Raw genomic sequence first — 57,671 nt, forward strand, 5'->3', positions numbered from 1 at the left:
ATGGCCAAGCTCGCCGGCGGTGTCCACCGCCTCGACGGCCAGCTCATGGTCGTGCTCGACGTCGATCGCGTGCTCGAACTGAAGACCGAAGTGCAGATGGCTGCGTGAGCCAACGAAACATCGAAGCCGGAGAACCGAAATGAAAACGTGTTTGGTGGTCGATGATTCCAGCGTCGTGCGCAAGATCGCACGCCGGATCCTGGAAGGACTCGAATTCCAGGTCACTGAAGCCGAGGACGGCTCGAAGGCGCTCGAGATCTGCCAGCGGCAGCTGCCCGACGCGGTGCTGCTCGACTGGAACATGCCCGTCATGGACGGGTTCGAGTTCATGGGCCACATGCGCCGCCTGCCCGGCGGCGACCAGCCCAAGGTGGTGTTCTGCACCACCGAGAACAATGTGGCTCATATCGCTCAGGCGCTCAGCGGCGGCGCCAACGAGTACATCATGAAGCCCTTCGACAAAGACATCATCGCCGACAAGTTCGCTGAAGTTGGTTTGATCCCGGTCGGACAAGCCATGGTCTGAGTGTATCTGGCCCGAGTGCTTGGGCCAGAGTGTTCCAGTACAGCTTCGAAGAGGCCATCCGTGACCCCGACCGAGTACGAGTACCTGCGCAAATTCCTGAAGGACAATTCCGGTCTCGACCTGTCCGCAGACAAGCAATATCTGATCGAAAGCCGCCTGCTGCCGCTCGCCCGCAAGGCCGGGCTCTCGGGCATCACCGACCTCGTGCAGAAGCTGCAGGCCGGCTCGCGCCAGCTGATCGTCGACGTGGTCGAAGCCATGACCACGAACGAGACCTTCTTCTTCCGCGACAAGGTCCCGTTCGATCATTTCCGCGACCACATCATGCCCGAGGTCATCAAGGCGCGTGCCGCCAGGCGCAGCGTGCGCATCTGGTGCGCCGCCGGCTCGACCGGGCAGGAGCCCTATTCGCTGGCGATGTGCCTGAAGGAGATGGGCGCGGCCCTCACCGGCTGGCGCGTCGAGATCATCGCGACCGACCTGTCGCAGGAAGTGCTGGAGAAAGCCAAGTCCGGCATCTACAGCCAGTTCGAGGTGCAGCGCGGCCTGCCGATCCAGATGCTGGTGAAGTACTTCAAGCAGACCGGCGAGACCTGGCAGATCAATCCCGAATTGCGGGCGATGATCCAGCACAGGCAGCTCAACCTGCTGCACGATTTCGCCCAGCTCGGCACGTTCGACGTGATCTTCTGCCGCAACGTGCTGATCTATTTCGACCAGGACACCAAGATCAACATCTTCAACCGCCTGGCGCGCCAGATCGAGCCCGACGGCTTCCTGGTGCTCGGCGCGGCGGAAACCGTGGTCGGACTGACCGATACGTTCAGGCCGATCCCGGAAAGGCGCGGTCTCTACAAGCCGAACGATCCGCGCGCAGCCGCAGCCAAGCCGCCGGTCGGCGCTGTGCCGCCGCGCATGGCCGTGATGGCAGGGCGATAAGATGGCCGAGGATGGAAAAGGTGCGGAGCGCGTGACGTTCAGTCGCGGTTATGATGTCTGCATCATGGCCATCGACGGGACCTGGCGCCGCGACTGCAAGCTCAACGCCATCTCCGACACTGATGCCATCCTCACGGTCGAAGGCTCGATCCAGGGCCTGAACCTGAAGGAGTTCTTCCTGCTGCTGTCGTCCACCGGCCTTGCCTACCGCCGCTGCGAGCTGGTGCGCGTCAACGGCGCCGAAATGGACATCCAGTTCCTGCGCGGCAAGAACAGGAAGAAGCGCGGCGCGGCCGGCGGCCACGACGCGGCGGCCTGATCGGCGCGGCGCTTGGTGCGTCTTTCCGCGTTGCTTTACATTTGCTGAAACATCGGAATGAATTTGCCGCACCGGCTTTACGTCGCCTAAGCGCGCGCCGTGTATCCATTGCCCGTCTCAATCGCAGGATACGGCAATGCCCAGAAGTTCCCTTTCCTCCGTCACCTCGAACCTGCCCGACGTCGCCGAGCGGCGCGCGCTCCAGCTCCTGGTCGTCGACGACGACGCCACGCAGCGCAGCCTGATCACCGTCGCGGCGAAGCAGGCCGGCCACGAGGTCACCGTGGCCCCGTCGGTGGCGGAGGCGATCGAGAAACTCCGCGCCGCGCGCTTCGACTGCGTGACGCTGGATCTCGTGCTGGAGGACGGCGACGGCATCGATGTGCTGCGCGAGATGGCCGAGGCCAAATTCGCCGGCGCGGTGATCGTCATCAGCGGCATGGACGGCAAGCGCCGCAGTGCCGCCCGCAGCTTCGCCCGTTCGGTCGGGATCGGGCTCCAGAGCCTGCCCAAGCCGCTCGACCTCGCCGCCCTGCGCATCAGCCTCGCCAACCTCGGCAAGACCGCGATGGGCCTGCCGGCGATTCACACCTGGGGTGGTGTGGCGACCGACGCAATCGTGGAGCGGCACCGCGCCTAGGCCGCGGAGCAGCCATGCCGGGCGCCGCGGCGGACAAGCGGCGTGCGGCGGCTATGCGGGACCCGCTTCCGACAGCTGCTGCAGCGCGTGGTCGAGCTCCGCCCGGCAGGCGTTGAGGGCGGCGCTTGCCGTGGCAAAGCGGGGCGTGACGTCGTCGAGCACGAAGATCTCGCTGGAACCCGCGGTAGCGCTATCGTCCTCCGGCTCGATGTCGTCCGTGGTCATGGCCGCGTCGATCAGACGCATACTGAGGTCGATGCGCGCGATCAGAGAGCGAAGTTCGGCTGCGATCAACTGACGGCTGTCGGCGTCGGCCATCGCTGCGAGCGGGGGTGTGCCTGCGTAATTTAGCATGGATATTCTCCGTCTCCCGCAATTAGGCACCTCGCCGCTACTTGTGCGTTAAGTCCATGTCCCGTACAAATACGGGTGGGCCGAATCCGCGCCGAACGCCATAACGGGAGGCGCGGACGCGAGTCCTTCATGCCAACTGGATGTGGCACATGGCCGAACAAAGCTCTCGCGGTGAAATCTTCGTGGTCGACGACGACCCTGCCGTTCGCGACACCTTGTCGATGGTGTTGAAGGCGGCGGGCTATGAGGTGATCTGTTTTGCGGACGGCGCAGCGCTGCTCTCCGTCGCGCGAAACCGCACGCCGGCTGCGATCCTGCTCGATGTGCACATTCCCGGAAAGTCGGGTCTCGACATTCTGAGGGAGCTGCACGGCGAGGATTATCCTGCGCCGATCTTCATGATCTCCGGCCAGGGCGACATCGCGATGGCGGTCAGCGCCATCAAGAACGGCGCGCTCGATTTCATCGAGAAGCCGTTCCGCGGCAGCGAGATCGTCGGCCGCCTCGACGAGGCGATCGGCGCCTATGCACGCAGGCAGGCAGAGAACGCGTCGCCGAAATTCAGCTCGCTGCATTTCCCCGGCCGCGAGCCGCTGACGCGCAGGGAGCGCGAGGTGCTCGAGCAGTTTGCCTCCGGTGCCTCCAACAAGGAAGCCGGCCGCACCCTCGGCATCAGCCCGCGTACCATCGAGGATCACCGCGCCAACATCATGAAGAAGCTCGGCGCCCGCAATGCCGCCGACCTGATCCGCATCGTGATGACCGCCGCCCAGCGCGCGTCGTAGGGCATAGTCACGTTTCGTAGCCCGGATGAGCGAAACGACATCCGTGACTTCGTGCGCACTGGTCCCGGGTATCGCTTCGCTCACCCGGGCTACGGGTTATCGCCTCACGCGCTCAGCGCCTTGCGGATGATCCGCGCCAGATCCGATTTGCGATAGGGCTTTGCCAGCAGCAGCACGCCGGAATCCAGCCGGCCGTGATGGATGATCGCGTTCTCGGTATAGCCTGAGGTGTAGACCACCCTGAGATCGGGACGCGTCTTCAACAGCTCGTCGGCGAGCTGCCGCCCGTTCATCTTGCCGGGCATGATGACGTCGGTGAACAGCAGGTCGAACGGTTTTCCGGCGGCGACGATCGCGAGCGCTTCGGCGGCGTTCGCGGCCTGCAAGGTGACGTAGCCGAGCGAATGCAGCTGCGCCAGCACGTAGTCGCGCACCAGCCGGTCGTCCTCGACCACCAGGATGGTCTCGTGTCCGCCCTCGATCGTCGCGGGCGTCACGCCGTCGCCGACCGCGGTCGGCGTCTTGCCGGGCGGCAGATACATCTTGATCGTGGTGCCGTGGCCTTCCTCGCTGTAGATCTTGATGTGTCCGGCGGACTGCTTGATGAAGCCGTAGACCATCGAAAGCCCGAGCCCGGTGCCCTTGCCCGGCCCCTTCGAGGTGAAGAAGGGATCGAACACCCGCGCCAGCATGTTCGCCGGAATGCCGCTGCCGGTGTCGCTCACGGCGATCAGCACGTAATGGCCGGGCCTGATATCGTTGACGCTGGCATAGACCTCGTCGAGATAGGCGGCACCCGTCTCCAGGATCAGCTTGCCGCCGCCGGGCATGGCGTCGCGGGCGTTGAGCGCGAGGTTGAGGAGCGCCGTGGTGAGCTGGTTGGGATCGACGATCGCGACGCAGTTCTCGCCCTCGAACACCGATTCGATCAGGATCTGCTCGCCCAGCGTCGGCCGCAGCAGCTTTGCCGTATCGACGATCAGCGAGTTGATGTCGATCTCGCGCGGCTGCAGCGGCTGCTTGCGCGCAAACGCGAGCAGGTGCTGCGTCAGCTCGGCGCCGCGGCCGGCCGCCTCGTCGATCATCCGGGTGATCGCCGCGAGCTCGGGCTCCTTGGCGACCGCGTCGGCGAGGATCTCGATCGTCCCGGTGATCACGGTGAGGATGTTGTTGAAGTCGTGCGCCACGCCGCCGGTGAGCTGGCCGACCGCCTCCATCTTCTCGGCCTGGCGGATGCGCTCCTCGGACGCGATCTTGTCGGTGAGGTCGCGGTAGAAGACGTTGAACAGGACACCCTCGCGGCGCCTCAGCGCCGTGACGCTCAGCTCGGCCTTGAACTCCTTGCCGTCGCGCCGGCGGCACATCAGCTCGCGGCGGCGATTGAGCGTCTGGCCCTCCCTGGATTCGAGGAAGCGCGCAAGGCCGGCCGCGACCCTCTCGCGCTCGGCGGGGGCGACGATGAGGTCGATCGAGCTCCGGCCCAGCGCTTCGTCGCGGCGCCAGCCGAACAGCTCTTCGGCGCGCGAGCTCCAGTTCAGGATGATGCTGTGCTCGTCGGTCTGGACGAAGGCGTCGAGCGCGGTCTCGACGATGTTGCGGGCCAGCTGCTCGCTGTCGCGCAGGGATTCCTCGGCGAGCCTTGCCTCGGTCATGTCGCGGCCGACGAAGAAGTAGCGCTTCGCCTGATCGGACCAGTTGCCGAGCCAGGACAGCCAGACCTCGCGCCCGTCCTTGTGGATGCACCGCGTGTCCGAGAGCTTCGGCTGCTCGCCGCGCCGGAGCGCGCGCATGTCCTCGCGGGACTGCTCGAGATGCGAGGGATGGATGAAATCGACGCCGCTGCGACCGATCATCTCGTCGGGCCGGTAGCCGAGAATGGCCTCGCAGCTCGGGCTGATCTGCACGATATGGCCGCGCGAGTTCATGATCATGATCAGATCCTGCGAGGCGTCGAAGAGCTGGCGCCGCTCCTCGAGCTGCTGCTGCAGCGCCCGCTCGGTCCGTCGCGCGTCGGTGAGGCGGCGCGCCGAGCCGGACGCGCCGATGATCTCGCCCGATGCCCCCCTGATCGGCGAAAGGCTCACCGAGATCTCGACCGGCGTGCCGTCCTTGCGCAGCCGGACGGTTTCGAAATGCTCGATCCGCTCGCCCCCTGCAATGCGCCGGAGATAGTCCTTGCCCTCTTCGCTGCGATCGGGCGGCAGCAGGATCGAGGTGGGCTGTCCCATCGCTTCGTCGGCCGAGTAGCCATAGAGGCGCTCGGCCGCGGCATTCCAGCCGATGACGATGCCGTCGAGCGTCTGCATGACGATCGAATCGTCGGAGGATTCCACCGCCGCGCTGAACAGGCGCTCGCGGACGGCGAGTTGGTCGCGCGCGGCCTCGGTGCGACGCCGTTCCTCGACCTCGTGCTCGAGCGCCGACGTCTTCGCCTTGGTCTCCTCGACCATGCGGGCAAAGGCGCGCGCCAGCATTCCGGTCTCGCCCGACGCCTCGATCGGAATCTCCGCGGGCTTGCCGCGCCCGATCGCCTCGACCGCCGCGGTGAGCCGCACGATCGGCCGGGTCAGCGATTGAGCCAGCAGCACGGCGAGCACGGCCGCGACCATGACCGCGATCAGGCCGATCGTGAGGGTGGTTTTCTCGATGATCACGGCCGGCGCCATGAAGACGGCATTGGGCACGACGCGGATGATGCCAATCCACTGGCCTTCGGCCAGGATCGCGGGGGCGATCGCCGTGCCGCTCGGCTTGCCGTCGCCGCCCGGCACGACCTGGGTGGCCCCCAGGGTCGAGCCCGTGACATTGGCGAAATAGGGGAAGTCGTCCTGCCAGCGCGTCGGCGTGCCCAGTTGCAGGCCGTATTCGCGGGTGCGGTCCGGATGCACGAGATAATCGCCGTTACGGCCGACGACGTAGACCTGCTCGCCGGACCGGCTCGTGATCCGGATGCGGTCGAACACCTGGCGCATGTCGATGTTGACGACGACGATGCCGAACAGCCGGTGGTCGGATCCGAACAGCGGTGCCGCGACGCGCAGCGTCGGAACATAGGGCATCTGGATCGTGCCGTCGTCGACGTTCAGGTCGACCGGAGAGACGTAGACCTGATCTTCCGAGAGCTTGATCGTGTCCAGGAAGAAGGCGCGCTCGTCCTTGTTCTGCAGGGCATTGTCGGGGACGATACGGACCGCCCCCGTCGGGCCGGACCGGTCGACGCGGAGATATTCGCGGCCGTCGGCGTCGATGATGCGAAATTTTGCGTAGGTCGCATTGGCCCCGACAACGGCCACGAGCTGCGTCAGCAACCGATCGCGCCAGCTCTTCTCGGAAAGGTGGTCGACCGGATCGACGCCGTCGTTGAAATGCGCGTCGATCACGCCGCGGACGGCGGCACGGGAGCGGAACGTCGCGATCACGGCGTGCGCGCCGTTGGTCTGGGTTTCGAGCTGGGACGCCAGCAGCCGCGATTGGGTCTCGATGCGGTCGAGCACGCGCGGCAGGAAGGCCTGTTCCAGGCTGTAATGGCTCAGCCATCCGACGGCGGCGACCGCAATCGCGACCAGCAGGATCATTGCGATGGCGAGCCGGGTTGCCAGCGTCATGTCGGCCCTGGCGCCGCGTCGCGAGCGGTCCCGAATGTTCTGCTACGCTGCAACATGGATTCTGTCATCGGCCGCCCGAACCGGCCTCGGATTGCGGCACTGATGACGCCGACTTCAGGCAGCCGTCGACCGCCGCGAGCAGCGCGTCCGGACGGAACGGCTTCTGAAGGCTCGCCACCGCGCCGAGCTTGGTCGCCATTTTCAGGAAATCCGGTTCCGCATAGGCGTCCGGCGTGGCCGAGCGGCCGGAAATGACGATGATGGGAATGGCCGGGGACAGCGCCCGGATGTGGCGCATCGTCTCCAGCCCGTCCATGCCGGGCATGAATATATCGAGGAACAGCAGGTCGAACCGGCCGGCCTCGAACAGCACAAGTCCCCTGCAGCCATCGCCGGCGACGGTGACGTGATGGCCGGCCCTCTCCAGGAGCAGCCGGATCGTGATCTGTACGGCCGGGTCGTCATCCACAATCAGGATGTTGGCCACGTCAAAAATCCTCCGGGGCGGGTGGGATGATCCAGCGACCCCAAATCAAAGCAATAAATGCGAAATTGTTGCGCGGATTCCGTCCGGCCCGCAAGCACTTCGCGTTTGCCGGGATCGCCTTTCGCAGCGAGCCGAGGGGGCGAAGGGCCACTCCCCGGTACGCACGCTTACATGCATATGGCGGAAGGTTCCGAACGGCGTAACCCATTTCAGCAACAGGAGATATCAGTTGTATGGAACCAAGCCTTCACCATGGATTAAAGGCCGCAGACTACAATCTGCGATAGTTCCCTTGTCGGTATTCGCGTATTTCATTTTCGCATTCTGGCATTCGATGAAGTCGGCCGAAAGCGGCCATCAGCACGAGAACCTCCCATGTTCAAATCGATCGCGAACACCGGAATTCGCACCCGGCTGCTCGGCGGCTTTGCCTTGATCTGCCTTCTGCTCGCGGCGACCGTGATCTACACCGTCGCCGCCGTCTCCGACATTTCGTCGCGGATCAGGGCGGTCGTGGACCAGCGGGCGCCGGTCGCGATCGCGAGCACGGAACTCGTCGGCAATCTCTATTCCACGCTGTCGACATTGCGCGGCTATCTGCTGACGGGCGATGCGCGGGGCAAGCGCGACCGGGCCGCCGTCTGGGCGGAGCTCGATCGGACCGCCGCCGCCGTCGACCGTATGGCGGAGGGCTTTTCCAGCGCCAAGAACAAGACCAATTGGAGCGAGGCCAGGGCGCTGATCGCGGAATTCCGCCAGGCCCAGGACAAGGCCGAGCTCGCCGCCTTCACCCCGTCGGCCTATCCGGCGAGCGAGCTGCTGGCGAAGGAGGCCGCGCCGCTGATCGCGACCATGTTCGCCGAGATCACCGCGATGATCGACGAGGAGGAGACGCTGGAAGCGACGCCGCAGCGCAAGCGCCTGCTCAAGACCTTTGCCGACGTGCGCGGCAATCTTGCCGCCGCGGGATCGCAATTGCGCCTCTACGTGGCCTCGGGCGAGGCCGCCGATCGTGACAAGTTCGAAAAGCCGCTCGCGACTTTCAGGGCCGCACTCGCATCTGTCGGCACCCAGGCGGATCTGCTCACCGAACGGCAGGCGAACGCCTACCGCGCCATCGCCAAGGCGAACGAGGCCTTCACCCCGCTGCCGCAGAAGATCTTCGCGATCCGCCAGACGCCGCAATGGAACGCGCCGGTCTTCATCCTGTCCACCGAGGCTGCGCCGCGCGCGGCCCGCATCCTCGATCTGCTCGACGGCCGCAAGGACGCCGATGGCAAGCGCTCCGGCGGTCTCAAGAGCGACGAGCAGTCGAAGCTCGCCGACGACGCCCGCAGCGTCGCCGATGCGGTCGAGAGATTGCTGCTGCTGCAATGGATCCTGCTTGCCGCGGGCCTTGCGCTCGGCACGGTGATTGCGATCCTGGTCGCGCGCTCCATCACGCGCCCGATCGTGGAGCTGGTGGGCGATTCCGCGCGCCTGTCCGGCGGCGACACCAGTGTCGAATTCAGGACGGCCGAGCGCGGCGACGAGATCGGCGTGGTGTCGCAGGCGGTCGCCAAATTCCGCGACAACGTCATCGCCCAGCAGCAGGCGGCGGCATCTCTCGCGCGCGAGGCTGAGGCGCGCGAGGCGGCCAATCGCAACATGGAGGACGCGGTCGAGGACTTTCGCGGGACCTCGCGCGACCTGCTCGCGCTGGTCGGCGAGAATGCGGGCACCATGCGGCACACCGCGGAGAGTCTCGGCGGCATCGCCAACCATGCGACGAGCCAGGCCGCCTCCGCTGCGACCGCTTCCGAGCAGACCGCGGTCAACGTCCAGACCGTCGCCGCGGCGGCCGAAGAGCTCGCGAGTTCCATCGTCGAGATCGGCCGGCAGATCGAGCTGTCCAACAAGACCGTGCGCTCGGCGGGCGAGGTGACCGCGCGCTCGGAGAGCGAGATCGAGGGTCTCGCGCACGCCGCGCAAAGCATCAGCTCGGTGGTCGATTTGATCCAGGCGATCGCGGCCCAGACCAACCTGCTGGCGCTCAACGCCACCATCGAGGCCGCGCGTGCCGGCGAGGCCGGTCGCGGCTTTGCCGTGGTCGCGTCCGAGGTCAAGGCGCTGGCCGACCAGACCCGCAATGCGACGCAGGACATCGCCCAGCACGTCGCCGCGATCCAGAACTCGACCGGCAGCGCGGTCGCCTCCGTCAAGGAGGTCGCAACCGCCATGCGCCGGATCGACGAGGTGACCGCAGCGATCGCCAGCGCCGTGGAGGAGCAGGGCGCGGCGACGCGGGAGATCTCGCAGAACGTCCAGATGGCGGCGTCGGGGACGCAGACGCTGGCGACCAGCATCGGCACCGTCTCCGGAGCCATCGCGGAAACCAACCGCTCGGCCGACGACGTGCTGGGGGCCGCGAACCACGTTTCGGGCGCGGCCGAGCGCCTCGCCACCGAGGTCCAGGCCTTCTTCGTCAGGCTGCGCACCGGTCCGACGGACGGCCGCAACGCCGCCTGATCAATCCGCCAGATATTCGGGGTGGTGGCTCCGGATCTTGTCGAGTTCGCTGAGCGTGCCCGAGAGATGGGTGCGCAGATGCTGCTGCACGGCATCGGCGTCGCCGGCCTCGATCGCGCGCGTGATCAGCTTGTGATGGCGCACGATGTTCTGGGCCTTGCCGGGTGAGGGCAGATGCAGCCGCCGCAGCCGGTCGATATGTCCGCTGCGGCTGCGCACCAGCGCCCATAAATCCTGCTTGCCGGCGTCGGCATAGAGCTGCGCGTGAAATTCGTTGTCGGCGGCCATGAAGGCCTCGAAGTCGCCGGCCTTCGCAAATTGCTGCTGCAGCGCGATGGCGTGGTCGAGGCGGATGACCAGGGCGTCGTCATGCTGTTCGGCCAGCAGCCGGACAATCTCCAGCTCCAGCGCCTGGCGCAGGAAATGCGCCTGCTGGGCCCGGCCGATGTCGATCCGGCTGACCACGGTCGCGTGCTGCGGAAACACGTCGACCAGGCCCTCTTCCTCGAGCCGCATCAGGGCATCGCGCACCGGCGTCGAGCTGACGCCGAACTGGGCGGCGAGCTCGGCGCGCGACAGCGGCGCGCCGGGCGGCAGCTCCAGTGCGATGATCGCATTGCGCAGCCGCTCGAATACCTGCGGCGCGGCCTGACGGGCGCGGTCGAGCCGGGCGCCGGGGCGTGCGGCCGCGCGCTGCGTGGGGTGAGCTGCTTCCATGTCGGATCCCGCTTGCCTTTGATGCACTAATATATTAGTGCATCAGCAGGGTCAACGCAGCTCGACGCTGGCCGGAGGAAACACACAACAATGATCAAGCATCTTCGCAGCAAGCTCGCGGCTGCCGTCCTGTTGGCCGCAACCGTCCTCGCAGCGCCCGCGGCGCATGCGCAGCAGAAATCCGAGATCGCGCTGTCGCGCCAGCCCGGCATTTTCTACATGCCGAGCCACATCATGGAAAAGCTGAAGCTGATCGAGAAGCACGCGGCGTCTCTCGGCGTGGCGGGCGTGACCACCAAATGGATCACCTTCTCCGGCGGCGGCGCGCAGACCGATGCGCTGCTCGCCGGCGGTGTCGACATCCTCAACACCGGCACCGGCAATCTTCTCCTGCTGTGGGATCGCACCCGCGGCGGCGTGAAGGGCATCGTGGCCACCTCGGCCCAGCCGATGACGCTGATCAGCCGCGACGCCAACATCAAGTCGATCAGGGATTTTGGCCCCTCCGACAAGATCGCGGTGCCGACCGTGAAGGTCTCGACGCAGGCGATCGTGCTGCAGATCGCGGCCGCGGAGGCGTTCGGCGCCGACCAATGGTCGAAGCTGGATGCCAACACCGTGCAGCTCGGCCATCCCGACGCCTATGCGGCGCTGTCCAACCCCAAGCACGAAGTGCACACCCATTTCTCGATCCCGCCCTTCACCTTCCTCGAATTGAAGAACGTGCCGGGCGCGCATGTGGTGCTGAATTCACCTGACGTGATGGGCGGCCCGCTCAGCCAGGCGCAGTTCTTCACCACGACCAAATTCGCCGACGCCAATCCGAAGATCGTCCAGGCCGTGCGCGACGCCACCAAGGAAGCGCAGGACCTGATCCGCAGCGACACCAAGCAGGCCGTCGAGATCTACAAGGAGATCACCGGCGACAAGACCTCGGTGGAGGAGCTGCTCGACCTGCTGAAAGAACCCGGCATGATGGAGTGGAATCTCCAGCCTCAGGGCACGATGAAGTTCGCGGCGCATCTGTTCAAGACCGGCACGCTGAAGAACCAGCCGAAGGCCTGGACGGACTATTATCTCCCCCTCGCGCACGATCTGAAGGGCAACTGATGGCGCTGCTCGACGTCAATGGGGTGACGCTGCGCTACAAGACCTCCAGCGCCGTCGTCACCGCCACGGAAAGGGTCAGCTTCACCGTCGACAAGTCCGATCGCTTCGTGCTGCTCGGGCCGTCCGGCTGCGGCAAGTCGACCCTGCTCAAGGCCGTCGGCGGCTACATGACCCCGAGCGAGGGGCGCATGACCATCAACGATCGCGAGATCCATGGTCCCGGCGCCGACCGCATGATGATCTTCCAGGAGTTCGACCAGCTCCTGCCCTGGAAGAGCGTGCTGGCCAACGTGATGTTCCCGCTGCTGACGGCGCGCAAGCTGTCGCGCAAGGACGCCGAGGCAAAGGCGCGGGCCTATATCGAGAAGGTCGGGCTCACCCGCGTGGTCGATGCCTACCCGCACACGCTCTCCGGCGGCATGAAGCAGCGCGTCGCGATCGCGCGCGGCATGGCGATGGAGCCGGATATCCTGTTGATGGACGAGCCATTCGCGGCGCTCGACGCGCTGACGCGGCGCACCTGTCAGGACGAGCTGCTCCAGCTCTGGAGCGAGACCAAGTTCACCGTTCTGTTCGTGACCCATTCGATCGCGGAAGCGATCCGCATCGGCAACCGCATCCTGTTGCTGTCGCCGCATCCCGGCCGGGTCAAGGCCGAGGTGGTCGACGTCGACAAGGCCTCGAACGAAGACGGCAGCGCCGGCCGGCTGGAGAAGGAGATCCACGATCTCCTGTTCGCCGGCGAAGCCACCGCGCATTGAACAGGGCAATCGCATATGAAGTGTGTGCTTTGGACACCGACAATCTCCACAGCGTCATGGCCGGGCTTGTCCCGGCCATCCACGCCTTGCGACGCAGCACAAAGAACGTGGATGCCCGGGACAAGCCCGGGCATGACGACCTCTTGTGAATGTTCAAATGCGATGACCCCGGCACATTCAGGGAGCTTCTGATGGGCGAGGCGAGAATTCTGTTGCGTGACGCTCCGGCCGCTGCTGCCGGCGGCGCAGGCGAGGTCGAACGCAATCTGACCGTGCTCGAACTGTTGTGGAACGACGGTTTCGTGCGCAAGACCGTCATCATCCTGTTCCTGGCCGCGGTCTGGGAAGCCTACGGCGTCTATCTCGACAATCCCCTGCTGTTTCCGACGCTGCACGATACGATCGCGACGCTGTACGATCGGGTGAAGGACGGCACGATCCCGATGCGGGCATGGACCTCGCTGAAGGTCCTGTTCATGGGCTATTCGGCCGGCATCGTGCTGGCCGCGATCTTCACGATCCTCGCCATCTCGACCCGGATCGGCACCGACTTCCTGGAGACGGTCACGGCGATGTTCAACCCGCTGCCGGCGATCGCGCTCTTGCCGCTCGCGCTGATCTGGTTCGGGCTCGGCAATGGCAGCCTCGTCTTCGTGCTGATCCATTCGGTGCTGTGGCCGGTCGCGCTCAACACTCATTCCGGCTTCAAGAGCGTGTCCAACACGCTGCGCATGGTCGGCCGCAATTACGGCCTGCGCGGGCTGCCCTACGTGGCGAAAATCCTCATTCCCGCGGCCTTCGGCTCGATCCTCACCGGCCTGAAGATCGGCTGGGCGTTCGCCTGGCGCACCCTGATCGCGGCCGAGCTGGTGTTCGGCGTGTCATCGGGGCAGGGCGGGCTCGGCTGGTTCATCTTCGAGAACCGCAACCTCCTCGACATACCTGCGGTCTTCGCAGGCCTCTTGACGGTGATCATCATCGGGCTCTTTGTCGAGAACCTGATCTTCCGCGCCATCGAGCGGAACACCGTGCAGAAATGGGGCACCCAATCATGACCAAGAAGAAAATCACGCCCGACCAGCTCCGCAGTGCGCGCTGGTTCGCGCCCGACGATCTCCGCTCGTTCGGCCACCGCTCCCGCACCATGCAGATGGGCTATGCGCCCGAGGAGTGGAAGGACCGCCCGATCATCGCGATCCTCAACACCTGGTCGGACGCGCAGCCCTGCCACATGCACTTCAAGTCGCGCGTCGACGACGTCAAGCGCGGCATCCTGATGGCCGGCGGCCTGCCGATCGAGCTGCCGGCGCTGTCGCTGTCGGAATCGCTGCTCAAGCCGACCACCATGCTCTATCGCAATCTGCTGGCGATGGACGCCGAGGAGCTGCTGCGCAGCCATCCCGTCGACGGCGTCGTGCTGATGGGCGGCTGCGACAAGACCACGCCGGCGCTGCTGTTGGGCGCGACCTCGATGAACATCCCGGCGATCTATCTGCCGGCCGGTCCCATGCTGCGCGGCAACTGGAAGGGCAAGACGCTCGGCTCCGGCTCGGACGGCTGGAAATACTGGGACGAGCGTCGCGCCGGCAAGATCTCCGACAAGGACTGGCTCGACATCGAGGCCGGCATCGCCCGCAGCTACGGCACATGCATGACCATGGGCACGGCCTCGACCATGACCGCGATTGCCGAAGCCATCGGCATGACGCTGCCCGGCGCCTCCTCGATTCCGGCCGCCGATGCCAACCACATCCGCATGGCCAGTGAGTGCGGCCGCCGCATCGTCGAGATGGTGTGGGAGGATCTGACGCCGAAGGTGATCCAGACCCGCAAGGCGTTCGAGAACGCAATTGCCGTTGCAATGGCAATGGGCTGCTCGACCAATGCGATCATCCACCTGATCGCGCAGGCCCGTCGCGCCGGCCAGGACATCGGGCTCGACGATTTCGAGATTGCCAGCCGCAAGGTGCCAGTCATCGCCAACGTCCGGCCGAGCGGCGATGCGTACCTCATGGAAGACTTTTTCTATGCCGGCGGCCTGCCGGCGCTGATGGGCGAGATCAAGCAGCACCTGCATCTCGACTGCATCACCGTCACCGGCCAGACGGTGGGTGAGAACATCGATGGCGCCGAGGTGCACAATGCCGACGTGATCCGCTCGGTCGACAATCCCATCTACAAGGAAGGTGCGCTCGCCGTGCTCAAGGGCAATCTCGCGCCTGACGGCTGCGTCATCAAGCCCAGTGCCTGCGCGCCGCGTTTCCTCAAGCACACCGGGCCGGCGCTGGTGTTCGACGACTATCCCGCGATGAAGAAGGCGGTCGACGATCCCGACCTCGACGTCACCGAGGACCATATCCTGATCCTGCGCAATGCGGGGCCGCAGGGCGGACCGGGCATGCCGGAATGGGGCATGCTGCCGATCCCGACCAAGCTCGTGAAGCAGGGCGTGCGCGACATGGTGCGCATCTCGGATGCGCGCATGAGCGGCACCAGCTACGGCGCCTGCATCCTGCACGTCTCGCCGGAGTCTTATATCGGCGGCCCGCTGGCGCTGGTGCAGAACGGCGACCGCATCACGCTCGACGTCGCCGCCCGTACCATCAATCTCGATGTGCCCGAAGCCGAGCTCGCAAAGCGCCGCGCCGCCTGGAAGCAGCCCGAGCGCCGCTTCGAGCGCGGCTATGGCTGGATGTTCACCAAGCACATCAAGCAGGCCAATGACGGCTGCGACTTCGACTTCCTCGAGACCGATTTCGGCGCGCCGATCGGCGAGCCGTCCATCTATTAACACCGTCGTTCCGGGATGGTCCGAAGGACCAGACCCGGAACCTCGAGATTCTCTGGGGCGCAATTGCGCACCATAGTTCGATGCTTCGCATCGCCCCGGAATGACGATCAGAGAGAGTATGAAATGACAAAACTCAGCGAAGCCACCCGCAACAAGCTCAAATCCGTCTCCACCGCCACCGTCGCCACCGCTTTGTTCAAGCGCGGCCTGCGCATCCAGATGATCCAGGATGTGCACCCGCTCGGCGCCGACCAGCCGACCATGGTCGGCGAAGCCTTCACGCTGCGCTACATGCCGGCGCGCGAGGACCTCAACACCATCGACGTCTTCAAGGACCGCTCCCATCCGCAGCGCAAGGCGGTCGAGGACTGTCCGCCCGGCGCCGTGCTGGTGATGGACAGCCGCAAGGACGCGCGCGCCGCGTCGGCGGGTGCGATCCTGGTCACGCGCCTGATGAAGCGCGGTGTCGCCGGCGTCGTCACGGACGGCGGCTTTCGCGATTCCGCCGAGATCGCCAAGCTCGGCATTCCCGCCTACCATCATCGCCCGAGCGCTCCGACCAATCTGACGCTGCACCAGGCCATCGAGATCAACGTGCCGATCGGCTGCGGCGACGCGCCGGTGTTTCCCGGCGACGTCATCCTCGGCGATGCCGACGGTGTCATCGTGATCCCCGCGCATCTCGCCGACGAGATCGCCAGCGAAACTTTTGAGATGACCGCGTTCGAGGATTTCGTCACCGAGGAAGTCGGCAAGGGCCGTGGCATTTTTGGACTCTACCCCGCCACGGATCCGCAGACGCTCACCGATTTCGCTGCGTGGCGGAAGAAGAACGGCCGGTAAGGCCGGGACTACATCACGTCAACGAACGAGCCGGCGCATCAAGCGCCGGCCTTTTATCAGGCAGGGAGGACTTTCATGAATTTCACGCGACGCAACCTCATGGCCGGCGCCGGCGCGGCGGCGGCTTCGGCACTTTTCGCCCGCGCCGCCGGTGCGCAGTCGTTCGCCTTCACGCCGAACCAGCGCTACCCCGACCCCGCCGTCCAGATCCTCGATCCGAGCTTCGCAAAATACCGGCTCTATTCCTCGACGGTCGAGCAGGTCGCGACCGGCATGCGCTGGGCCGAAGGTCCGGTCTATTTCCCCGAGGGCGGATATCTGCTGGTCTCCGACATTCCCAACAACCGGATCATGAAGTTCGACGAGAAGACCGGGCAGACCAGCGTGTTCCGCGCCAACGCCAATTACGCCAACGGCAATGCCAGGGATCGTCAGGGCCGCCTCGTCACCTGCGAGCACTCCGTCACCCGCCGCATCACCCGCACCGAGAAGGACGGCAAGATCACCGTGCTCGCCGACAAGTTCGAGGGCAAGCGGCTGAACGCGCCGAACGACATCGTGGTCAAGTCGGACGACAGCATCTGGTTCACCGATCCTCTGTTCGGCATCAACGGCGAGTGGGAAGGCAAGAAGGAGAAGGCGGAGCAGGCCACCACCAACGTCTACCGCATCGCCAAGGACGGCAAGATCAGCGCGGTCCTCACCGACCTCGTCAATCCGAACGGCCTCGCCTTCTCGCCGGATGAGAAGAAGCTCTACATCGTCGAGTGGAAGGGCACGCCGAACCGCAGCATCTGGAGCTACAATGTCGGCGACGACGGCAGCCTCAGCGGCAAGACCAAGCTGATCGACGCCGCCGACCAGGGCTCGCTCGACGGCTTTCGCGTTGACCGCGACGGCAATCTCTGGTGCGGCTGGGGCTCGAACGGCGCGCTGCAGGGCGAGGCCACCGACATCGGCGGCCGCAAGGTGTTCCAGCTCAAGGGCAAGTCGGAAGACCTCGACGGCGTCATGGTCTTCAATCCTGAAGGCAAGGCGCTCGCCTTCATCAAGCTGCCCGAGCGCTGCGCCAATCTCTGCTTCGGCGGCCCGAAGAACAACCGCCTCTACATGGCGAGCAGCCATTCGGTGTATGCGCTCTATGTCGAGGCGCACGGGGCGGTGTGAGCCCTTGCCTCTCCCCGCTTGCGGGGAGAGGCCGTAGCCCGGATGGAGCGAAGCGTAATCCGGGAGCAGTCTTGCCAGTTGCGCGAACCCCGGATTTCGCTGCGCTCCATCCGGGCTACAAGATCAAGCCTCCGCCGTTCTCGCCGCCCACAGCGCGAACGCATAGACGATCGCGACCTCATCCAGCCGGTCGAATCGCCCCGAGGCGCCGCCATGGCCGGCGCCCATGTTGGTGCGCAGCAGGACCGGGCCGCCGCCGCTCATGGTGGCGCGCAGGCGCGCGATCCATTTGGCGGGCTCCCAATAGGTGACGCGCGGATCGGTCAATCCGCCCATTGCGAGGATCGCCGGATAGTCCTTCGCCGCGACATTGTCGTAGGGCGAGTACGACAGGATGGTGCGAAAATCCCTTTCGCTCTCGATCGGGTTGCCCCATTCCGGCCATTCCGGCGGCGTCAGCGGCAGTGTGTCGTCGAGCATGGTATTGAGCACGTCGACGAACGGCACCTCAGCGACGATGCCGGCGAACAATTCGCCGGCGCGGTTGGCCACCGCGCCCATCAGCATGCCGCCGGCCGAGCCGCCGTGGCCGACGATGCGTTTCGCGCTGGTGTACTTCGCAGCGATCAGCGCGCGGGCGCTGGCTGCGAAATCGTCGAACGAGTTGGTCTTCTTCTCGCGCTTGCCGTCGAGATACCAGCCCCAGCCCTTGTCGGCGCCGCCGCGGATATGGGCGATGGCGTAGACGAAGCCGCGGTCGACCAGCGACAGTCGGTTGGCGTTGAACGAGGCCGGCATCGCCATGCCGTAGGAGCCGTAGCCGTAGAGCAGCAGCGGCGCCGCGCCGTCGAGCGTCAGCCCGCGGCGATGGAGGATCGAGACCGGCACCTCGGCGCCGTCCTGCGCCTTCGCCATGATGCGCGTAGTGACGTAGTCGGCGGCATTGTGACCCGACGGAATCTCCTGTCGCTTGCGCAGGGTGCGCGTGCGCGCGACCATGTCGTAGTCATAGACCTCCGACGGCGTCGTCATCGACGAATAGGCAAAGCGGAGAGTAGTCGTCTCGAATTCGTAGGAGCCCATCGTGTCCAGCGAGTAGGCGGCCTCGTCGAAGGCGATGGCGTGCTCCTCGCTGGTCTTGAGATCGCGGATCACGATCGACGGCAGCGCATTGGCGCGCTCCAGCCGCACCAGATGGCCGGCATAGAGATCGAGGTCGATGATGTAGATGCCCGGGCGATACGGGATCAGGTCGCGCCAGTTCTTGCGCTCGGGCTGGCCAAGCGGCGCCGTGACGATCTTGAAGTCGATGGCGTCGTCGGCATTGGTGAGGATGAACAGCTCGTCGCCGCGATCGGCGAGCGAATATTGCACGCCTTCCTCGCGCGCCGCGACCAGGCGCGGCGGTGCCTCGGGGGTTGAAAGATCGATCAGCCGCTGTTCGCTTGTCTCGTGGTCGCCGCCCGCGATCACGCAGAAGCGGCCGCTGGTGCTCTCGTGCAGATGGGTGAACCAGCCCGCATCCTGCTCCTCATAGACCAGCGTGTCGTCGGCCTGTTTGGTGCCGAGCCTGTGCAGCCACACCTGCATTGGCCGGTGGTTGTCGTCGAGCTTCACATAGAAGAAGCTCTTGCAGTCCGCGGCCCAGACCACGCCGCCGTCGGTCTCCTCGACGAGATCGTCGAGGTCGGTCCCCGTCGCCCAGTCGCGCACGCGGATGGAGAAATATTCCGAGCCTTTGGTGTCCGCGCTCCAGGCCTCCAGCTTGTGATCGTAGGAGTGCCGGCTGCCGCCGAACTTGAAATATTTTTGGTCCTTGGCGAGCGCATCGCCGTCGAGCACGATCTGCTCGTTGCCGCCGTCGCGCGGCATGCGGCCGAACAGTTCGTGCTGCCCGCCCTCGCGGAACCTGCGGAAATAGGCGAAGGGCCCGTCCGGCGACGGCACGCTGGAATCGTCCTCCTTGATCCGGCCGCGCATCTCGCGCACCAGCGTCTTCTGCAGTGCAGAAGTGTGCCCGAGCAGGCTCTCGGTGTAGGCGTTCTCCTCGTCCAGATATTTGCGGATGTCAGTGTCGAGCACCGCGGGGTCGCGCAGCACCTCCTGCCATTTCTCGTCCTTCAACCAGGCATAGTCGTCGGTCACGGCGATGCCGTGCCGCGTGAAGGAGTGCGGCCGGCGCGGGGCGACGGGGGGCTTCGAAGGCGTCTTGGCTTGGGTCACTCGGTCCTCGTTTATCAGCTCGGCGTCTCTTCTTAACCTCGCCCCGCTTGCGGGGAGAGGTCGCCGCGAAGCGGCGGGTGAGGGGTACAGGTCCCTCGACCATCTCGCGTGTGGAGAGAGGCCCCTCACCCCAACCCTCTCCCCGTAAGAACGGGGAGAGGGGGAAGAAAGAAGCGCTGCCTCGTTTGCGTTCCCTTATATCGTCCCGATTCCACGAATTGCCAGCGCGGCAGTTCCCAGGACTGCGCCAAGTCGCCGGGTTGTTGAACCGCCGCTTGTATGCTTTAGGGGCAATACCCCCGCCGCCGGTCCAGCCCGATGCTGTTCAATTCCTACCCGTTCATCCTGCTGTTCCTCCCCGTGGTGCTCGCCGGCTATTTCTGGCTTGGGCGGCGCAGCAATCTGACGCCGGTGATCTGGCTGGCGCTGGCGTCGCTGACCTTTTACGCGATCGGCAACTGGCAGTTCGTGGCCCTGCTGCTGCTCTCGATCGCCTTCAACTATGGCGTCGGTCATCTCCTGATCGTGGCGAAGCTCGGCCCGTCGCAGCGCAAGGCCGCGCTGGTTCTCGGCGTCGCCGGCGATCTCCTCGTGCTCGGCATCTTCAAATATGCCGGCTTCGCCACCGAGAACCTCAACGCGCTCTTCGGCACGCATCTCGCGGTTCACATCCTGCTGCCGGTCGGCATCTCTTTCTACACGTTCACGCAGATCGCGTTCCTGGTGGATGCGTATCGTGGCCAGGTCGCGGCCTATGCGCTGCCGCACTACGCGCTGTTCGTGACCTACTTTCCGCATCTGATCGCGGGGCCGATCCTCCACCACAAGGACATGATCCCGCAATTCGAGCAGGAGGAGGCGAAGCATCCGCATGCGCATCTGATCCTGTGCGGCATCGTGATCTTCGCGATCGGCCTGTTCAAGAAGACCTGCCTCGCCGACGGCATCCAGCCCCTGGTCGCTCTCGCCTTCGAGGCGCGCTCGCCGAGCTTCGACCAGGCCTGGCTTGGCGCGCTCGCCTACACATTCCAGCTCTATTTCGACTTCTCCGGCTATTCCGACATGGCGATCGGAATATCGCTGATGTTCGGCATCTTCCTGCCCGTCAACTTCAACTCGCCCTACAAGGCGACCAGCATTGTCGAGTTCTGGCGCCGCTGGCACATGACGCTGTCGCAGTTCCTGCGCGACTATCTCTACATCCCGCTCGGAGGCAACAGGCGCGGCCGCGTGCTGCGCTATGTCAATCTGATGCTCACGATGCTGCTCGGCGGGCTCTGGCACGGCGCGGCCTGGACCTTCGTCGTGTGGGGCGCGCTGCACGGCGCCTATCTCTGCGTCAACCACGCCTTCAACGCGCTGATGCCGAACGTTCCTCCGCTGCTGGCGCGCCCGGGTCGCATGATCGGAGCCGTGTTGACCTTCCTCGCCGTCGTCATCGCCTGGGTGTTCTTCCGCGCCGAGAGCGTCACCTGGGCGCTGCGGGTGCTCCATGCCATGACGGATCCCGCGACGATCGTGTTCGGCCGCGAGGAGATCGCAGCGCTGGTGCAGGTCGCGATCTATGCCGCGCTGGTGTGGCTGGCGCCGAACACGCAGCAGATCATGGGCTACGATCACGCCAACCGCCGCGTCGGCGAGAGTTTGCCGGCAGGGCGCATGCGGCCGCTGGCGCTCTCCGCGGCCTCACTGGTGCTCGCCTTCGGCATTCTGGGCATCCAGAGCCACAGCGAATTCATCTATTTCCGGTTCTGATGCGCGCATCATTCACCAGCCTGAAACGTCTTCTCCTCGCCAGCTTGGCGTGCCTGCTGGGCGCGGCAGTGCTCACCTACGCCGTCGATCCCCTGCAACTGTTTCGTCCTTCGCCGCAGGCGTTCTATTCCGACGACACGCGCGTGCAGAATGCCGGGCTGATCCGCAGCCAGTCGTTCGACACCGCCTTCATGGGCACCTCGCTCGCGATCCATTTCCGCCAGAGCGACATCGACCGCGTGCTCGGCGTCCAGTCGCTCAAGCTTGCGATGACCGGCTCCAATTCGCGCCAGCAGGCCTTCGTGCTGGATCAGGCGATCGGCCGCGGCGCAAAGCGCGTGATCTGGGCGATGGACGATTTCATCTTTGTCGATGCCGCCGACATCGAGGCCGATCCTTATCTGTCCGTCGATCTCTATCGCGGGACGGCGAGGGGGATCGCGTCCTATCTGTTCAGCGCGGCGATGGCGAAGGAATCCCTGTTCTCATTGCTGCGGTCCGTTCCACCGCTGCAGCAGCCGCTGGCGCGCGCGGCGCCCTATCTTCCCGTCAAGTTCGCGCTGGACGACGTCGACGACATCTACGCGCTGCCGCGCGATTTCGACATTGCGCGCGACTACAATGCGAGCAAGACGCTTGCCGCCTTCGCCTATATCACGAGCCCGGTGCGCAGCCGCTTTCTCGGCGAAGGCTATGGCTATGAGGCCATGGTCCGGCATTTCGAGCAGGATGCCGTCGGCCTGATCACGCGCCATCCGGACGTGACCTTCGACATCTACTTCCCGCCTTACTCGATCCTGCAATTCGTCGCGATGCGCGATGCTTCGCCGCAGACGCTAGAGATCGTCACCGCTCTCACCGCGCATATCGCGCAGCGCCTGACCAAGCTTCCCAACGTGCGCCTGCATGATTTTCGCGCGATCAAGCCGGTGACGCACGACCTGAACAATTACAGCGACGTCATCCACCATTCGCCGCTGATCGATGCAAAGGTGCTGGGATGGCTGGCGAGCGGGGAATATCGCGTCGATCCGAAGACGCCGACCGCGTCGCTGGATGAGCTGAAGGCGCAGGTCGAGGCGTATCGGGTGCCGCAACCGAACCTACCGTAGCTCCTTTGAGCAAAGCGACATGTGAGACGCCGCTCACGATGAGTCCCGGTCTCGTGTCCCGGACGCGGTGCGGCGCGAAGTGCCGCTCCGCAGAGCCGGGACCCAGCGCAGCCACATGGGCCCCGGCTCAGCAGCGCATCACTCCGTGCTGCGCTGCGTCCGGGGCACGAGCGCCAGCTTCTTACGCCGCCACTTCCTCGCCGAGATACGACACCGCCGCCTCGAGCCCGCCCTTGCCGTGCGGGATCTTCAGCGCGTTGAGGGCAATCTCGACCACGCCCAGCGTGCCGAGCAGCATCGGCGCATTGACGTGGCCCATATGGGCGATGCGGAAGGCCTGGCCGGAGAGGTCGCCGATGCCGGTGCCGAGCACGACGCCGCACTTGTCCTTGCAATAGCGCTGCAGCACCGCGGGGTCGTGGCCGTTGCTCATGGTCACCGTGGTCACGGTGTTGGAGCGCTCGCTGGCCTCGGCGACGTTGAAGCCGAGCACCTGGCCTTCGGACCACATCGCAACCGCGCGCCGCGCGGCTTCGCCGAGCAGGCTGTGGCGGCGGAAGGCGTTCTCCAGCCCCTCCTCGTGCAGGAGGTCGATCGCCTTGCGCAGCGCGAACAGCAGATGCACCGGCGCGGTGCCGGCATATTTGCGATAGTTCTCGGTGCCCTCGCGCTCGCTCCAGCTCCAATAGGGCGTCGACATGTTGGCCTTCTTGTGCACTTCGAGCGCGCGCGCATTGGCGGCGACGAAGCCCAGGCCGGGCGGCGTCATCAGGCCCTTCTGCGAGCCGGACATCGCGACGTCCACGCCCCATTTGTCCATCTCGAACGGCATGCAGCCGAGCGAGGCGACAGTGTCGACCATGTAGAGCGCGGGATGGCCGCTGGCCTTGATCGCCTTGCCGATCGCCTCGATGTCGTTCTGCACGCCCGAGGCCGTGTCGACCTGGACGACGACGACAGCCTTGATCTTGTGCTCGGTGTCGCGGCGCAGGCGTTCCTCGACCTCGTGGGGACGCACCGCGCGGCGCCAGTCGCCCTTGAGCACCTCGACCTCGGCGCCCATCAGCGCCGCCGCATTACCCCAGCCGATCGCGAAGCGTCCGCTCTCCAGCACCAGCACCTTGTCGCCACGCGACAAGACGTTGCTCAAAGCGGCTTCCCAGGCGCCGTGACCGTTGGCGATGTAGATGTAGGACTTGCCTTTGGTGGCGAACAATTTCGAGATGTCGCCGAGCAGGCTCTCGGTCAGATCGAGCATCTCCTTGGAGTAGATGTCGATTGCCGGACGATGCATCGCCCGCAGCACTTCGTCGGGCATCGTGGTGGGCCCGGGGATGGCCAGAAATTCCCGGCCCGCGCGAACGGTCATTGCTATTGGTCCTTGTTGCTGGTGGACAGGCGGTGGGTCGCTGAATCACACTTTTAAATGGCGCGGGAGCCTTAGAAAAGCGCCCAAAACGCAGGTCTGGGTTATCGTTTGGTCTCGCGGCAGCCGGCGGCCTCCGCCTCCTCGACCGAGCAGAACCAGCGGGTGCCCTTGCTGATCTTCATCTTGATCTGGGTGTACCAGCGGCTGGTCGGCTGGTGATAGATGCATTCGCCGGCGCTGTTCACGTTGCCCTTGATGGTGCAGTCCGGCGATGGCGCGACCGGCCCCGAGGCCGAGGCGAGCAGCACGGCATGCGCGCCGTCCGGCGGCTTGGTGGCGCCCAGGATCGCCGTCTTCTTGTTGCGCACGCGCCAGTCCCACGGTGCGATGAAGGCACCCTGCCACATGCCGGCTTTTGCCTCACGCGCGGCAGCCTCGTCAGGTTCGTAGTCCTTGGAGACGCGGGTGTAGGCAAGTGCCCAGCCGCTGCGCACCAGCCATTTCTGGATGTCCTCGCCGCCGACCTCGCAGCGCGCCACGGTGCGGCCGCGGCGGTCGATCGCGCGGGTATGGCAGACCCAGTTCTTGCCCTCGGCATATTTGGCGAGCTCGTCGCGGGCCGCGACGCCGCAGGTCCAGCGCTCGGTCTTGGTGTTGAGGCAGAGCTGGTCGACTGCCGGAGCGTCGATGCCGCCGAGCCGGATCCGCGTGTTGCCGATCACGACGGCGTCGCCGGCGCGGACCTTTGCCGTGCCGGTGATGTCGGCGGCCTCAGCCAGTGACGGCAGGGCGAGAATGGACAGCGCAATCAGGAATTTTCGCAACATGCCGGTCCGGGTGCTCGGGAAAATCTCGATAAGCCGCGCAATTGTGGTCGGCTTTTGTCTTTCGGGCCAGCTTATGCCTAACGATTGAGCTTTCAACTTCCTGTCATCTCGCGACGGTCTCTCTGCTCGTGTCCCGGACGCGGTGCGGGACCCCAGTCCCGTAGGGTGGGTTAGCGCAGCGTAACCCACCAACGCCTCTTGCGGCGGATGCAGACGTGGTGGGTTACGCCTTCGGCTAACCCACCCTACGAAATCTACCCCCGCGCCATCGCGCGTTTCGCCACCGCCAGCCCCATCAGCACGAAGGCCGACGTCACCTCGGGCCCACCCACGAGGATCCGCGTCGGGGTCTTCATCTTGTTCCACTCATAGGCGCGGAACGGGCCGCGGCGGCCGCCTTCGCCAAGTCCGGCGACGATCACGTTCAGCGCCGGCGCGAAGGCGCGCGGGTCGGCGCCGAGATGGCCGAGCGCGATCAGCGCCAGCGCCGCGTCGAACACGTTCATCTCCGCAGCCATCAGCTCGCCCTTGACGTAGGACAGCACGCGATGGCGGATGAAATCGAAATCGCCGTCGGGATCGATCAAAGCCTGCGCGGCCAGCGGCAGTGCCAGGAACGCCGCATAGCAGCGGCCGAAATAGGCGCTGTAGAGCTCCGGCAGGTAATAGATGTGCGAACGCGGATTGGCGAAGGCGCCGCTCGCAGCCAACCGCTTCTGGAAGCCGATGATCCGGTGCACGGTCGCGAGCCGCGCCGGTGTTTCCAATATTTTCCAGCGCGTCAGGTTGCGAAAACTCACCTCGAGAATGTCGAGATTGAGCGTCGGGTCGAGATCGTTGCCATAGGGCCGCTCGCCCCTGAGATTGTCGATCCAGGTGGCGACGCCGCCCTCGTAGTCGATATTGTCGTTCAGCGGCACGGTGACGCGCGGCTCGTTGATGCCGGCGCGCACCTGGTAGCCGCTGTAGAAGTCGAGCAGCGGCTGGTCGATGATCGGATCGGTGCAGCCCGCCTGCGTCGCCGCGGAGATCGAGCACGCCGTGGTGTCGCAGTCGGGCACATAGACGCCGAAGCCGAGATCCTGCTTGATCTGTGCGAAGTAGCGCGAGAAGCGCGGATGCGGCGCGGGCGCGAGCGCAGTGATGACGTTGAAGCGTGCCCCGTCGATGCCTTCGACCTCTTCGCGGCTGATATTGACGCAGAAATCGACCATGTCGGCGATGGCGCGCTCGGCTTCGGTCTTGTCCGCTGCGGAGGCGAGCCCGGTCTCGACATAGCTCAGCAGCGCCTCGATGAAGAACGCGTCGTAATAGGCCGAGCGGTGGCGGATCTGCACCGGCTCCCACATCGGCTCGGCAATGCCTGTCCAGGGCGGATTGACCACGGCGCGCGCGGGCGAGCGCGCGATGAAGACGCGTGCGAGGTTGAACAGCAGCGATGAATTCTTGTAGCCGCGCGCGTTCAGTCCTGTGAGCGCCATGATCAGCTCGCGGCCGCGGAAATCGGGATCGCCGATCAGGTTGAAGGCGGCATAGGTCGGCAGGAAGCCGTTCTTGCGGTACGAGCCGAGCAGGTGCTGGGCACAGTCGCGGATCACGGCGTCGATCTGTGCCTGCGGCGGCGCGGAGCCGGTGAACATTGCCGGCGGCGGCTTCGGATGCTCGAGCGCGATGCTGTCGACGAGGTCGGCGACGGGCTGGCCGACCGCGGCCCAGTCCGGCTCGGCCTCGTCGCGGGCCCGCACCAGCGCCTCGCGCAACCGGGCGAGCTTCGCATCGTCGCGCAGCTCGGGCAGCCCGGCCCGGCGGAGCAGGATCCGCAATGCGGGATTGCCGAGCGCGGTCTTGTAGAACTTCGCCAGATGCGGATCGCCGCTGGCGCTGGCCGCCAGCACGGGATCGCACACCTCGTAAAGAGAGGGGCCGTCCTTGCGCGCCGTCAGCGCCCGGCAGGCGGCGCCGGCAAAATAATGAAAGCTCATGAAATACCTGGTCGCGGGGCCCTGCCCGGGAGCCGGCCGGCGCAGTCCCATCCGCGCCACCCCCAAGCAAGTCTTTGAAAAAGCTACCCGGATTCGCGGGAAATACAAATGTGATGATGGTCACAGAAATGGGCGGCCCAGACGCCGCATATTGGGCACCGGAAGGCTACGGGGAATGCAAAAAAAGCGCGAGGTCGGCCTGGAGAATTAACTAATACATTCAGCAGCTTAGTTCAAATTTTGGGCAATCTATTGCCCGGGAGCCTATATCCGGTTAAGGGTTTGTTTGGTGCGGCGCCGCAAATTGCGCGCAATTCGGGGGCACTTCCCCGGCCAATCCCTCAAACCTAAAGACGCTATCGCGCTACTCAAACAGTGTGCGCGCGCTTGGCTGGTCTTTGGCACTGACAGGAATGAAGCGAGATGAATGTAAGGCAGCTCGACATTTCCCGGCGCACAATCGCGGTGGCGGCAGCCCTCATCGGTACGGTGTCCCTCGTGATCGGCGCCCATGCTGCCCTCAACATGCGCGCGCTCGATGCCGCCAAGGCCGTGACGACCGACCAGGTCACCGGCTCGATCGGCCAGACCTCGCGCCTCGCCCTCGTTATCGGCAATGGCCATTATCCCGACGCCAGCGCGCCGCTGACGCAGTCGATCAACGACGCCCGCGCGCTGTCCTCGAGCTTGCGCAAGAACGGCTTTGACGTCGACATGGTGGAAGACGCGACCAAGGACGACATGGTCCGCGCCGTGGGCCGCCTGAAGTCCCGGATCAAGCGCGACACCGTCGTCATGCTGTTCTTCGGCGGCTTCGGCGTGCAGGCCGGCCGCGAGAGCTACATGCTGCCGGTCGATGCCGCGATCTGGAAGGAAAGCGACGTCCGCCGCCAGGGCGTGTCCATCGAGGGCGTGCTCGAGATGATGAAGGAGCAGGGCGCCAAGGCCAAGCTCGTCGTCGTCGATGCGTCCCGCCGCAATCCCTATGAGCGCCGCTTCCGCTCCTACAGCCACGGTCTCGCGCCGATCAGCGCGCCCGACAATGCGCTGATCCTGTCCTCGGCTTCGCCCGGCAAGGTCGTCGACGACGGCAAGGGCGAGCACAGCGTGCTGATCGGCGAGCTGCTCGGCAATCTCAATGCGCAGGGCAGCGCCGAGAGCGTCTTCAACAAGACCCGCGTCGCGATTTCGCGTGCGTCCGAAGGCGACCAGGTCCCGACCGTGTCGTCCTCGCTGCTCGAAGACGTCCATTTCGGCGAAGCCGGCGGCTAGTTCGCGGCAATCGCAGCTCTTGTAGGGTGGATTAGCCGAAGGCGTAATCCACCACTTCTCTCTCCAGCTTCTAGCTCTCGTCGGGTGGGCAAAGGCGCAAAGCGCCGTGCCCACGACCTTTCCAATGTATCGATAGAAGACGTGGGCACGCTTCCGCTTTGCCCACCCTACAGCATGCGTGCCTTAGCGCACGTCTGTCCCCCACATCGTCATTGCGAGCGCAGCGAAGCAATCCAGAATCTTTCCGCGGAAAGACTCTGGATTGCTTCGTCGCAAGAGCTCCTCGCAATGACGGTGTCGAGAGGTCGTTGCTCGCAATGACGGTTGAGAGACTACTTCGCCGCTTCCGCGGTCGCCATCGCCGGGCGCACGGGATCGCCCTCGCGCAGCAGCGCGCCGGCGCGGGCGACGACGACGTCGCCTTCGTTGAGGCCGTCGCGGACCTCGATATTGCCGCCCGACATCAATCCGACCTCGACGCGCTTGGTCTCGACGCGGTTGCGGCGGATGACCTGCACCACGGTGCCGGCGGACGAATATTGCACGGCGGTGAGCGGCACCGCGACGTTGCAGCTCTGGCCGGTCTTGATCAGCGCGCGTCCGCTCGCGTTCAGCAGCAACCGCTTCTGCGAGGAGATGCCGATATAGACCATGCCCTGCTGGATGTTGGGCTCGACGGTCGGCCCGATCCGGCGAACCTTGCCCTCGAGGTCGCCGGCGCCGGCGATGCGCACGGTCGCCTGCTGGCCCACCGCGAGCTTGCGGATATCGGTGGTCGCGACCAGGCCCACGAGATCGTATTCGCTGCGCGCCACGATCGTGAACAGCGCCTCGCCCTTGGCCGAGGCGAAATTGCCGATCTGCGCCGTGGAGGTCGCGATCACGCCCGCCACGGGCGCCGTGACCTGAAGTGTGCCGCCTTCGGGTAGCGCGAGACGCGCCAGCACCTGACCGGCCGTGATAGTGTCGCCGGCTTCCGCCAGCACCTCCGTCACCTTGAGGCCTGGACGTTCGGGCCGCACCGAGGTTTCCTCGCGCGCGATGATGGTGCCGGTGGCCTCGACGATGTCGGAGAAGCAGGATTTGGCGACCTTCAGCACCGTGACCGCGGGTCCCTTGGGCGCATCGTCATCGGCCGCGCGCGCGAGCGGGGCGGACAGCATCAGCAGCCCGGTGAACGCAACGAGATGTCTGGAAAAGGAACGCGCAGGCAATGGACGCATCGGTCATTCCGGTTGGGGCCTTGACGGCCTCATCGATAGCAGAAGCGGCAGCAGTGGGCCATGGTCCGTCCGGACGAGAAATGCCGCAGCGCCGGGCGGCGCGATGCCGCCCGTTGAATTAGTCTTTGGAAAGGCGGGAAGGTTCGCAGGTGCTCGGCACCTAACGAACTCGTCATGCCCGGGCCTGTCCCGGGCATCCACGTTCTTGGCGCCGCGCCGGGACAAGCCCGGCCACGACGCGTGGAGGTGGCTGGGGTAGCGCCCCCTTACGGCAAGTTCACAAACTCCACCCAGTTCGGCTTCTTGCCGGTCGGATAGGATTTCAGCTTGGTCAGCGCGCCGCTCGATGGGTCGATCGCATAGACCGTCATGCCGTCGGAGAGCTCGCCGACCGCGGCGAGGTAACGGCCGCTGGGATCGATGTTGAAGCCGCGCGGCTGCTTCTCGGTCGGCACGCTGCCGATCGTGGTCAGCTTGCCGCTGGTCGCATCGACCTTGTAGGCGGCGAGCGTATTGGTGGTGCGCTCGGAGGCGTAGAGGAAGCGGCCATCGGGCGTGATGTGGATGTCGGCGGCCCAGGGTTTTCCACTGAAGCCTTCAGGCAATGCCGTGGTGCGCTGGATCTCGTCCCATGCGCCGCCCTTGGCTTCATAGTTGAACGCGGCGACATCGCCGTTCAGCTCGTGGATCATGTAGACGAACTTGCCGTTGGGATGGAACACGAAGTGCCGCGGCCCCGATTTCTCCGGCAGCTTGTAGGCCTGCGGATCGTTCGGCGTGAGCGCGCCGGTGGTGGGATCGAACGAAAAGCTCAGCACCTGGTCCGAGCCGAGATTGGTTGCGAACACGAAACGGTTGTCGGGCGAGGGCAGGAAGGCGTGCGCGTTGAGCCCGGTCGGGATCACCTGCGTCGGCGCGGCCACCACGCCGTTCGCTCCAAGCGGATTGACCGCGACCTTGTTGCCGCCATAGGAGGCGCTGAACAGCACCTTGCCGCCGCGGTCGGTGGCGATGTTGGCCATGCTGTCGGCGAGCGGCCCGTTGCCGATGTGGCTGAGCTGGCCGGTCTTGGGGTCGATGGCGAAGCTCACCGCCTGGAACGGTTGCGAGCGCACGCCGGCAATCAGCACGCGGTGGTCGGGCGTGATCGCGAGCGGCGTCGAGGAGCCCGGCTTGTCCACGCCGGGGAAGGCGGCGGTCTGCACCGGTGTCATCTCGCCGTTCTCGGCCAGCTTGAATACGCTGATGTCGTTGCTGTCGGCGTTGCCGACATAGGCGAAGGTTTCGGCCATGCCGGCACGGGCTCCAAGGGTGAGAGCGAGAAGGGTGAGAGCGGTTGCGATCGCAGCGCGGGACATTCCGGCTGCAATGCGGTGGATCGGATTCGTCATGGGCGTTCTCCTCGGGGCGAGTGCGGCGTTGTTGTTTTGCCGGAGAGGATAGCGGGCGGCACGTTGCCGCACCAAATTCCAGTTGAGATCGATCAATGCCGAAATTGCATCGGTTGCTGCGCGGGCGGCGAGTGCACGGCCGCCGTCAGATTGCGCGAGGGCAGATGCGGGCCGGCCGGGCGGTCCGGCGGCCCGAGCAGGGTCCACACCGCGACTGCGACCAGCGCGCAGGTCAGAATGGTCCAGGCGACCAGCCGTTTTCGCATCAGGCCAAACCCCGTCCGTCGAATCCGTGCGGCGACGCACGCGGGTCATCGTGCACTGCAACCCGCGACCAACCTATGAACTCGTTCACAGGCGAAAACGGGGCAATGCAAACGAACCAATGCCGCGCGCCGGCATTGACCCGGTATGCCACGTGAAAATGATCTCGAAGGTAAGCCCGACATGGGCGGCAAGCATGGCGGTCAGGCCGGCCAGCCCAAGCCGCCGCCGCGCCCGCACGAAGGCCCGCGCGACGAGGATGTCGTGGCAAAGCGCCACACCGGTCAAACCGATCACGCACCACCGCCGACCAAACCCAAATAGCGCCTCGCTCGCGCCGCGCGTCACATCGGGAACGGGTGCCTCATTCTGCCGTTACCTGATCCCGCGAGCGAAGGACCCAAAACGGAGGGTGGCACGTGTTTTGGATTTATTGGGACACCGCCTGGTCGATCATCATCAGCGGCATCATGTTCGCCACCATCGTCACGCATCCCGACTCCGAGTTCGTCGAGATCCAGGCGGCGAAGCAGGTGAAATAAGCCGGTTCAGGCCTTCGCCTTGAGCTCCGCAGGGTGGGTTAGCCGCCCACGCCCTCGCGCGTTCGACCGCAACCGGTGCAAGGCGTAACCCACCACGCTCCCGCGAACCTTTTGCGCGCATGCTTGGCGGGCACGGCCCGCGCGAAGCGCGTGCCTTTGCTCGCCCCGTTGGGTCACTGCACCATTGCGGCCGCGATCTTCTCCGCCGTCATCAGCACCGGGAAGTTGGTGTTGGCGCATGGCACCACCGGGAAGATCGAGGCGTCGACGACGCGCAAGCCCTGGATGCCCTTGACGCGGCCCTGGTTGTCCACCACCGCCATGGGATCGTCGGCCCGGCCCATGCGGCACGAGCAGGAGGCGTGCCACACGCCGATGGTCGCCTTGCGCACGAAGGCTTCCAGCGCCTCGTCGTCGTTCATCACCTGGTCGAAGGTAAAGCCTTCGACCACGAAATTGTCGATCAGATAGTGACGCAGCGCCGCCGGCCCATCCATCAGCGTCGCGGCGACCTTGGTCAAAATCCTGTTCTTGGTGTTGACCACGCCGATCTTGCGGACCTTGTCGGTATAGGCGGCCGGGAACGGCTTGTCCGTCACCTTCTTCACGATGTCGCTCATCTGGATGGCCGCCATCTTGCGGAAGCCGTCCATCAAGCGCTCGAGATCACGCCGGTCCGACAAGAGGTTGAACTCGACGATCGGCTCGGCTACGGGGTCACGCGCGGCAAGCTTGACCTGTCCGGTCTCCGAATAGGTCTTGTTGACGAAGGTCAGCAGCGAGCCGATCTGCTCCCCGACCGCATGCCAGGCGGACTTGCTGAGCAGGACGACGAACATGTCGCCTTTCGGCACGCCCGCAAGCCCCGACGAATAACGCAGGCCGAGCTGCATATGGCGCCTGGTGTGCTCGTTCATGCGCGCGCCGCGGCGAACGAAGGACGACAGCGAGATCGAGGGATGATCCATCAGGCGCTGACCGACTCCCGGCAGGCCCATCAGCACGGGAATACCCAAATCCTTGAGATGGCCGACCGGCCCGATGCCGGCGCGCAGCAGATGCGCCGGCGAATGGATCGCGCCTGAGGAGAGAATGATCTCGCGTCCGCGGAATTCCTGTTCGCGCCCGTCGACCAATGCCTTCACGCCGACGCATTGCGTGCCTTCGAACAGCAGCTCGCGCACCTGCGTGCCGGTGGAGATCGTCAGGTTGGCGCGCTTGCGCGTGTCGCGGTCGAGATAGCCCATCGCGGCGGAAACGCGCTGCTCGGACTGGTTGGAATGCGTCACCGGGAAATAGCCGTCGATGAACTCGCCGTTCTGGTCCGGCACGAATTGATGGCCCGCCTCGTGGAAGGCATCGGCGAACGCTTGCGAATGCCGGGTCCAGTGCTCCCTGGGAATTCTGCGTACCGGAATGCGGCCGTCCTTGCCGTGATAGGGCCCGTCGAAATCGAGGTCGCGCTCGACCTTCTTGAAGAAGGGCAGCACGTCGTTCCACGTCCACCCCTCGGCGCCGCGCGCGTCCCACTCGTCGTAATCGGTCGGCGCGCCGCGATTGGCCATCTGGCCGTTGATCGAGGATCCCCCGCCGAGCACGCGCGCCTGCTCGTATTTGCGCAAGGGCGGACGCGCTTCGTTCGGATTGTTGTGGCTGACGACCTGCGTCGTGACCTTGAGCTCGGTCCAGTGGAAGCGCGGATCGAAATAGGCCGTGCCCGGATAGCTGTCCCTGATCTCGGCCGGCTCGTTGCCGGGTGGCGTGTCCTGGCCGGCTTCGCACAGCAGGACCTTGTTGGCGCTCTTCGCGGAGAGCCGGTGGGCCAGCACGGACCCGGCCGAGCCGCCGCCCACGATGATATAGTCGTACACGATTGGCGCTTCCTCTTGTTCTTGCCGGAGGAAGGTAGCGTGCTTCTATTTCCAGGTCACCTCACCGCTTTCGCAATCCCCGCCTGCGCACGGCGTTCGCCTGCGTGGGAGGGGGCAGCCGACGGCGATTGCAGCCGTCGCCGTGCCGGAAGACCGGCCCCTATTGCAGAACCTTCGGCATCACGACGACGACGTCGACCTGCTTGCCCAGCACCCGCGATGCGAGCGCGGCGATGAGAGGCGAGTAGCCGTCCTCGATGTCGGAGGCGACATCCTCGTTCCGGGCGAAGGCGTAGAGCATCGTACCCTCGATCTCGTCGAAGCGGATGCCTGCGAAGACGCGATCGAAGGTCTCGGCACCGACGATGCCGGCCGTCAGCGCGTGTATGGCGTGGTCCTGGATGCGTGTGAGCTTCATCATGCCGATGAGATATGGGACCTCCGCGCGATTGCAAGATGCGCGCGGCATCATCGTTCGCCATCGTTGCTGGTCCGGCTTCGACTCGCCCGCGAGTCCGAATTCTCGCTCACCAGCCTCCAAAGAATTCGCGGTGATCGAAAGCCATGCGTCGCTCGACCGTTCTGTGCGCCCGGGAGCGGACGGAATGCGCATGTTGGTGCCTGGCGGGACGTTCGGCCCCGGTGCGTTCGGCGCCGGGGGATACCGGCCGCGTTAGGGCGGGGCGGGCCGGGGGCATCATCGCCAGAGCGTCCTGTGAAGAGGCTTCACCCGGAGATTGTTCGTCATGTACGGCTGCGACGATGACCGGAGGTGCGGGGACACGCGAGACGTCGAAAACGATCTTCTCCGGGAGAGCGCGGCTCGAGGCGATCCGAATGACGCTCCTGTCGACCTCGGCGACAGAGGAAGCCTCGCTGATCGGCGGGAAATAATGGTCGGCCGCGAAGAGCAACAACAGCAGAACACCACCGGCGAAGAAAAAATATCTGACGACAGGCATGCATCCCCACGATCGCGCCCGATTGCCGAGCGGGGCCTCAACGGGACAAATCGGCAATCGTTCCTCGCCGCCGTGAAGTCCACCCGCAATCGGCTTGATTCAAATCAAGGGCGTGCGGCGGCAGATGGGCCTGATCCACCGAAACGGATCGGCTCTCATGGATGCTGCAAACTACATTTGCCGCGAGGAACTGCGTGACGGTACGCCCGTCGAGATTCGCTCGCTTCGGCCGGATGACGAGACCGGCATGCTGGCCGCGCTGGATCAGGTGAGCGCGCGAACGCTCCAGACACGCTTCTTCGCGCCGAAGCGCCACATCTCCGACAAGGAGCGCGCCTTCTTCATGCAGGTCGATTTCAAAAGCCACGTGGCGCTGGTTGCCTGCGGGGTGCATGAGGGCCGGACCGCCATCATTGGCGGCGGCCGCTACATCATGTCCGAGTCCATGTCCGCAGAAATGGCCTTCGTCGTCATCGATGCATGGCAGGGGCGTGGCATCGGTTCGCTGCTTGCGAAGCACCTCATCGTGCTGGCGCGGGAGGCCGGTCTCAGGGAGCTGACCGCGGAAGTATTGCCGGAGAACGCCGCGATGCGCCGCGTGTTCGATCGGCTCGGCTTTCGTCGTGTGAAAGGCCAGGATCCCCAGACTGTTCATCTGGCATTGGCGCTCGGCGGCTAGCTTGCGCCGCTAGGCCGCTTCCGCCTGCTTCGACAGCAGCTGCTTCAGCTTCGCCGCCGGCACGGCCGGGCTGAACAGCCAGCCCTGCATCTGGCTGCATCCGAGCTGGCGCAGCACCTCGCGCTGGGCCTCGGTCTCGACGCCTTCCGCCGTCGTCGCCATGTGGCGGGCGGCGGCCATGTGGACCACGGCCTGCACGATCGGCGAGGAATCCTCGGACTGGCCGATGTCGCTGATGAAGCTGCGGTCGATCTTGATCTTGTCGAACGGGAAGCGGTGCAGATAGCTCAGCGAGGAATAGCCGGTGCCGAAATCGTCGAGCGCGATGCGCACGCCGAGCTCGCGCAACTGCTGCAGGATCGTCAGCGCTTCCTCGTCGTCGCGGATCAGGACGGTCTCGGTGACCTCCAGTTCGAGCCGGCCGGGAACGAGGCCCGATTCCGCAAGCGCGGCGGCGACCTTCAGCGCCAGCGACCGCGACCGGAACTGGACCGGCGAGACGTTGACGGCGACGTGGATGTTGCCGGGCCAGCTCGCGGCCTCGTGGCAGGCCTGCTTCAGCACCCATTCCCCGATCTCGCCGATCAGGCCGGTGTCTTCCGCGACCGGGATGAAATCCGCCGGCGAGACCATGCCGCGCTCGGGATGGCGCCAGCGCAGCAGCGCCTCGCAGCCGGTGACGACGTCGGCGGCGAGATCGACCAGCGGCTGGTAGTGCACCTCAAATTCGCCGCGGGCGAGCGCCTGCCGCAGGTCGAGCTCGAGCTGGCGGCGCTGCCGCGCCTTGGCGTCGTATTCGGGCACGAAGATGCGGAAGGTGCCGCGGCCCTCGGACTTCGCGGCATACATCGCGAGATCGGCGCGCTTGAGCAGGTCGTCGAGATTGTCGCCATGGTCCGGCGCGATCGCGATGCCGACGCTGGCGTCGGTCAGGACCTCCTGGCCCATGCAGTTCACGGGCGCACGCAACGCGCCAAGGATCGTGTCCGCCAGCGCCGTCAATGCGGTCTGGTCGCTCGTGCCGGCTTTTACGATGGCGAATTCGTCGCCGCCGAGCCGCGCGACGAGGTCGTTGCCGCTGACGCAGGCGCGCAGGCGGTTGGCGACCTGGCGCAGCAGCTCGTCGCCGACCTCGTGTCCGAGTGAGTCGTTCACGCCCTTGAACTCGTCGACGTCGATATAGAGGATCGCGAACGGCTTGCCCTGCGCGAGCTCGGCGACCCGGCGCTCCAGATGGCCGCGCATCAGCACGCGGTTGGGCAAATCGGTCAGCGCGTCGTAATGCGCCATGTGCGCGATGCGTTCGTCGGCGCGGATGCGCTCGGTGACGTCGTCATGGGTGGCGAGCCAGCCGCCGGCGGCGCCGGGCTGGTTCTTGATCTCGATCAGGCGGCCGTCGGCGGTTTCGACGATCGCGCTCTGGGTACGGCCGACATTGCTCAAGATGCCGTCGCAATAGGAATCGACGTCGCCCTCGAACGAGCCGGCGTCGTGGCGGTGCTGGATCACGTCCCGGAAAAAGGCCCCGGGCTTCACGACGCCCGCGGAGAGGCCATACATCTCGATGTAGCGGCGGTTGCAGACGATCAGCCGCTCGTCCTGATCGAACATCAGGAGGCCCTGCGTCATGGTGTTCATCGCGGTGTCGAGCCGCTGCTTCTCGACCGAGAGGCGGTGCGTCATCTGGCGGAAGATCAGGAACAGCGTCAGCACCAGGAGGCCGATCGACGTCACGGCGACGGTGACGAAGAATTTCGTTTGCGTGCGCCAGGTCGCGAGCGTGGCGTCCAGCGATTTGGTCGCGACCACGACCAGCGGCTCGCCGGTCAGCATGCGCGAGGCGATGATGCGGTCCTTGCCGTCGATCGGGCTTGCGATCTGCGTCGTGACGAAGGTGCGCTGGAACACGGCCATCTGCTCGGGCGAGCCGGTCCGGAAATTCTGCCCGATCATCGCCGCGACATGCGGAAAGCGCGCCAGGAGCTGGCCGTTCTGGTGATGCATCGCGATCGAGGATTCCTCGCCGAGCCCGCTCGAGGCGAAGAAGGATTCGAGTTGGGCCGGGGCGATCGCGCGCGAGACGATGCCGAGGAATTCGCCGCGCGGGCCGGAGACGCGCCGCGCGAACACGATGGCAAAGCCGTCGCCGAACCGGCCGGGCACGACCTCGACTTCTTCCTGTGAAGCCGGATCGTTCTTGAGGCGGTTGAAATAGCCGCGGTCGGCGACCGAGATGTCGGCGACCGGCCAGCGCCGCGACGAATTGATCAAGGTGCCGTTGGCATCGAACACGTTGGCGCCGGCGACATCGGACCAGCCGCTGGCCTTGTTGCGCAGCACCTCGTGCATGGCGAGCGTGCCCATCTCGCTGCGGAACACGTCCGCGGAGGCGATGCCGTGGCCTTCGAGTTCCGCGATGATGCTCTTCTGCAGCACCGCGAAATCCTCGAACTCGCGGTCGAAATGGCGGGCGAGCAGCCGCACCGAATTTTCCAGGCTGTCGCGGCCGCTCTCGATCGCGTTCTGGCGGAAGCGGTCGACGGTGAGGCCGGTGCCGATGGCGGTCGCGGCCATCAGCACGAAGCCGCCCACGATTAGCCATGTCAGCGGCGCGCCGCGCCAACGGCGCAGCAGCGCGCGCATCCGCGCGGTCCATCGGATCGATGTGCCCATCCAGCCCTCCCGTGGGATGCAAGATGCAGCAAAACCGACAAGACCCCGTTACCACGAAGGGTTAGGAAAATATGAATCGGTGCGGAATCAGTGGGTTGGTTCCAACAAGCGGAACGCGCTGAGACCGTAGGATGGGTTAGCCCCGGGCTGCGCGAAGCGCAGTCCCTTGGCGTAACCCACCTCTTCAATCTCCGCGGCGACAGAAATGGTGGGTAGCGCCAGTCCCGTAGGCCGGTGTTACGAGGTGGCACTCATCGCCTGATCTCCCAGTTCAACGCCTGCGCGTTGCCCTTGGCGAACATCTTGGGCACGTCAAACTTGCCGGTCTGGAGGTCGTAGCGGCATTTCCAATCCGCCAATCCCTTCACCGCGACGTTCTTCGGATGCTTGTCCATCTCGCCCGAGAGCGAGATCAGCAGATAACGGTTGTTGGGCCAGTCGACGCCGAGCCAGCGATAGCCGTCCTCGGTGCCCTTCATCAGGTTGGCCGAGATGTGATAGTCGAGCTTCATGTTTCTGGTGTCGGGCCGGCTGTGGAAGTAGTCCCAGGCGAGATCGCTGAGCGACTTCTTCGTCGCGTTCACGAAGGCGCCGTTCTCGACATGATAGAGAAATAGATCCTGCTCGCCCGAGCCGGTCTTCTGCATGCGCACCAGCCATTGCGAGTCGCTGGTGAAGCGGAAGCCGGCGCCGTAGCCCTGCTCGGGCTTCAGCTCCGTCATCTGGTCGCCGCGGCGCGCCCAGACCTGCCATTTGACGTCCCAGTCGCCGCCGTCCTTCATGTACTGCTCGAGCTTGGTGGCACCGTCGGGCGAGGTGAAGGCGAAGTCGGCATCGTCGGTGAGGACGAAGCCCGGCGGCGGGCCGGAGGCCGCAAGCGCGGGCGCGGCGAGGAGTGTCAGGGCGAGCGCCAGCCATGGCGCGGTGCGAAAAGATGCGGTCATGTAAAAATCCCTAAAATATAGCCGCGCGGCGGCCTCGCTCATTGGACGCCGAGGGGGCTGCGCGGGTTCATCCGGCACGCATGGCAACGATGGGCGATCATCCCTTCGGCCGACTTGCTGTCGTAACCAAATCGGCGCACTTTGCCGCCATCGGCTGATTTGCCAGCAAGGGTTCGACCAGAGATGATGACCGCAACCAAGGCCCTCATTGCGTTCTGCCTGCTCGCGGTGGTCGGCACCGTCCTTGTGATCGGTCCCACCGAGCTGCGCCGCCTGTTGCCGGGCGGAGCGGGCACCGAGATCGCCGTCGCCGCCAAGCCTGAAGCTAAACCCGACGCCAAGGCCGCGGCCGTGGCGGCCGCGAAGCCTGAGGTGAAGCCTGAGACCAAGGCCGAAACGAAGCCGGAGCCGAAGCCTGCGGAGCCGAAGCTCGCCACGGCCCAGCCCGAGCCCGCCGCGCCGAAACCGGCGGAGCCGCTGGCCGAGACCCAGAAGCAGGTCACGGCCGCGCTCGCCGATCTGGCGCCGGTCAAGCCGGCGCCGGCGGTTGCGGATGCCGGTCCCAAGTTTGACGTCGCCCGCATCGACGATCACGGCGAGGCGGCCGTGATCGCAGGCCGCGCCGTGCCGGGGGCAAAGGTCGAGCTGCTGCGCGACGGTCAGCCGCTCGACACGGTCGTGGCCGACGCCTCGGGCCAGTTCGTCATGACGCCGCCGCAGCTTCCCGCCGGCAGCTACGAGCTGACGCTGCGCGCCAAGGCGCCTGACGGCACCGTGCTGCAGTCCAGCCGCACCATGCCGGTGACCATCGCCGCTGCGGCGCCGCCGCCCCCGCGCCCCGCGCCGGTCGCGAGGCAGGAGGCGAAACCCGCCGAGAACGACAAATCGGATGTCGTGGCGTCCCTGCCTGCGCCGCGGCTGGCTTCGGCGGCCGACAGGCCCGCGGCCCGGTCGAAGCCAAGAGCAATGGCGCGGGTGCCTGCGTCGACGACCGTCGCATCGGCCTCGCCGGCCGACGCGCTCAGCACGGCGCCGGCCGAAGCGGGCAACAGCCGCGTGATCTCCCGGGGCGACAGCCTGTGGGCGCTCAGCCGGCTCGCTTATGGCGACGGTGCCCGCTACGCGGTGATCTTCAACGCGAACCGCGGCAAGATCCACAATCCGAACCTGATCTATCCCGGCCAGACATTCGTGTTGCCGCAAAAGGCGCAATGACACCGCTTCGGCGTCGCCGGTTTACGTCCGCGACGCTTTGACCTGTCCGATTCCGGAACTTTTGGTTCCTCTGCGCGTCATCGTGGGTGCGACGCATTGCGCGCTTCGTGCGGGAGGAGGGCCAGCAAGTGGCCAGATCGGCGATCATGTCGGGACGCATGGGACTGGCGCTCGCCGGCGCAACTCTCCTGATTGCGACAGTGCTGCTGCCCGGCAGGGCCGAGGCGCAGTTCGGACTGCGCGGCGGTCCGCTCGGCGTTGCCCGTTTCGCCGTCGGCCACGTGATCGGCATGTCGCGCTTGCGCCATTCCCGCATGGCGGTGCGCGGCGGCCGCTACCGCTCCGCCGCCTTGCGATCGCAGGATCCGCGCGGTGCCGAGCGTGGGCAGGCCTACAACCCCTACGTCATCCGTGCGGCTCTCTCGGCGCAGGCTGCGCTCGCGGGCTGGCGCGGCGGCCGCGCGCCGCAGGGCTGGTGGCGTCACCCCGACGGCAGCTATGGCTGGGCGGGCCCGGTGTTCTGGCCGTTCGCGCATGACGACCTCGCCAATGCAATCATCTTCGCCGACACCACCGGCATTTCGCTTTACGGCTATGGCGACATCTATGCCGCGCTGTTCTCGCCCTATGCGGCGACCGAGCTCGCCGCCTACACCGCGCCGCAAGGCAGGCGCGCGCGCAAGATCCCGTCGGCGCAGAACATCTGCGATGTCAGCGATCCCGCCGGTTTCCCTGCGGATCTCATTGCCGCCACCGTGCAGCCCAACGAATTGCAGCGCGCCGCGCTCGACGAGGTCGTGAGCGCCTGGCAGTCGGCCCGCGACAGCATCCGCGCGACCTGCCCGTCAGAGGTGCCCGCGACCGCAGCGGAACGCCTCGGCCTGATGCGCGAGCGTCTCGCGGTGATGATCAGGGCGATGGATACATTCGCGCCGCCGCTCGCGAAATTCGAGGGTCTCCTCGACGACCGCCAGAAGGCAAAGCTCGACGGGCTGGCCAAAGATCGCCGCGCCGCGCTGGCAGCGGGCCAGAAGAAGGATGCGCAGGCAGCATCGGCCTGCAATGCCGACAGCGATCCCCGCTATGACGAGAAGCTGCAGCGTCAGTACGAGCAGCTCGTGCAGCAGCAATGGCCCGTTGCCGACATGGCCACGACGCTCCGCCTCGATGAGACCGCGCGCGCCCGCCTCGACGTGCTCCAGGACACCACGCTCCGCACCATGCAGACGCTGAGCGCCTGCCCGGCCAAGCCCGCCGAGACGCCGCAGGCCCGCCTCACCGACGTGAAGGCGCGGTTGCAGACGATGCTGCAGGAGGTGAACGGCGTCGCCGATGCACTCGACGATTTCGAGGCGGATTTGAGCGACGAGCAGAAGGCCGGCTTCGAGGCGATCGGGCCGAAGCGCGGCGCTTGACGCCGCCGGCCGAGCCGCCTTCCCTGGACGTCGTCAACCGATCTCCCGTCTGACCTTCGCCGCGGCGTCGCACATCGCCTTCAGCTTTCCGAATGCGGTGGCGCGGGGCATGTATTTCATGCCGCAATCCGGTGCGGGGACCAGACGATCCGGCGAGACATATTTCAGGCCGTTGCGAATGCGGTCGGCGACGGTATCGACGCTCTCGATCGCGGGATCCGCAAGATCGAGCACGCCGAGCATGATCTTCTTGGACGACAGATCCCTGAGCACGCCGAGGTCGAGCTTCGGCTGCGCCGCCTCGATCGAGATCTGGTCGGCGATGGTGTCGTCGAGCTCGGCGAGAAAGGAATAGCCGGCCGGCTTGTTCGAGCCCGGCACGACGGCCGCATAGCCGAAGCAGAGATGCACGACAGTCGGCACCGTGATGCCCTGCAGCGCGCGGTTGATCGCCTTGACGGCATAGCGCTTGGCGAGCTCCGGATTGTTGCGCACCCAGGGCTCGTCGAGCTGGATCACGTCGGCGCCGGCCTTTTGCAGGTCGAGTGCCTCGGCATTGACGGCCTCGGCGAGCGCCATCGCGAGCTCTTCCTCGCCCTTGTAGAACTCGCTCTTGGCCTGCTGGCTCATGGTGAACGGGCCGGGAAGGGTGATCTTCGCCGCACGCTCCGTATTCGCGCGCAGGAACTGCATGTCGTGCAGCTCGACCGGGCCTTTGCGCCGCACGGGCCCGACGACGCGTGGCACCGGCGTCTGCGTGTTGCCGGTGCGCGCCACGATCATCGCGGGATTGTCGCCGTCGATGCCGTCGAGCGCGGTGGCGAAGCGATTGGAATAGCTCTCACGGCGGATCTCGCCGTCGGTCACGATGTCGATGCCGGCGCGCTCCATGTCGCGGATCGCGACGATGGTGGCATCGTCCTGGGCTTCTTCCAGATGCTCCGCCGGCAGCCGCCACATGTCGTGCAGGCGGGTGCGCGGCACCACTTTCGACAGCATGGCGCGGTTCACCAGCCATTCCGGCTGCGGATAGCTGCCGACCACGGTGGTCGGCAGGATGTGGGTCGGCATGGGCATGGGGTTCTCCTTCTTGTTCTTGTCGAGCGGACTTGTTCAGGCCGCGCGCGTTGCCGCGGCAGATGCCTCGTCCTTGACGGGATTGCGCAGGATGCCGATGCCGGAGATCTCGACTTCGACGATGTCGCCGCCCTTCATCCACAGCGGCGGGGTGCGATAGGCGCCGACGCCGCCGGTGGTGCCGGTGACGATCACGTCGCCGGGCACGAGCTCGGTGAAGGTCGAGCAATAGGCGATCAGGGCCTGGACGTCGAAGACGAGGTCGGAGATCGGCGCCTTCTGCACCTCGACGCCGTTGAGCCGGGTGATCAGCGACTGCTTGGTGACGTCGGTCAGCTCGTCGGTGGTGACCATCCAAGGTCCGAAGCCGCCGGTGCCGGCAAAATTCTTGCCCGGCGCGAATTGCGAGGTGTGCCGCTGCCAGTCGCGGATGCTGCCGTCATTGTAGCAGGCGTAGCCGGCGACATGGCCGAGCGCCGCCTCGCGCGAGATGCGGCGGCCGGCCTTGCCGATGATGACGGCCATCTCGCCTTCGAAATCGAAGCGCTCCGATTCCAGCGGGCGGATCATCGGCTGGCCATGGCCGACCTGGCTGTTGGCGAAGCGGGTGAAGATCATCGGATGCGCCGGCGTCGGATGACCGCTTTCGGCCAGATGCGTGGCGTAGTTGACGCCGATGCAGAAGATCTTGTCGGGATCGGGCACGGTGGGCAGCAGCGCGACGTCTGCAAGCGCATGGTCGGGCGTCTCGCCTGCAAGTTTCTTCAGCTCGTCCAGCGAGCCCTTCGCCAGCAGCGCCTTCAGCGTCGGATAGGCTTTCAGGCGCCTGCCGGCATCGATGACACCCTGGTCGGTGACGATGCCGTAGCTCGCCGTGCCTGCGATGGTGAAGCTTGCGACTTTCATGGGTCAAACACTCTCTTCGATGGAGGAAACATAGTCGTCGATCGGAAGCGCGATCTCGCCGTTGCGGATCGGAACGCAGGCCGGCGGGAAGTCCTGGCGGAAGCGGGCGCCGGCCGCGTCCGCACTGTCGAGAAAGCGTTCGAGATGAGCCATCGCGCCGGTCGGTAAATCGTGCAGCACCATCAGCGTCCAGGGCTGCCGGCCGCACTGATCGAGCGCGCGCTTCGTCCAGCCATCCGGGTCGTCCCAGTCGCGCGGAATCGAATTCCACAGCACGCAGCTGTGCTTCTCGCGGGTGAGATAGTCGACGACGGACGGCTTGAGCAGCCGCTGGTCCAGATTGCCGCCGCCGCCGAACGGCCGGAACCAGCGCTGGGGATGCGCGAGATCGCCGATCGCGTCCTGTGTGCGGCCGATCTCGCTCTCGGCGGTGTCGCGCCCGGACTGCGCGCCAAGCGGAATGCTGTGCGTAAAGGTGTGATTGCCGATCCAGTGCCCCTCGCCATGGGCACGCGCCGCAAGTCGGCGCCGCTCGGGATCGGCAAGCTTCTCGCCGATGACGAAGAAGGTGGTCTTGATCCCGCGTGCGGCCAGGATGTCGAGCACGCGCGGCGTCACGTCGGGGTCGGGGCCGTTGTCGAATGTCAGCGTCAGATCGTACACGCGCCTAACCTCAGGTCGCCGGCTGCATCGCGCCGGATGCGACGTCGTCGTTGGCCTGGCCGGCGCGGGTGCCGGTCTGCCAGATCGCCGCCTTGCCCTCGATCCAGCGGATCACGGCGTTGAAGCCGATGGCGAGGAACAGCACGAGCAGCACGCCCGCAAACACGTGCGCGCTGTCGAGGATCGTGCGGTAGCGCGAGATCAGATAGCCGATGCCGGCCGAGGAGATCAGCATCTCCGAGACGACCACACCGACGATCACCAGCGCGCCGCCGACACGCAGGCCTGACAGCACCGTGGGAATTGCCGCGGGGATGATGACGCGGACCAGCCGCTGGCTCAGCGTCGCGCCCATGCTGCGAGCGGCCAGCAGAAGCTGCGGATCGATGGTCTGGATGCCGGCGGCGGTCGCCAGCATCGTCGGCAGGAAGCCGTAGATCGAGGCAAACGCGATCTTGGACTCCGAGCCGATGCCGAGCCATACGGTAAAAACGGGATAGAGGATCACCAGCGGCACCGCATAGAGGCTCGATACCATAGGCATGATCAGGACGCGCGGGCGCGGCAGGCTGCCGACCACGGCGCCAAGCAGGATGCCGCCGCCGCAGGCGAACGCCATCGAGACTACGACCTCGTAGAGCGTGACCGCGAGCGCGTGACCATATTCGCCGGCGTCGGTCCATCCGGCAATCAGCGTGGACGAGAGCGAGGGCAGGAACAGCTCGGGAATGAGTCCGGCACGCGGCAGCAGCTCCCACAACGCGATCAGGCCGACCACGATCAGATATCGCAACGTCCTGGCACTTATTCTGGCACTCATCGTCGTCTCACGCCGATTTGCGGATGTGCCGCCAGATGCGGTCGCGCAGGCTTCCGAATGCATCGCCGCTGAGCATCTCGTAGGTCCGGGGCCGTGGCAGCTGGACCTGAAGATGGTCCACGATGCGGCCGGGCCGCGCCGACATCACGATCACCTCGTCGGCGAGATAGACGGCTTCGGTGAGGCTGTGCGTGACGAAGACGACCGTCTTGCCGGTCGCCGCCCAGATACGCAACAGCTCGTCGCCCATGGTCATGCGCGTCTGCTCGTCGAGCGCTGCGAACGGCTCGTCCATGAGCAGCACCGGCGGATCCTGCACCAGCCCGCGTGCGATCGAGACCCGCTGCTTCATGCCGCCCGAAAGCTCGTGCGGATGGCGCTTGCCGAAGCCTTCGAGCCCGACCAGCTTGAGCGCATCCTGCGCCTTGGAGCGGCGCTCGGCTTTGGGCACGCCGCGCAGCGCCAGCGGAAACTCGACATTGTCCTCGGCCGTCAGCCATGGAAACAGGCTCGCCTCCTGAAACACCACCCCGACCCTGTCAGGATCGGGTTGCGGGATCGGCGCACCGTTGATGGTGATGGTGCCCGCGGTCTGCTGGCGGAGGCCCGCCATCATCATCAGAAGCGTGGACTTGCCGCAGCCGCTGGGACCGACCAGCACCACGAAACGGCCGGGCTTGATCTCGAGCGAGACGTCCTCCAGCGCGACGACGTCCTGCGACCGGGTCTTGAACACCTGGCCGACATTTCTCACCTCGATCGCGCCGGCACGCGCCGCGGGCTTGAGCGGGGTCACGTTCGCCAATGGCTGCATCGCGTTTCCACCCATCTGACAAGTTCGTTGAAGGTCATGGCGATCGCGGCGACCATCACGACGCCGGCGAGGAGCTGCTTCATCTGGAAATTCTCGCCCCAGGTCGCGATCTGGTGGCCGATGCCGTCGCGCGAGGCGTACATCTCGGCGAGGATCACGCCGGTGAGGTTGAAGATCATGGAGATCCGCAAGGCCTCCAGCAGCACCGGCAGCATGCTCGGCAAGTAAACCCGGAACGCGGTCTGCCACGGCGTGGCACCATAGGAGCGCGCCACAGTGAGATGCTCGACCTTGACCGAGTCCACCGCCGTCGTGGTCGACATGATCACGATGAAGATGGTCGAGAAGAAGCCGAAGCCGACCTTCTGGGCAAAGCCGACGCCGAACACCAGGATGAACATCGGCAGGAAGATCGACTTCGGGATGCTGAAAGCGAAGAACAGCAGCGGCTTGGCGACGTCGGCGAAGTAGCGGTTCTCCGCGACCAGGAAACCGATCAGCGCGCCGACGGGCACGGCCAGCGCGAACGCCGCCAGCACCTCGGTCGCGGTCACCATCAGGTCCTTCTGCACCGCGGCGCGCTGCAGAAGATCGCCGAGCGTCACAAACGTGTCGGACGCGGCCGGCAGCAGGCGCGGATTGACGATGCCGGTGCGCGACAGCAGCTCCCACAGCGCCAGGATCGCGACGATGATCGCGATCCGCGCGAGGTTGATGGCAAGCGTGCCCTGCATCGCCGTTACTTGGTCGGGACCGGCTTGAACTTGGTCGAGATCACGTCCTCGGACGGTACGATGTCCTTGAGTCCGCCAAGCTTGGCGAGATCGAGCGAGAGCTGCACGGCTGCATTCACATTCGCCGCGCCCATGTCGCCGCTGGTCTCGAGCTTCATGATCGTGTTGTCGTATTCGAGGCCGGCGATTTCCGGCGGCATCTCGTAGAGCTCGGCGATCAGCTTGACGGTGACGTCGCGGTTGGCGCGCATGAATGCGACGGCGCCATAGAGAGCGTTCACCGCCTTCTGCACCAGCTGAGGCTTCGCCTCGGCAAGCTTGTCGAGCACGATCCACCCAGCGGTGAGGTTCGGCGGCACCGCGGTCGAATAGTCGAGGATGGTCTTGGCCTCGCCGGATTTCGAGATCTGGAAGCTCAGCGGCGAATAGACGACGGCGGCCTCGACATTGCCGGCGAGCAGGTTCGGCACCAGGCCGCCGCCGCCGACCGGGACGCGCGTGAAGTCGATCTTCTTGTCCTGGATGGTCCACAGCGCAAGCAGGTCCGAACCGGAGCCGGCCGCGGTGATCGCCACCTTCTTGCCGTTGAGGTCCTTGACGTCGAGCGTCGATTTGGCCGGCACCATCAACTGCCAGCCGAAATTGCCCATCGCGGCGTTGGCGACGATGCGCGACATGACGCCCTTCTTGCGCCCGGCGGAGACCAGCGACGGCGGATCGAGGATGATGTCGGCCGCGCCTGCAGCCATGCCCTCGAAGGTTTCGGCGCCGCTGCGGTAGATGGTCAGCTCGGCCTGGATGCCTTCCTTCTCGAACAGTTTCTGGCGCACCGCCGTCTCGGCGATCGTCGTCGGCCAATAGGTTTTCGTGGGCAGGCCGACCCGAATGGTCTCGGCGGCGCTCGCCGGGCCGGCAAGAAATGCGGCGGCGACAAGCGATAGCAACGCGTGACGGCGATTGATCTTCATTATTTTCCTCCCGGGGTCGTTTTTTTGTGTGCCCGATTTCTGGGGATCGTCAGGTCGTGCGGCTCACCTCCGCGATGCGCGAGGCGGCGAGCTCGACGAACTCCTTGGTGATGCCGAAATGCTGCGACAATGCGCGAACCGCCGCGTCTGCATCGCGCTTCGTCACGGCCGCGACGATCGCCTCGTGCTCGGCCTCGACGTCGCGCGGCTTGCCGCCGACCTCGCGGCGGATCGACAGACGGCGATATCTCTCGCTTTGCTCGTGCAACACGTCGCGGAAGCCGAGCAGCCATGGCGAACCGCAGGCATTGACCAGCGCACGATGGAAGATGCGGTGACGGATCACCCATTCCTCGTAATGCACCGTGGGATCATCGGGATAGCGATAGGGAACGGCTTTCAGATCCGCCCACGCCGACTTCACCAAGGCGAGCCAGGACTCGTCGCCCCGCTCGATCGAGCGGCGCAGTGCGAGCCCCTCGATGTCGATCCGGGTCTGGGTCACGTCGGCGAGATCGGCGAGCGACACCGGGCTGACGCGGAAGCCGCGCTGGTCGGAGGCCTGAACGAGACCATCGGCAACGAGCCGCGACAGCGCCTCGCGCACCGCGGCAAGGCTGACCGAGAACTGCTTGGCGAGGCCGGCGATATGCAGCTTCTGGCCGGGCAGCAGCCGCGTCGCCAGAATGTCGGCGCGCAGCCGCTCATGCAGCGCCGATGTCAGGCTGCGCGGGCCATCCGATAGGTTTCCGGACATGTCGAACTGAAGCGGACCCATGCGGCGATGATTGCAAGGCGCCGCCGCGGGGTCAACAGAAAATCGAAAATCGATTTTTTATAGCGTATGGGTTGAGCGTCTGCAGCCGTTGCACGCGCGCCGTGATCACCCGCAGGCCCAGTCAAACTTCATGTCCTTGAAGTCCAGCTGCGCGTTGCCGCCGCCGAAATTGTAGCCGCCGAAATACTCCTCGAACTCGACATAGAACGGGCTCATCTCCGGCTCCGCCTGGGACGGCCGCATGGTGCCGCCGAGATGATTGGGGGCGTGGTCCTTGGCCCAGTCGTGCATGCGGTAATTGTCGGCGCTCGGCACGCCGCCGACGAAATAGAAATAGGACTGGTAGCCGGTCGGCGGGTTCTTGCGGACGTGCTCGTCCTGCGGGCCCTTGCCGGCGTTGGGATCGCTCGCGCGCGGCGACATCGCAATCGCGCGGGTCTCGCCGAGATCGGTGCGCGGCGGGATGGCAAACATCTTCCTCGCGTAAAGCGCGGCGGCCTCAAAGAAGGCGCTGGCGCTGCCGACGTCGAGCCAGCGCGGCCGCTCAGCCGTTGCCAGCGCAAGCGGTGCCGGCGGCGTCGCGAACGGGCCTTCGTATTCGGCTCTGGTCAGCAGCAGTGCGGCATATTCGTAATCGAGAATGTCGCTCATGCGCGACAGTCGCGGGTGCGATGGCCGCGCCATCACGGCTTCGCGGATTTCAGGATCGTCGGGCGCGCCGCCGTCATTGTGATCGGGCGCCGTGGCGAAGAACGACACCGCGACGATGTCCGCGCCATGCACGCGATAATCCTCCGGCAGCAGCAGCGTGAAGCCGTGCATCAGAGGAAAACCGGTGACGGGATCGAGCGGCCATTGCTCGCTGCTGATGCCCGGCGGCAGCCCGTAGACCCAGCCCTGGTCGCGCGCGCGGTCAACGGGGCGGTCCAGCATCTGCAGATCATACGCGCGCGAAGGCAAGGCAAGCGCCACAGTCCGTCTCCTACCAATCCGCCTCGCCGTTGAGGCGATGGTTAGTCGCAGGGAGCAGAGATGTGGTTCGTCGGAGGCTGAGAGAGGGGGCAACTCCGCCGGTGTTTTGCCCGACGCGTCAAACCGGTTGGGCGCACGCGAGAGGCGTGCGCAAGTCCTTGATTCCGCTGCACCGGTCTACTGTGCATGGGGTTGTTTTCGAATTTTGTCTTGGCCGCACAGTTTGGTCCCGTAGCCCGGATGGAGCGGAGCGCAATCCGGGACCGCTGTCGCCCGTGGCACGACCCCGGATTTCGCTGCGCTTCATCCGGGCTACAAGGTGCCGCTACCCTCTTCGCCGTGCCGCAGCGGCAGCATCCACGACGTTCTCGACTTCCTCGCGCCAGTTCAGGATCTCCATCGCCAGCACCGGGTGATTGAAGCCCTTGAGCTGGAGATCGTCGAGGGCGCGGGCTTCGACCCAGGGCTCGACGATGCCGTAGACGCGGCGGCTGGCCACGATCTGGTTGGGCTTGGCCTCGCTGCAGAGGCGGGAAGCGAGATTGGTGACGCTGCCGATCGCGGCATATTCCAGCCGCTGCTCGAAGCCGACCTGGCCGAGCGTGGCATAGCCGACCGCGATGCCGATGCCGAAGCCGAGGCTGTGCCCGCGGTTGCGCCAGCGCTCGGTCAGCGGGCCGATGGTGTCGCGCATCTCCACCGCCATCCGCACGGCGCGCTGGGTGTGATCCTCGAACTGGATCGGCGCGTTGAACAGGATCATCACGCCGTCGCCGGCATATTTGTCGAGCGTGCCTTCGTATTTGAAGATCAGCTTGCCGAGTGCGGCGTGATATTCGCGCAGCACGTTCATCGCCTCTTCCGGCTCGGTCGCTTCGGTGAATGCGGTGAAGCCGCGCAGGTCGCAGAACACCACGGTGACCTCGCGGCGCTGGCTGGTGAGCAGCCCTTCCGGGCTGTCGGAGGAGGCGATCAGCTGCGCCACCTGCGGCGCCAGGAAACGCTCGAGCTTGCGGATGCGCTCGATCTCGCCGAGCTGCGTCTTGACACGCTCCTCCAGCGATTTGTTCCAGTCCTTGAGCTGCTCGGTCTGCACGCGCAGCTTGTCGGCCTGGGCGCGCACGGTCTCGTTCGCGGTCTCCAGCGCGTGGCTCTTGTGATCGACCTCGGTGAACAGCCGCGCATTGCGCATCGCCAGCACGGCCTGGTTGGCGAAGGTGCGCATCAGGCCGATCAGGCTGCCGGCGAACTCGCCATCGGCGCGGCGCAGCACCACCAGCGAGCCGAGCGTGCCCTGCTGGTCCACCAGCGGCACCACCAGCACCGAATGGAAGCCGGCCTCGACCGCGGCGTCGCGCAGCGGCTGCCCGGGTGCATGTTCGAGATCGGCGATCGCGATAGGCTCGCCGCTGCTGGCGGCATCGCTCAGGATGTTCTCGCCTTCCTCGATGGTGAGATGCGCGCCCTCGACGGACCCGTCGATGCCGTTGGAGTCCACGAGGTTGAAGCGGCGCGTCTCGGCGTCATAACCGTAGATCAGCACGGCATCGGCATGGGTGATCTCGATCGCGCGCGCCGCGATGGTCGGCAGCACGGCGTTGAGATCGAGCGAGGAGGAGACCGCGCGGCCGACCTCTTCCAGCACCTTGAGCTCGTGGTTCGACTGCGCGAGATCGCGGGTGCGCTCCTCGACCTTGGTCTCCAGATTGGAATAGGTCTCCTGGAGTTGCGTGGCCATGCGGTTGAATTGGCCGGCAAGGTCTTCCAGCTCGTCGGAGGTGTGCACGTCGATGCGGTGGCTGAAATCGCCCTCACCGAGCTTGTGCGCGCCGTCGCGCAGCGCGGTGATCGGAATGATCATGCGGCGGGCGAGCAGCGTGCCGGCGAGGATCGCGACCATCAGGCCCATGCCGATCAAGAGCGCGATGCGCACCAGCTGGTCGCGGATCGGCATCAGGGCCTGCGTGGTCGGCTGCTCGAACAGCACGCTCCAGCCGAGCTTGGGCACGGTGCTCGCCGCGCTCATCACGGCATGGCCGTTGAAGTCGGTGCCGGACGTCTCGGATTCGCGTCCCGGCGCGATCGCGGCCGCGACCTGCGGCAGCTTCGACAGATCCTTGCCGACGTCAGGCCCCTTCGACGACGTCGCCAGCACCCGGCCGCGCGGATCGACCACATAGGCGAACGCCGCCTTGCCGACTTGCGCGTCGGACAGGAAATCGGAGAGGAAGCCGAGATCGATCTCGGCGACCGTGACACCGGCGTTGAAACCGGAATGCGCCACCGAGATCGACATCAACGGCGTGCGGTCGGAGAACCAGGCCGGCGCATAGCTGACGCCGCGCGCGACCGTGTCGGTGAAGCGCATGTCGCGGGACAGGTCGGCATTGCCGCCGGTCGTGGTCGACTGGCGCGAGACGCGCAGCACCTCGCGGCCGTCGCCGTTGAGCTGGAACAGCTGGTTGACGACCGAGACCTGGTGCAGCAGCGAGGCGTAGTCGGCGCGGCGCTTCTCGAGCGTGTCCTGGCTCGCCCGCGTCACCCAGCTGATCTGGCGCTCGAGCTCGGAGATCGACTGTTCGATCCGCCGGGCGGCGCCTTGCGCCTTGTCCTCCAGCCCGTCCGTCAGCTGGGTCTTGGTGGCGCGGTAGGAGATCCAGGTCTCCATCGCGCCGTTGACGGCAAGCACGAACACGACGAGGCCGACGAGGGAGACGACATATTTGGCGAACAGGCCCTCGCGCAGAAACCGTGTCTTGTCGTTCGCCCCTGCCATCCGGATCCTCTCGCGCCGCCACCAAGGCCGGCGCTTTGGGCCGCACGGGCCCCGGCCGCCCTTTTATCACAATTTGGGACAGCGGACCCGAGGACCGCCGGTGTGGTTACCTGTTGTGGACGCCGGGACAGGCGGCGGGGTGGTGAATTGTCGCAGCCTCATCCGTTCGGAGGAAGCGGCGGGCGGGGCAGCCGATGTAAGGCGTGGGCGTGAAATCCAGCCCGGTCCGCCCATCATCGATTGAAGAGCTGCCGCAGCACGTCGTTCATCGGCTGGCTATCCTGCTGCGCCACCGGCGAGTCCTCCTGGGCGGGGGGCGCCGGCGAAGCCTGCGGCGCCGGGGTCGAGGAGGGTGCCGGCAGGCTGCGGCTGCGGCCGGTGCCCGTCGCGGTGCCGGCTCCGGTTCCGGCGCCGCTGGACAACCCCTGCTGGATCAGATTGCCGATCGCCTCGCCGAGCGGGCCGCCGAGCAGATTGTTCTGCCCCGGCTGCTGGGCTTGCGCGTTGGCGCCGCCGGCCGCGTTGGCGCCCGGTGCGGTCGTGCCGCCGAGCCCCAGGCTTCCCAGGATATTGCCGAGCCCGGCGCCGTCGGGGCCGAACAGGCCCTTGCCCATCTCGCGCAGCTTGGCATAGGCGGCATCGGGATTATCCAGCATGCCGGCCATGTCGGGATAGATCTTCGGCTGCGACCAGCTGCCCTGGATCATCACGGGGATGCCGAAGCCGACCGGCTCGTTCGTGCGGCCCTGGCCTTCGGTCGTCATCACGAGCTTGGGCTCGACGCGAAAGCCCATCATCTTGGTGTCGAGCGCGATGGTGCCGGCGCCGGTGACGCGCACCAGCGGTCCGATCAAATTGAGATCGGTCGTCACGGCCTGGCCCTTGTCGATGCGGAACGAGGCCGAGAGCTGCGACAGATCCGTGCTCTGCTCCTGGCCGGCGTTCTGGCTATCCTGCCAGCCGGACAGCGTGCCGGTCGTCAGCGAGCGGATCATCTGCGCGACGTTGATGCCGCGGATCGCGCCGTCCTGAAAATTGACGAAGGCCGTGCCCTGCATGTTCGCCATCAGCGCGCGCTGGCTGGTGCCGGCGCTGCGCAAGGCGAGCTTGGCCTGCAGCTTGCCGTCGATCCGGTCGAATTCGGCAAGACCCTGCAGCAGCGGCAGCGCGCGCACGCCGACGAGGTCGGAATGCATGGCAAAGCTCGGCGCGCCGGTGGTCGCGTCCAGGATCACTTCGCCGGAGACCTGGCCGCCATAGGCGCCGAGATTGGCGGTGCCGGCCTTCAGCACGCCGCCGGCAAGCTTGGCATCGAGCGCAAGCGGCGCGAGGCGGGCATCGCCGATCACCGCTTCGTTCGCGGAGATCCGCACCTGCGCATCGACATAATTGAGCCCGGATACGTCGATCGGCGCATTGCTCCAGGGCTGCCCCGACGCACCGTCAGGCGTCTTCGCCAGCGGGATCGCGAGGCGCTGGAAATCCAGATCGACCTTGACCAGGGGCTTGCTGGCGATGTCGACCGAGACCCAGCCGTTGAAGGCGCCGTCGCCGAGCCTGCCGCTGACGCCGTTGATCATCAGGACGTCGCCGTTCAGCCGCATCTCGGCATGACCGTTGAGCTGGGACTTCAGCACATCGGGCATGTCGATGGCGAAATCCACCGGAATGGTCGGCCGTTCGGCCGGCGGTGCCGGCGTGGTCGCCTTGATGTCGAACTTGGTCGGATGATCGCCGACGCGCGCGGTGCCGGTGATGTTGACCTTGCGGTCGCCGCCAACGACGGCATCGGCATTGATGGCGCTGATGCGGCCCTCGACTCGGTCGCGCAGCCGCGCGAATGCGACCTCGCCGTCGATGACCTTGACGCGGTCGATGGTCGCCCCGGCCGTGTCGAGCGTAACTGGCTTCGACGTGCCGCCGGCGTTCGGCAGGCGCTCGCGCAGCAGCGGCTGGTAGAGCACGGGATGGGTGACGATGAGCTCGCTGATCCTAGGGCTGCCCGACCACACGCTGGACAGCGACATGTCGGCCTGGACGCTGTCGACGGTCAGGCGCGTGATGCCGCTGCGGTCCTTGGGGTCCTGGAGCGTGAGGTCGTTCAGCGTGACGTTCAGCGTCGGCCAGAGGCTGATCTTCGTGGTGCCGTCGATCGACAGGCGATAGCCGGTGGCGCTCTCGACCCGCGCGGCAATGGTCGAGGTCAGGAAGCCCGAGGGGATGCCGACCACGAGCAGAATCGCGATCACGATGATGACAGCGGCGACCGCGGCGCCGGCGAATTTCACAGCTCTCATGTCGACTTTCCAACGACGGACGAACGGCGCCGAAACCGGCCGCTCACCCGTCTCTTGCGCGTGAGTTTATCCCCGGACGGGAAGCGGCTCCAAGCGGTCAAAAATAGTCAGGGGGTGCTGCAAAGTTATGTGACTTATGACACACTTCCCCGGCGCGGTTTTACGCGATCCTGATGTTGATGGTTCCAAGCGATTTGCCGGTGAAATTAACGAGCGAATTCACAAGGACGTTGAAATGAGCAAACAGGCCGAATTTGCGGTCATCCTGAAGATGAACCCGATGTTCGCCGATCTCGGCGCGGACGAGCTCCAGCGGCTGTCCAATCTCTGCCACACCCAGCATCTGGCGAACGGCGAGGTGCTGTTCCAGAAGGGCGACGCCGGCGACGCGCTGTTTGGCGTCCGCCGCGGCCAGGTCCGTATCGAGACCGGCGCCTCCGACGGCAGCCGGCTGACGCTGAATTTCATGGGGCCGGGCGACCTGTTCGGCGAGGTCGCGGTGCTGGACGGCCAGGACCGCACCGCGGATGCGACGGCGGGCGAGGCCAGCGAACTGTTCGTGCTGCGGCGCGAGGACTTCCTCGGCTTCCTCGAGCGCGAGCCGAAGGTCGCGATCAAGATCATCGCGCTGCTGTGCCAGCGCATCCGCTGGCAGAGCGAACGCATGGAAGAGTCCATGCTGCAGCCGCTGCCGGTGCGCCTCGCGCGACGGCTCTGCGCGCTCGCCGCGGATTTCGGCTCCGAGGTGCACATCTCGCAGGAGCAGCTCGGCGTCTTCGTCGGCGCCGCCCGCGAGAGCGTCAACCGCCAGCTCCAGGCCTGGCGCAAGGAAGCGATCCTGGATCTGCAGCGCGGCCGGATCCTGCTGCGGAACATGACCAAGCTGACCGCGATCGCGCGGAACGAGTAGGGTCGTCCAGGCTGCTTTGCATGTAATGCAACGTCAGTCATTCAGATCACGGATAAGGGGCGGCTCATGGCCGCCCCTTCGCGCGAATCCTATTCCGCTGCGGGATGCACCATGTTCTTCGATACGGGCGGAGCGCCCGCATCCGAAGCCCCGTGGTGACCGTCCGCCTCCGCATCTTCACTGTGCACGATAAACCGCTTGCCGAAGCGCCAGATCAGGGCGCCGAGATCGTCCATCACCATGAACATCGCGGGCACGAACACCAGCGACAGGATGGTCGAGAAGATCAGGCCGCCGATCACCGCGAGCGCCATCGGCGAGCGGAACTCGCCGCCGGCGCCGACCGCGAGCGCGCTCGGCATCATGCCCGCGGCCATCGCGATCGTGGTCATCACGATCGGGCGGGCGCGCTTCATGCCGGCGTCGATCATGGCATCCTCGCGCGGCTTGCCGTCGCGGATCGCTTCGATCGCGAACTCGACCAGCATGATCGCGTTCTTGGTGACGATGCCCATCAGCATCAGGATGCCGATCCACACCGGCGTGGTGAGCTGCTTGCCGGTGATGAGCAGGGCGGCGATCGCGCCGCCGATCGAGAGCGGCAGCGAGAACAGGATGGTGATCGGCTGCAGGAAGGTGCCGAACAGCAGCACCAGCACGGCATAGACCATCATCAGGCCCGCCGTGATCGCGGTGGCGAAGCCGTCGGACAGTTCGTTCAGGCTTTCGGCGTCGCCCGAGGGTGAGACCTTCACGCTCTTCGGCAAGGTCTTCATCACGGGCAGGTCGTAGATCTTCTTGGTGGCGTCGCCGAGCGCGGCGGAGCCGACGAGGTCGGCCGCGACGGTCGCCTGCCGTTCGCGGTCGTAACGGTTGATGCTGGTCGGACCCTGGTCGAGCTTGACGTCGGCGATGACCGAGAGCGGCACGCCGCCCTTCTCGCCGCGCTCGCCCAGCGGCACCCGCAATTGCTCCAGCGTCTTCAGATTGCCGCGCGCGGCGTCCTCGAGCTGCACGCGGATCGGCACCAGGCGGTCGCCGACGTCGAATTTGGCGAGCGCGGGCCCGACGTCGCCGATGGTGGCGACGCGAATGGTCTGTGACAGGCTCTCGGTCGAGACGCCGAGCCGTGCGGCGAGATCGGCGCGCGGCTCGATGCGCAGCTCGGGCCGTTCCAGCGTGGTCTCTGAGATCACGTTGGAGATGGTCGGTATCCGCTTCATCTGCGTCGCGAGCTCGCTGGCGACGTTGTTGACGATGTTGGCGTCGACACCGGTCACCACCAGCGAGATGGCGCGTAGGCCGTTCTCGTCGAGGAACCAGAAACGGATGTCCGGAATGTTCTCCAGCTCCTGGCTGATCGAGAATTCCAGCTCGCGCTGGGTGATGTCGCGATCGGCCTTGGGCTTGTAGTTGATGATCAGGGCGGCGCGGCGGACTTCCTGGGTGCCCGGCGGAACGCGTCCGCCGTCGACGAAGATGCTCTTCACCTCGGGCCGCTTGCGGAGCCGCGCGACGATGTCCTCGGTGACCTTCTCGGTGTAGGCGAGCTGGGTGCCCGGCGGCAGCTCGAGCGCAAGCAGCGAGCGCGCGCTGTCCTGCGCGGGCAGGAAGCCCTGCGGCAGCAGCGTGATGCTCCAGATCGATGCGGCGAAGATGCCGAAGCCGATCAGCACCGTGATGAAATAATGCTTCACCGACCAGGCCACGATCCTGTGGTAGGACCGCAGGACGCGGCCGGGCGGCGGCTCTTCGTGATGGCCGTGCTTGAGGAAGTAGGCGGCCAGCACCGGTGTCACGAAGCGCGCGGCGAGCAGCGAGAAGAACACCTGCACCGAGACGGTGATGCCGAACTGCTTGAAGAACTGTCCGGCGATGCCCGACATGAAGCTCGCCGGCGCGAAGATCGCGATGATGGTGAGCGAGATCGCGATCACCGCGAGGCCGATCTCGTCGGCGGCTTCCAGCGCGGCACGGTAGGGCGATTTGCCCATGTTCATGTGCCGGACGATGTTCTCGATCTCGACGATGGCGTCGTCGACGAGAATACCCGTCGACAGCGTGATGGCGAGGAAGCTGACGAGGTTCAGCGAGAAGCCGAGCAGGTCCATCGCCCAGAACGCCGGGAAGATCGACAGCGGCAGCGAGATCGCGGCGATGATGGTGGCGCGCAGGTCGCGCAGGAACAAGAGCACGATGACGACGGCGAGGATGGCGCCCTCGAACAGGGTGGAGATCGCCGCTTCGTAATTGCCGTTGGTGTATTCGACCGAGGTGTCGATCAGCTTGAGGTCGACATCGGGATAGGCGGCCTTGAGTGCGTCGATGCGCTTCTGCACGGCGGCGGCGACCTTCACGTCGCTGGCGCCCTTGGAGCGCTTGATGCCGAGCGCGACCACCGGCTCGCCGTTGAAGCGGGCGAAGGTGCGGCGGTCGGCGATGGTGTCGGTGACGGTGCCGAGATCGTCGAGTCTGACCTCGCCGCCGCCGAACAGCGGGACCATGGTGCCGGCGAGATCGCCCAGCGTCTTGGCGCCGGCCAGCGTGCGGATCGCCTGGTCGTTCTTGCCGATCTCGGCGCGGCCGCCGGCGACGTCGACATTGGTGCCGCGCAGGCTCTGGCTGACATTGACGGCGGTGAGCCCCATCGCCTGCAGGCGATCGGGATCGAGGGACACCAGAATC

49 protein-coding genes and 1 pseudogene (1 of these 50 running past the window's edge) are annotated in these 57,671 nt (G+C 65.8%); 21 read left to right on the forward strand and 29 right to left on the reverse strand.

Going from position 1 to position 57,671, the window contains the following annotated elements; translation table 11 throughout:
• The 5 genes and pseudogenes from JQ617_RS40160 to JQ617_RS39495 form a co-directional block, all read left to right on the forward strand.
• Positions 1–108: pseudogene (locus JQ617_RS40160) on the forward strand (chemotaxis protein CheW); the annotation flags it as partial.
• Between the two features lie 31 nt (positions 109–139).
• A complete protein-coding gene (locus tag JQ617_RS39480) occupies positions 140–526 on the forward strand; it encodes a response regulator (protein ID WP_028143851.1) in 387 nt (128 codons plus the stop codon).
• Positions 527–586: 60 nt separating this feature from the next.
• Positions 587–1,465, forward strand: a complete 879-nt coding sequence (locus JQ617_RS39485) for a CheR family methyltransferase (RefSeq protein WP_212031065.1) — start codon at positions 587–589, stop codon at positions 1,463–1,465.
• A 1-nt stretch (position 1,466) separates the two neighbouring features.
• Entirely contained in the window at positions 1,467–1,784 is a 318-nt protein-coding gene (locus JQ617_RS39490) for a hypothetical protein (protein WP_011083221.1), read from the forward strand.
• A gap of 136 nt (positions 1,785–1,920) precedes the next feature.
• Positions 1,921–2,424 (forward strand): response regulator, encoded by a 504-nt coding sequence (locus tag JQ617_RS39495; protein ID WP_212031066.1) that lies wholly within the window; start codon positions 1,921–1,923, stop codon positions 2,422–2,424.
• A gap of 51 nt (positions 2,425–2,475) precedes the next feature.
• On the opposite strand, the gene JQ617_RS39500 is transcribed toward JQ617_RS39495, so the two are convergent.
• Positions 2,476–2,778, reverse strand: coding sequence for an aldo-keto reductase family protein (locus JQ617_RS39500; protein ID WP_212031067.1), 303 nt, complete (start codon positions 2,776–2,778; stop codon positions 2,476–2,478).
• Positions 2,779–2,927: 149 nt separating this feature from the next.
• Here JQ617_RS39500 and JQ617_RS39505 point away from each other — a divergent pair, with 149 nt between their 5' ends.
• Entirely contained in the window at positions 2,928–3,563 is a 636-nt protein-coding gene (locus JQ617_RS39505) for a response regulator transcription factor (RefSeq protein WP_063692659.1), read from the forward strand.
• A gap of 104 nt (positions 3,564–3,667) precedes the next feature.
• Here the strand turns inward: JQ617_RS39505 and JQ617_RS39510 are convergent, their stop codons facing one another.
• Together JQ617_RS39510 and JQ617_RS39515 are read right to left on the reverse strand one after the other, a co-directional pair.
• The gene (locus JQ617_RS39510) at positions 3,668–7,168 is read right to left on the reverse strand and encodes a PAS domain S-box protein (RefSeq protein ID WP_212031068.1); all 3,501 of its coding nucleotides are present in this window, start codon (positions 7,166–7,168) and stop codon (positions 3,668–3,670) included.
• Between the two features lie 64 nt (positions 7,169–7,232).
• On the reverse strand, positions 7,233–7,655 hold the full coding sequence (locus JQ617_RS39515; RefSeq protein WP_212031069.1) for a response regulator: 423 nt from the start codon (positions 7,653–7,655) through the stop codon (positions 7,233–7,235).
• A gap of 375 nt (positions 7,656–8,030) precedes the next feature.
• Between JQ617_RS39515 and JQ617_RS39520 the strand changes: the two genes are divergently transcribed.
• On the forward strand, positions 8,031–10,163 hold the full coding sequence (locus tag JQ617_RS39520) for a HAMP domain-containing methyl-accepting chemotaxis protein (protein ID WP_212031070.1): 2,133 nt from the start codon (positions 8,031–8,033) through the stop codon (positions 10,161–10,163).
• On the opposite strand, the gene JQ617_RS39525 is transcribed toward JQ617_RS39520, so the two are convergent.
• A complete protein-coding gene (locus JQ617_RS39525) occupies positions 10,164–10,880 on the reverse strand; it encodes a GntR family transcriptional regulator (RefSeq protein WP_212031071.1) in 717 nt (238 codons plus the stop codon).
• A 90-nt stretch (positions 10,881–10,970) separates the two neighbouring features.
• Here JQ617_RS39525 and JQ617_RS39530 point away from each other — a divergent pair, with 90 nt between their 5' ends.
• The 6 genes from JQ617_RS39530 to JQ617_RS39555 all read left to right on the forward strand — a co-directional run bounded on the left by JQ617_RS39530 (position 10,971) and on the right by JQ617_RS39555 (position 17,552).
• Positions 10,971–11,990, forward strand: coding sequence for an ABC transporter substrate-binding protein (locus JQ617_RS39530; RefSeq protein WP_212031072.1), 1,020 nt, complete (start codon positions 10,971–10,973; stop codon positions 11,988–11,990).
• Entirely contained in the window at positions 11,990–12,751 is a 762-nt protein-coding gene (locus tag JQ617_RS39535; protein WP_063692671.1) for an ABC transporter ATP-binding protein, read from the forward strand. Before JQ617_RS39530 ends, JQ617_RS39535 begins: the two co-directional genes overlap by 1 nt.
• Positions 12,752–12,942: 191 nt before the next feature.
• Entirely contained in the window at positions 12,943–13,806 is an 864-nt protein-coding gene (locus JQ617_RS39540) for an ABC transporter permease (RefSeq protein WP_212031073.1), read from the forward strand.
• The gene (gene araD / locus JQ617_RS39545; RefSeq protein WP_212031074.1) at positions 13,803–15,542 is read left to right on the forward strand and encodes an L-arabinonate dehydratase; all 1,740 of its coding nucleotides are present in this window, start codon (positions 13,803–13,805) and stop codon (positions 15,540–15,542) included. Before JQ617_RS39540 ends, araD begins: the two co-directional genes overlap by 4 nt.
• Positions 15,543–15,665: 123 nt before the next feature.
• Positions 15,666–16,385, forward strand: coding sequence for a ribonuclease activity regulator RraA (locus JQ617_RS39550; protein ID WP_212031075.1), 720 nt, complete (start codon positions 15,666–15,668; stop codon positions 16,383–16,385).
• A gap of 75 nt (positions 16,386–16,460) precedes the next feature.
• Entirely contained in the window at positions 16,461–17,552 is a 1,092-nt protein-coding gene (locus JQ617_RS39555; RefSeq protein ID WP_212031076.1) for an SMP-30/gluconolactonase/LRE family protein, read from the forward strand.
• Positions 17,553–17,675: 123 nt separating this feature from the next.
• Here JQ617_RS39555 and JQ617_RS39560 read toward each other — a convergent pair whose 3' ends face one another.
• Positions 17,676–19,775, reverse strand: a complete 2,100-nt coding sequence (locus JQ617_RS39560; RefSeq protein WP_212031077.1) for a S9 family peptidase — start codon at positions 19,773–19,775, stop codon at positions 17,676–17,678.
• Positions 19,776–20,093: 318 nt separating this feature from the next.
• Here JQ617_RS39560 and JQ617_RS39565 point away from each other — a divergent pair, with 318 nt between their 5' ends.
• Positions 20,094–21,530, forward strand: coding sequence for an MBOAT family O-acyltransferase (locus JQ617_RS39565; RefSeq protein WP_212031078.1), 1,437 nt, complete (start codon positions 20,094–20,096; stop codon positions 21,528–21,530).
• Positions 21,530–22,642 carry a hypothetical protein gene (locus JQ617_RS39570; RefSeq protein ID WP_212031079.1) on the forward strand — a complete coding sequence of 371 codons (1,113 nt, stop codon included), beginning with the start codon at positions 21,530–21,532 and terminating at the stop codon, positions 22,640–22,642. Before JQ617_RS39565 ends, JQ617_RS39570 begins: the two co-directional genes overlap by 1 nt.
• A gap of 181 nt (positions 22,643–22,823) precedes the next feature.
• Here JQ617_RS39570 and JQ617_RS39575 read toward each other — a convergent pair whose 3' ends face one another.
• The 3 genes from JQ617_RS39575 to JQ617_RS39585 form a co-directional block, all read right to left on the reverse strand.
• Positions 22,824–24,011 (reverse strand): pyridoxal-phosphate-dependent aminotransferase family protein, encoded by a 1,188-nt coding sequence (locus tag JQ617_RS39575; protein ID WP_063692683.1) that lies wholly within the window; start codon positions 24,009–24,011, stop codon positions 22,824–22,826.
• Between the two features lie 101 nt (positions 24,012–24,112).
• Complete coding sequence (locus JQ617_RS39580; protein ID WP_212031080.1) at positions 24,113–24,838, reverse strand: thermonuclease family protein; 726 nt, start codon at positions 24,836–24,838, stop codon at positions 24,113–24,115.
• 254 nt (positions 24,839–25,092) lie between these two features.
• Positions 25,093–26,820 (reverse strand): hypothetical protein, encoded by a 1,728-nt coding sequence (locus JQ617_RS39585; protein WP_212031081.1) that lies wholly within the window; start codon positions 26,818–26,820, stop codon positions 25,093–25,095.
• Between the two features lie 423 nt (positions 26,821–27,243).
• Here JQ617_RS39585 and JQ617_RS39590 point away from each other — a divergent pair, with 423 nt between their 5' ends.
• Positions 27,244–28,092, forward strand: coding sequence for a caspase family protein (locus JQ617_RS39590; RefSeq protein ID WP_212031082.1), 849 nt, complete (start codon positions 27,244–27,246; stop codon positions 28,090–28,092).
• Between the two features lie 332 nt (positions 28,093–28,424).
• Here the strand turns inward: JQ617_RS39590 and JQ617_RS39595 are convergent, their stop codons facing one another.
• The 4 genes from JQ617_RS39595 to JQ617_RS39610 form a co-directional block, all read right to left on the reverse strand.
• The gene (locus JQ617_RS39595) at positions 28,425–29,315 is read right to left on the reverse strand and encodes an efflux RND transporter periplasmic adaptor subunit (RefSeq protein ID WP_212031083.1); all 891 of its coding nucleotides are present in this window, start codon (positions 29,313–29,315) and stop codon (positions 28,425–28,427) included.
• Between the two features lie 266 nt (positions 29,316–29,581).
• A complete protein-coding gene (locus JQ617_RS39600; RefSeq protein ID WP_212031084.1) occupies positions 29,582–30,706 on the reverse strand; it encodes a lactonase family protein in 1,125 nt (374 codons plus the stop codon).
• A 92-nt stretch (positions 30,707–30,798) separates the two neighbouring features.
• Complete coding sequence (locus JQ617_RS39605) at positions 30,799–30,972, reverse strand: hypothetical protein (protein WP_212031085.1); 174 nt, start codon at positions 30,970–30,972, stop codon at positions 30,799–30,801.
• 85 nt (positions 30,973–31,057) lie between these two features.
• Positions 31,058–31,267, reverse strand: a complete 210-nt coding sequence (locus JQ617_RS39610) for a hypothetical protein (RefSeq protein ID WP_212031086.1) — start codon at positions 31,265–31,267, stop codon at positions 31,058–31,060.
• A gap of 122 nt (positions 31,268–31,389) precedes the next feature.
• On the opposite strand from JQ617_RS39610, the gene JQ617_RS40325 reads away from it, so the two are divergent.
• Complete coding sequence (locus JQ617_RS40325) at positions 31,390–31,512, forward strand: hypothetical protein (protein ID WP_283806187.1); 123 nt, start codon at positions 31,390–31,392, stop codon at positions 31,510–31,512.
• 173 nt (positions 31,513–31,685) lie between these two features.
• On the opposite strand, the gene JQ617_RS39615 is transcribed toward JQ617_RS40325, so the two are convergent.
• The 3 genes from JQ617_RS39615 to JQ617_RS39625 all read right to left on the reverse strand — a co-directional run bounded on the left by JQ617_RS39615 (position 31,686) and on the right by JQ617_RS39625 (position 34,345).
• Positions 31,686–33,383, reverse strand: coding sequence for a GMC family oxidoreductase (locus JQ617_RS39615; protein ID WP_212031087.1), 1,698 nt, complete (start codon positions 33,381–33,383; stop codon positions 31,686–31,688).
• A 160-nt stretch (positions 33,384–33,543) separates the two neighbouring features.
• The gene (locus tag JQ617_RS39620) at positions 33,544–33,804 is read right to left on the reverse strand and encodes a hypothetical protein (protein WP_212031088.1); all 261 of its coding nucleotides are present in this window, start codon (positions 33,802–33,804) and stop codon (positions 33,544–33,546) included.
• Positions 33,805–33,910: 106 nt separating this feature from the next.
• Positions 33,911–34,345 carry a hypothetical protein gene (locus tag JQ617_RS39625; RefSeq protein WP_212031089.1) on the reverse strand — a complete coding sequence of 145 codons (435 nt, stop codon included), beginning with the start codon at positions 34,343–34,345 and terminating at the stop codon, positions 33,911–33,913.
• 124 nt (positions 34,346–34,469) lie between these two features.
• On the opposite strand from JQ617_RS39625, the gene JQ617_RS39630 reads away from it, so the two are divergent.
• Entirely contained in the window at positions 34,470–35,024 is a 555-nt protein-coding gene (locus tag JQ617_RS39630) for a GNAT family N-acetyltransferase (RefSeq protein WP_349630682.1), read from the forward strand.
• Between the two features lie 9 nt (positions 35,025–35,033).
• Here the strand turns inward: JQ617_RS39630 and JQ617_RS39635 are convergent, their stop codons facing one another.
• Both JQ617_RS39635 and JQ617_RS39640 read right to left on the reverse strand, forming a co-directional pair.
• Positions 35,034–37,697, reverse strand: a complete 2,664-nt coding sequence (locus JQ617_RS39635) for a bifunctional diguanylate cyclase/phosphodiesterase (protein ID WP_212031090.1) — start codon at positions 37,695–37,697, stop codon at positions 35,034–35,036.
• Between the two features lie 251 nt (positions 37,698–37,948).
• Positions 37,949–38,641 (reverse strand): hypothetical protein, encoded by a 693-nt coding sequence (locus JQ617_RS39640; RefSeq protein WP_212031091.1) that lies wholly within the window; start codon positions 38,639–38,641, stop codon positions 37,949–37,951.
• 183 nt (positions 38,642–38,824) lie between these two features.
• Here JQ617_RS39640 and JQ617_RS39645 point away from each other — a divergent pair, with 183 nt between their 5' ends.
• Positions 38,825–39,856 carry a LysM peptidoglycan-binding domain-containing protein gene (locus tag JQ617_RS39645; protein WP_212031092.1) on the forward strand — a complete coding sequence of 344 codons (1,032 nt, stop codon included), beginning with the start codon at positions 38,825–38,827 and terminating at the stop codon, positions 39,854–39,856.
• Positions 39,857–40,002: 146 nt separating this feature from the next.
• Positions 40,003–41,271, forward strand: coding sequence for a Spy/CpxP family protein refolding chaperone (locus tag JQ617_RS39650; RefSeq protein WP_212031120.1), 1,269 nt, complete (start codon positions 40,003–40,005; stop codon positions 41,269–41,271).
• Between the two features lie 33 nt (positions 41,272–41,304).
• On the opposite strand, the gene JQ617_RS39655 is transcribed toward JQ617_RS39650, so the two are convergent.
• The 11 genes from JQ617_RS39655 to JQ617_RS39705 form a co-directional block, all read right to left on the reverse strand.
• Positions 41,305–42,348: a cobalamin-independent methionine synthase II family protein gene (locus JQ617_RS39655; protein ID WP_212031093.1), complete on the reverse strand. Its 1,044-nt coding sequence runs from the start codon at positions 42,346–42,348 to the stop codon at positions 41,305–41,307.
• 36 nt (positions 42,349–42,384) lie between these two features.
• Entirely contained in the window at positions 42,385–43,254 is an 870-nt protein-coding gene (locus tag JQ617_RS39660; protein ID WP_212031094.1) for a fumarylacetoacetate hydrolase family protein, read from the reverse strand.
• A 3-nt stretch (positions 43,255–43,257) separates the two neighbouring features.
• Positions 43,258–43,917 (reverse strand): polysaccharide deacetylase family protein, encoded by a 660-nt coding sequence (locus JQ617_RS39665; protein ID WP_212031095.1) that lies wholly within the window; start codon positions 43,915–43,917, stop codon positions 43,258–43,260.
• A 10-nt stretch (positions 43,918–43,927) separates the two neighbouring features.
• Positions 43,928–44,737: an ABC transporter permease gene (locus tag JQ617_RS39670; protein WP_212031096.1), complete on the reverse strand. Its 810-nt coding sequence runs from the start codon at positions 44,735–44,737 to the stop codon at positions 43,928–43,930.
• 7 nt (positions 44,738–44,744) lie between these two features.
• Positions 44,745–45,551, reverse strand: coding sequence for an ABC transporter ATP-binding protein (locus JQ617_RS39675; RefSeq protein WP_249157874.1), 807 nt, complete (start codon positions 45,549–45,551; stop codon positions 44,745–44,747).
• Positions 45,530–46,285, reverse strand: coding sequence for an ABC transporter permease (locus tag JQ617_RS39680; protein ID WP_212031098.1), 756 nt, complete (start codon positions 46,283–46,285; stop codon positions 45,530–45,532). The genes JQ617_RS39675 and JQ617_RS39680 overlap by 22 nt, the downstream gene beginning before the upstream one ends.
• A gap of 5 nt (positions 46,286–46,290) precedes the next feature.
• A complete protein-coding gene (locus tag JQ617_RS39685; RefSeq protein WP_212031099.1) occupies positions 46,291–47,253 on the reverse strand; it encodes an ABC transporter substrate-binding protein in 963 nt (320 codons plus the stop codon).
• A 49-nt stretch (positions 47,254–47,302) separates the two neighbouring features.
• Positions 47,303–48,031 (reverse strand): GntR family transcriptional regulator, encoded by a 729-nt coding sequence (locus JQ617_RS39690; RefSeq protein WP_212031100.1) that lies wholly within the window; start codon positions 48,029–48,031, stop codon positions 47,303–47,305.
• A 105-nt stretch (positions 48,032–48,136) separates the two neighbouring features.
• Complete coding sequence (locus JQ617_RS39695; protein WP_249157875.1) at positions 48,137–48,964, reverse strand: hypothetical protein; 828 nt, start codon at positions 48,962–48,964, stop codon at positions 48,137–48,139.
• A gap of 364 nt (positions 48,965–49,328) precedes the next feature.
• Positions 49,329–51,779, reverse strand: a complete 2,451-nt coding sequence (locus tag JQ617_RS39700; protein WP_212031102.1) for an adenylate/guanylate cyclase domain-containing protein — start codon at positions 51,777–51,779, stop codon at positions 49,329–49,331.
• A gap of 233 nt (positions 51,780–52,012) precedes the next feature.
• The gene (locus JQ617_RS39705) at positions 52,013–54,076 is read right to left on the reverse strand and encodes an AsmA family protein (RefSeq protein WP_212031103.1); all 2,064 of its coding nucleotides are present in this window, start codon (positions 54,074–54,076) and stop codon (positions 52,013–52,015) included.
• 235 nt (positions 54,077–54,311) lie between these two features.
• Here JQ617_RS39705 and JQ617_RS39710 point away from each other — a divergent pair, with 235 nt between their 5' ends.
• Complete coding sequence (locus tag JQ617_RS39710; protein ID WP_026312449.1) at positions 54,312–54,986, forward strand: Crp/Fnr family transcriptional regulator; 675 nt, start codon at positions 54,312–54,314, stop codon at positions 54,984–54,986.
• Between the two features lie 89 nt (positions 54,987–55,075).
• Here JQ617_RS39710 and JQ617_RS39715 read toward each other — a convergent pair whose 3' ends face one another.
• A protein-coding gene (locus JQ617_RS39715; RefSeq protein ID WP_212031104.1) for an efflux RND transporter permease subunit crosses the window boundary here: on the reverse strand, positions 55,076–57,671 show its 3' portion. It continues 554 nt past the right edge of the window; only the last 2,596 of its 3,150 coding nucleotides appear in the window; the start codon falls outside the window, past its right edge; the stop codon is at positions 55,076–55,078.

The organism is Bradyrhizobium sp. KB893862 SZCCT0404 (genome assembly GCF_018130885.1).
GTDB lineage: Bacteria > Pseudomonadota > Alphaproteobacteria > Rhizobiales > Xanthobacteraceae > Bradyrhizobium > Bradyrhizobium stylosanthis.

Coding starts and splice junctions, on each gene's coding strand:
- JQ617_RS39480 (WP_028143851.1), top strand. CDS start 140: ATGAAAACGTGTTTGGTGGTCGATGATTCCAGCGTCGTGCGCAAGATC.
- JQ617_RS39490 (WP_011083221.1), top strand. CDS start 1,467: ATGGCCGAGGATGGAAAAGGTGCGGAGCGCGTGACGTTCAGTCGCGGT.
- JQ617_RS39495 (WP_212031066.1), top strand. CDS start 1,921: ATGCCCAGAAGTTCCCTTTCCTCCGTCACCTCGAACCTGCCCGACGTC.
- JQ617_RS39500 (WP_212031067.1), bottom strand. CDS start 2,778: ATGCTAAATTACGCAGGCACACCCCCGCTCGCAGCGATGGCCGACGCC.
- JQ617_RS39505 (WP_063692659.1), top strand. CDS start 2,928: ATGGCCGAACAAAGCTCTCGCGGTGAAATCTTCGTGGTCGACGACGAC.
- JQ617_RS39510 (WP_212031068.1), bottom strand. CDS start 7,168: ATGACGCTGGCAACCCGGCTCGCCATCGCAATGATCCTGCTGGTCGCG.
- JQ617_RS39520 (WP_212031070.1), top strand. CDS start 8,031: ATGTTCAAATCGATCGCGAACACCGGAATTCGCACCCGGCTGCTCGGC.
- JQ617_RS39525 (WP_212031071.1), bottom strand. CDS start 10,880: ATGGAAGCAGCTCACCCCACGCAGCGCGCGGCCGCACGCCCCGGCGCC.
- JQ617_RS39530 (WP_212031072.1), top strand. CDS start 10,971: ATGATCAAGCATCTTCGCAGCAAGCTCGCGGCTGCCGTCCTGTTGGCC.
- JQ617_RS39535 (WP_063692671.1), top strand. CDS start 11,990: ATGGCGCTGCTCGACGTCAATGGGGTGACGCTGCGCTACAAGACCTCC.
- JQ617_RS39540 (WP_212031073.1), top strand. CDS start 12,943: ATGGGCGAGGCGAGAATTCTGTTGCGTGACGCTCCGGCCGCTGCTGCC.
- araD (WP_212031074.1), top strand. CDS start 13,803: ATGACCAAGAAGAAAATCACGCCCGACCAGCTCCGCAGTGCGCGCTGG.
- JQ617_RS39550 (WP_212031075.1), top strand. CDS start 15,666: ATGACAAAACTCAGCGAAGCCACCCGCAACAAGCTCAAATCCGTCTCC.
- JQ617_RS39555 (WP_212031076.1), top strand. CDS start 16,461: ATGAATTTCACGCGACGCAACCTCATGGCCGGCGCCGGCGCGGCGGCG.
- JQ617_RS39565 (WP_212031078.1), top strand. CDS start 20,094: ATGCTGTTCAATTCCTACCCGTTCATCCTGCTGTTCCTCCCCGTGGTG.
- JQ617_RS39570 (WP_212031079.1), top strand. CDS start 21,530: ATGCGCGCATCATTCACCAGCCTGAAACGTCTTCTCCTCGCCAGCTTG.
- JQ617_RS39575 (WP_063692683.1), bottom strand. CDS start 24,011: ATGACCGTTCGCGCGGGCCGGGAATTTCTGGCCATCCCCGGGCCCACC.
- JQ617_RS39580 (WP_212031080.1), bottom strand. CDS start 24,838: ATGTTGCGAAAATTCCTGATTGCGCTGTCCATTCTCGCCCTGCCGTCA.
- JQ617_RS39585 (WP_212031081.1), bottom strand. CDS start 26,820: ATGAGCTTTCATTATTTTGCCGGCGCCGCCTGCCGGGCGCTGACGGCG.
- JQ617_RS39590 (WP_212031082.1), top strand. CDS start 27,244: ATGAATGTAAGGCAGCTCGACATTTCCCGGCGCACAATCGCGGTGGCG.
- JQ617_RS39595 (WP_212031083.1), bottom strand. CDS start 29,315: ATGCGTCCATTGCCTGCGCGTTCCTTTTCCAGACATCTCGTTGCGTTC.
- JQ617_RS39600 (WP_212031084.1), bottom strand. CDS start 30,706: ATGACGAATCCGATCCACCGCATTGCAGCCGGAATGTCCCGCGCTGCG.
- JQ617_RS39605 (WP_212031085.1), bottom strand. CDS start 30,972: ATGCGAAAACGGCTGGTCGCCTGGACCATTCTGACCTGCGCGCTGGTC.
- JQ617_RS39620 (WP_212031088.1), bottom strand. CDS start 33,804: ATGATGAAGCTCACACGCATCCAGGACCACGCCATACACGCGCTGACG.
- JQ617_RS39625 (WP_212031089.1), bottom strand. CDS start 34,345: ATGCCTGTCGTCAGATATTTTTTCTTCGCCGGTGGTGTTCTGCTGTTG.
- JQ617_RS39630 (WP_349630682.1), top strand. CDS start 34,470: ATGGGCCTGATCCACCGAAACGGATCGGCTCTCATGGATGCTGCAAAC.
- JQ617_RS39635 (WP_212031090.1), bottom strand. CDS start 37,697: ATGGGCACATCGATCCGATGGACCGCGCGGATGCGCGCGCTGCTGCGC.
- JQ617_RS39640 (WP_212031091.1), bottom strand. CDS start 38,641: ATGACCGCATCTTTTCGCACCGCGCCATGGCTGGCGCTCGCCCTGACA.
- JQ617_RS39645 (WP_212031092.1), top strand. CDS start 38,825: ATGATGACCGCAACCAAGGCCCTCATTGCGTTCTGCCTGCTCGCGGTG.
- JQ617_RS39650 (WP_212031120.1), top strand. CDS start 40,003: ATGTCGGGACGCATGGGACTGGCGCTCGCCGGCGCAACTCTCCTGATT.
- JQ617_RS39655 (WP_212031093.1), bottom strand. CDS start 42,348: ATGCCCATGCCGACCCACATCCTGCCGACCACCGTGGTCGGCAGCTAT.
- JQ617_RS39660 (WP_212031094.1), bottom strand. CDS start 43,254: ATGAAAGTCGCAAGCTTCACCATCGCAGGCACGGCGAGCTACGGCATC.
- JQ617_RS39670 (WP_212031096.1), bottom strand. CDS start 44,737: ATGAGTGCCAGAATAAGTGCCAGGACGTTGCGATATCTGATCGTGGTC.
- JQ617_RS39675 (WP_249157874.1), bottom strand. CDS start 45,551: ATGCAGCCATTGGCGAACGTGACCCCGCTCAAGCCCGCGGCGCGTGCC.
- JQ617_RS39680 (WP_212031098.1), bottom strand. CDS start 46,285: ATGCAGGGCACGCTTGCCATCAACCTCGCGCGGATCGCGATCATCGTC.
- JQ617_RS39685 (WP_212031099.1), bottom strand. CDS start 47,253: ATGAAGATCAATCGCCGTCACGCGTTGCTATCGCTTGTCGCCGCCGCA.
- JQ617_RS39690 (WP_212031100.1), bottom strand. CDS start 48,031: ATGGGTCCGCTTCAGTTCGACATGTCCGGAAACCTATCGGATGGCCCG.
- JQ617_RS39695 (WP_249157875.1), bottom strand. CDS start 48,964: ATGCTGGACCGCCCCGTTGACCGCGCGCGCGACCAGGGCTGGGTCTAC.
- JQ617_RS39700 (WP_212031102.1), bottom strand. CDS start 51,779: ATGGCAGGGGCGAACGACAAGACACGGTTTCTGCGCGAGGGCCTGTTC.
- JQ617_RS39705 (WP_212031103.1), bottom strand. CDS start 54,076: ATGAGAGCTGTGAAATTCGCCGGCGCCGCGGTCGCCGCTGTCATCATC.
- JQ617_RS39710 (WP_026312449.1), top strand. CDS start 54,312: ATGAGCAAACAGGCCGAATTTGCGGTCATCCTGAAGATGAACCCGATG.